The organism is Pseudomonas sp. TE36184, from assembly GCF_054060055.1.
Genome location: NZ_JBSSCU010000001.1, coordinates 1,891,206 through 1,947,877, shown reverse-complemented (window position 1 = coordinate 1,947,877; position 56,672 = coordinate 1,891,206). Strand labels below are relative to the sequence as shown.

Sequence of the window (56,672 nt, the reverse complement as noted above, 5' to 3'; positions counted from 1 at the left end):
AGCATGGATGCCACGGTCCGTGCGGGAAAAGCACTCGGATACAGCATCATCCTTCCCTCAGACGCCACGACAGCCGTGCCCGTCATCGGGGCGTATGGAAAGTCATGGGACGCCACAACCGTCCATGAATTGACCTTGGCTATATTGGGTGATGAGTATGCCGATGTCATGTCATCGGATGAAGTGGTCGCACAGTTCACCCTATGACGTTATGCGGTACCCACCGATGCGGTAGCAGCAGACCTATTCAGCCTTGAGTGCCGAAAAAGGCGTGGTGACCGTCCAACTGCTGGAGGCCGGACTCGGTCAACTGTGGGAGCTGTCGAGCCCCAGCGAGGCTGCGATGGCGGCGGCACAAACGCCATCAAATCCACTTCACTCGCCAACTTCCAGTTCACCAGAAACCAGAAAACCCGCCAAAGCGGGTTTCTTCAGCACTTACATCACGTCAACTCACCGCAGGCGAATCAAACCCACGCCGCTCCATCACCGTAAACACATCCGCCACGTCCTGGACCATGATCCGGGCGGTGTTGGCGACGGTATTGATGTCGTGCTCGGCATAGTCGGACACTTTGGAACAGGCCATCAGGTGCAGGTAGGCGAGCGCGGCATTGAGGCGCTCACTGGCGCAGGCGTGCAACTCGCTGAGCGGGGCGTCGCTGTCGATCAGCAGGACCGGGTAGTCGGTTGCGGTTTGGGACATGGGGGTGAAGCGGCGGGGCGGGTGTTGAGTAGTCATGGTGTAAATCCTCAAGTAAGAAGAATTACCACCGGTTCTGCTGCGAAACAGATTGGGTGGCAGCTGTGCGCAGGTTCGCAGACCGGGCGATTTACACCAAAACCCGGCAGACCCGAAGGTCTCCCACGCACAACCGCCATAAAACATTCGCCAGCCGGGAGCCGGCTGGGGCATGTCTGACGGTGTTGGTGTGAATCGTTTTAGGGCTGCGAAACCCTGTCGCTGGGGGTGAAGCCAGCGAACGCGAACTATAAGTGGTGAAATCGATGAGTGCAACTGAAGGAGGGTAGGTGCGCGATTGCATCGAGAGAGAAAGGCATCTTCAATTGTATGGGCAAGTGTGAGTTCTCAAACGTAAATGTAAGAAACATCGCTTCAGTGGCTTGATAGTCTCTACACGGCCTGATTCGCCCTAAAGTGAATAGGTTTCCTTCTCATATTTTGAAGGTTGGCAAATGACTGCGCTGAGTAAGGGGCTACAAGGCATAACATCTTAGAGAAGCTTTCGAGTGCTCGTATGTGCGAACATGCATTTTCACTAAAACTCTGGCTGCATTAATTTCCTGGTAAACAAAAAACCGAAAATTTTCGGCTTGTGCAAGGTGCTTCAAGGGGGGGGGATGGAAAACTACGAAATGGCGTTTGAATCTCGGCGTGCTGATGTGGAAACGCTAATGGCTGGTGAGACGCCGCGAACTACAGCGGCAGCTCACCTTGGCGGGGTCGCCATCGAATGCAGGCTCAAGCATTTGGTCGTGAGGTATCACGGGATTACCGCTTGGGGGGATCGAGGTACAAGGCCGAAGGATGCACGGAAGGGACAGCCAATTGAGCGTCCAGGCCATGGGCTGCTCGCATCACTTAGACTGATGGGAGAACTTAATAAAAAAGCGCTATTAGATCCTGCTTTTTTAATTCATCTTAGCCGTATTATGAATCCCGGCGGCGCAACCGCACATGATTTCATTGATCTTAGATATGTTGGTGAAGATCTGATGGGAAATACTCTAAGCGATTGGCGCCAAAGTTTAAAGTATGTGCTTGGTTGGCTCGATAAAAACGGAGAGAAGTAATGAGAACGGCAGTTGAGCTTCGCCAAGAGTTGGATTCTCTGTATGGGGAATCTTATGAGTTTTATGTGGGTAGTAGCGACCTTGCGCTGATAACAATTATACATGATTCGTTTCATGGTCAAACCAGAGAACAGCGGATTATGCCGATTAAGGCTCTAATCGAAAGTGCGGGTTTGAAGCTTTCAATCGCAGAGTTACATACCACATCCGAAGCTCGCGAGAGAGGGATGTCTATAGAACATTCCGTTTTGGAGCCGCCGGCTAGTTGGGGTACGGCAGTTTCAATGATCGCCTCCGGACAGAAGCCCAATAGTCGACCTCCAGGCTCGAAACCAAGACGTGTGGTTTTTTACTCTTACAAAGGTGGGGTGGGTAGAACAACTGCTCTAGTTCATACCGCTTTTCACTTGGCTCGTAGTGGAGAACGGGTCGTAGTTGTAGATTTAGACGTTGAAGCTCCGGGATTGCATAAGCTTCTTCCACGCCAAGATGATCAGAAAACTGAAGTCGGAATTATAGATTTTCTTTGGGAGCGTCAAGTTCTTCCGTTTGATTCTGAGGAAAGTGGGAATCTTACTACTTGTCTCGTGGCAACCGGAAACACACAAAAAAAAGCAATATCCTATGTGGTTGAGGATGAATCTACTCGAGCGGAAGTTCATGTGATTCCTGCGGGGGTAATTGGGAATGAATATGTTCAACGGTTATTCACTCTGTCCTCGGAAATGGCGCTCCTAAGGGCGGATGATGCATGGGGGATGTTTGAGAAAGAGCTTGTTGAACAGATAGATCCGGATATCTTGCTTATTGATGCCCGTACTGGGCTTGGGGATTGGGGGGGGCTTTCACTTCTGAGACTTGCAGATGAGGCATTCTTAGTGATGTTTCCTAGCGAGCAGAATGCGGAGGGCATCAGGTTTGTTCGCGAAACAGTAAGTAATCTGTCCGATGTGAATATTAACTTAATCCTTTCGCCAGTGCCTGAAGGTCCGATAGGTAGGGAGATAGTTGCAAAGTTTTTACCTAGCTTGCGACTTGGAGAGGAGGAGGTGCCCACTGAAATTTACTATAATCCCGGTATTGCTGCTGCTATTACTTATCCAGTGGAAGCGGCAATGCCGGGCTATGCCAGAATAGCAAATATTCTTATGGATTCTGAAGCTGAAGACAAAGCTGAAGCATCCATGAGTCGAGTTGATCGAAAGAAGGTTATTGAATCTTTAAGCTTTCCAGAAAGGGAAGCCAAAGCTATAGCAGCCAATGATTTTGAAAACTTCTTTCAAAAAACATCTGATTTCGATAAGTTTTTGGATGACGCTAGATGGGTTGTTCGAGGCCGTAAGGGTACGGGAAAATCTACCTTGTTCCACCTGTTCGTGGAACATAAAAGTAACGCAATGAAGCGAGCCCGTGGTCGTTTGGAGAACGTCGATATATTGCCAGGCCATGGTCCATCGCCAGTGTCCGTTTTTAGGCCCACTACGGACGTATTCGACGATATCCAACGTGGATTGGTCAAGGAACAGCATGACTGGCTATCATTTTGGCGTGCTTATGCAATTGTGCGGATTTTTGTTTCTAGGCTAGATTTGCTCGACTCTCTACCTCGTTCGTCTGGAACGAAAACTATAAAGGATTATTTGAAGCAAAATTTCGGGAAGGTTTCTGGAGTAGATCATTGGAAATCTAGCCATACTCAAGCGATTTTGGGGTTGTTGTCAGATCCACTCAAAGGGCTATGTCGAGATCTAATGATCGACATCAATGCTCAACTCACGTCCGAAAATAATAAGTTATGGCTTTTGTATGATGATTTGGATCAAGATATAAAAGAAGAGAGTCCTTGGCAGGAGGATGCTTTAGGAGGCCTGCTGAGGCTTGCATATGATTCTAATAATCAGGATTTGCACAATATTCGTTTCAAGGTATTTTTGAGAGAGGATATTTGGAATAAATTAGTTTTTACCAATAAAAGCCATTTTAGCGAGCCTCGAACACTTTTGCTTCAGTGGAAGATTGAGGACTTTCTTCGGCTGGCGTATAGATTGGTCACAGGAGGCTCGCAGGAGTTTCGTTCTATTGCTTTAAGGGAGTTCCCCTTGACGGATTCGGAAGTTGATTCTGCTGGGGAGGAGGATTTGCGCAAGGCCTTAGTCCCTCTTTGGGGACTACGACAAGAGAAAGGCAAAAATGCTACTGTGGCTAAGTGGGTTTATAATCGCCTGACTGATGCTCAGGGAAATACATATCCTCGGTCGTTGACTGTTCTATTGCATAATGCCAGAGAGGAAGAGTTGCGAACATTTAATGTGAAACAGCCCGCCACAGATAGGTTGCTAAGTCCTAGATCTATGCAGTTAGGTTTGGAAACGGCATCTATTGAGCGTGTTAATGCTCTTAAAAATGAGTACCCTTCACTTAGGTCGTTTTTAGAAGATATTGAGAGTAATCAAACTCTGAGGTCTCAATTTACATCTGCGGAACTAAGGGATGCTTGGTCTAGATGTTCTGAGCCATTTGGTGCATTTGAGGCTTTTGTTTCTCATTTGAGCTTGGCGGGGCTTTTAGTTAAAAAGAAGCAAGGTGCTAAGTTTGATTTCGGTATTGCGAGCCTGTATATCGATGGCCTCAAGGTTACTAGGGTTCAAGGTGAGAAAAAGTAACCATTATTGATCGCGACTTTTGCTGGGGGTGGCGCAGTTATTTGGGTTTTAGGATATGCTAAAAGTTTGGCTTTGGTCATATAAATATATCTGGCTAGGTTTAATCTAAGCTGAATTTTTTAGGAGAAAGTACGACTAACCGCTGACTCACCCTTAGAACCAAAAACACCATTAGGTCTCGGCAGTAATTGCCGAGACCTAATGGTTTTATTGAAAGTGATATTGGCGTGATCCTATTTATACCCCACCCACCACCGCCCCCGCATCCATCCGCCGCTTATACGCACTGTCCCGACTCGCCAACCAGAAATACAACGGCGACGTCACCACCAACCCCACCACCCACGACAAATCCGCGCCGTTGATGTGCTGCGAAATCGGCCCCACGTACAGTGGCGTGTTCATGAACGGAATCTGCACCGCGATCCCCACCGCATAGGCCAGCAGCGCCTGGGGGTTGTAGCGCCCGTAGATCCCGCCGTCCACGCGGAAGATCGATGCAATGTCGTACTTGCCTTTATGGATCGCGTAGAAGTCGATCAGGTTGATCGCCGTCCACGGCACCAGTACCACCAGCAGCACCAGGACCATGTCGACGAAGTGGCCGATAAAGTCTTTCGAGGCGAATACCGCGGCCACCGAACAGGCCGCGAGTACGATGATCGAGATCACGGCGCGGCTTTTCGCGGTCGGGATCCAGCGGTAGGCGAAGGTCTGCACCAGGGTGATGATCGACAGCACCGCACCGTACAGGTTGAGGGCGTTGTGGCTGATCACGCTGAGCAAGAACAGCACCAGCATCAGCGGGCCGATGGCGCCGGTGGCGAGTTTGACCGCGTCCATGGTGTCCATGCCCACCGGGGTGGCGAGCACCGCGACGGCGCCGAAGATGAACGACAGGCTCGAACCCAGCGCCGAGCCCAGGTAGGTGGTCCAGAAGGTCGACGCGACGGGTACGTCGGCCGGCAGGTAGCGCGAATAGTCGGAGACGTAGGGCGCGAACGCGATCTGCCACAGCGCCGCCAGGGACACGGTGGCCAGCCAGCCGGAGAGGTTGAAACTGCCGCGGGTCAGAAAGTCGCTGGTCTGTATATGGCTGAAGATGTAGCCGAAACCCAGCACGATCCCCGCGCCCAGTACCCAGGTGCCGATGCGGTTGAGTACGTGGATGAAACGGTAGCCGATGATGCCGATGATCCCGGAACCGATGGCGCCGATCACGATGCCCACCGGCACGGGCACGCTGTCGACCACGCCATGCAGGGATTTACCGGCCAGCACGATGTTGGAGGCGAAGAAGCCGATGTACATCACCCCGGCGATCACCACCACCAGCAACGCGCCGAGGGAGCCGAATTGTGCGCGGCTCTGGATCATTTGCGGGATGCCCATCTGCGGGCCCTGGGCCGAGTGCAATGCCATCAGCACGCCGCCGACCAGGTGGCCGACGAGGATGGCGACGATGCCCCAGATCAGGTTGAGGTGGAACAGTTGCACGCCCAGCGCACCCGTGACGATCGGCAACGGCGCGATGTTGCCGCCGAACCACAGGGTGAACAGGTCTCTTACCTTTCCGTGGCGATCTTCCGGGGGCACGTATCCAATCGTGTGTTTTTCGATAAGCGGGGCGCTGGATGTTGCAGTGGTAACCATGACGAGCTCCAAGGCAAGGTGAGTACGTTGACGTACTTCGCTGTACGCCGCTCAGCGGCGCTTTGTTGTTGGAGCGATCATCTGCAATGGGGACGGGGAGGTAAATTAGTAAGTTTGTTGCTATAGACCTTAAAAAAAGTATCTCGCGTGGCCACGCGCTCCGGTATGTTGCCCGCTTGTGTCCTGGGGCGAAGTCCCACATTTGCGGAGGGCCCGATGGCTGCCTATAACCTGCGCCAGCTCAGATATTTCGTCACCACGGCCGAGTGCGGCAGCGTCGCCGAGGCGTCGCGCAAGCTGTATATCGCGCAACCGTCGGTGTCCACCGCGATCAAGCAACTGGAAGACAGCTTTGGCGTGCAGTTGTTTATCCGCCATCACGCCCAGGGCGTGTCGCTCACCCCCAGCGGCGCGCGCTTTTATCGCAAGGCGCTGGAGCTGCTGCGGGTGGCCCACGAGTTCGAGCAGAATGCCCTGGCCGACAATGACGTGGTGGCGGGGCAGATCGATATCGGCTGCTTTGAAACCGTCGCGCCGCTGTACCTGCCGCGTTTGATCGCCGGTTTCAAGGCGCGCTGGCCGGGGGTGGAGATCCGCATGCGCGATGGCGAGCAGCAGGAGTTGGTGCAGGCGCTGACGGCCGGCAGTATCGACGTGGCGATGCTGTTCGAGCATGACCTGGGCGCGACCATCGAGACCACGCCGTTGATGCCGCCGCAGCAGCCGTATGCGCTGTTGCCAGCCGATCACCGCTTTGCGCAGCAGGCCAAGGTGTCGCTCGCGGACCTGGTGCTGGAGCCGATGATCCTGCTGGATGTACTGCCGAGCCGCACGTACTTCGTGAGCATCTTTGAAGAGCGCGGCTTGACGCCGAACATCGTGTTCAGCTCGCCGTCGATCGAGATGGTGCGGGGCATGGTGGGGCGCGGGTTTGGCTTTTCGATCCTGGTGACCAGGCCGTTTACCGAGTACACCTATGACGGCCAGAAAGTCGTATGCCTGCCGCTGGCGGAAACCGTCACCGGCTCGGGCTTGTCGGCCGTGTGGTTGCGCCGCGCACCGTTGACCAAGCCGGTGCAGTTGTTCGTCGATTACTGCCGCGAGGAGCTGGCGCGTTTGCTCGCCTGATCGGCGTGCTCAAGCCTGGGCCAACAACGCATCGGCCCGGCTGTCCTGGGTCACGCAGGCGTCAACTCTGATCGGCGCTGGGATTACTCCTCGGGCCCGACATTCCGGATGTTCAGTTGCTTCAACCGTGCGTCGAGTTGTGTGCCGAAGTTGTTGACCGCCTTCAAGTGCCCCGGGCTGTAAGTGTCATCCGGACGGTCCGGGCGGAAGTGGACGGACAGCGGCACCACGTTGCCCGGCGGGTTCAAGTTGTTATCGAGGTAGGGCCTGCCGTGGCTCGGGTTCAGATCCTTGATGCCGTTAGCTTCTGCCACGTCAAAAAAGACATCCAGCGTGCGGTATGCATCCTCTTCTCTTACGCCCATGCGTATGCTTTCCCTGTCAGGTACACCCGCTTCGGGGCGCTGACGCAACTCTTCAGGCGGCGCAGCGTTGAGCGGGTTGTTCAACGGCGAGTGCGGTGGAATTCCTATCATGGTCAATACTCAAAGGCTGTTGAAGTGAAAACGGCTATTAGCCGTTTTCCTATGTGGGCCGCCTTCAAGTACGGTTCCATCAGCTGCGGGTAGCGATTGATGCAGGGTATGTCGCCGGCACAGCCGAGGGCTGTCAACGCAGCGCGTTCAGCATGCTGTGCAACATCTGATCGCACTGTGCCAACTGCGCCACACTCACAAACTCGTCCGGCTTATGCCCCTGGTCCATGCTGCCGGGCCCGCACACCACCGTGGGAATGCCCACCGCGTCGAACAACCCGCCCTCGGTGCCGAACGCTACCGTGCCGAACGCCCGCGAGCCACAAAATGCCGCGATCAACTCGGCCGCCTCGCTATGCTGATCGGTCATCAGCCCCGGATACGCCGACAGCTCGGTAAAGCGAATCGCACTCTGCGCGCTCACCGCCTGCATGCGCGGCAATACCTGCTGCTCGGCGTAGGCGCGCAATTCATCCGCCACCGCTTGTGGGGCCTGGCCCGGCAGCGCGCGGACCTCAAAATCAAACCGGCAGTCGGCGGGCACGATGTTCAGCGCCTTGCCCCCGCCAATCACCCCGGTTTGCACCGTACTGAACGGCGGATCAAAGCGCGCATCCTGCTTATCGCGCAGCCGTTGGCCGATGCGTCCCAGTTCGCCGATCAATTCGGCGGCATGCTCGATCGCATTCACGCCATGGGGCGCATACGCCGAATGACAGGCCGCGCCATGCACATCGCAGCGCATCGCCAGCTTGCCTTTATGGCCGAGCACCGGTTTGAGTTCGGTCGGTTCACCGATGATGCACAGCATCGGCTTCACCGGCCGCTGCGCCAGCACGCTGAGCAACGAGCGCACGCCCAGGCAACCGACTTCCTCGTCGTAGGAGAGGGCGATATGCACCGGCCGGCGCAACGTCGCCGCGACCAGCGCCGGCACCAGGGCCAGCACACAGGCGATGTAGCCCTTCATGTCCGCCGTGCCCCGGCCGAACAGCCGGCCGTCGCGTTCGGTCAGTTCAAACGGCGGCATGCTCCACGGCTGCCCATCCACCGGTACGACATCGGTATGCCCGGACAGCACAATCCCGGGCACCTCCACCGGGCCGATGCTGGCAAACAGGTTGGCCTTGGTGCGGGCCTCGTTGTAGATCAGTTCGCTGGCCACGCCGTGACTCGCCAGGTAATCGCGCACAAAGGCGATCAACTGCAGGTTGGACTCGCGGCTGGTGGTATCGAACCCCACCAGCGTCTGCAGCAACGCGCGGCTGCGGCTCATCGCTCGTCCCCGGCGACGCCATAGCCGGGCGCGTGGTCGGGGGCCAGGGCGCGGTCGATGTAAGCCTGCACTTGTGGGCGATAGGCATCCCACAGCGTGTGCAGTTGGCCGATCGGGTTGGCGTCGGCCCAATCCACCCGCAGGTCGATGATCGGCCAGGTCAGTTCGCCCACCACCTGCAACGCGGCCGAATGCACCGGGCCGGCTTCGCCACCGGCGGCGATGGCGGCATGCATCGCCGCCAAGAGTCGCTCGGCCAGTTGGCCTTCGCCTTGCTCGAAGGCCTGGACCATCGCCTCGATCACTGCGCGGTCGGCGAGCATATTGCCGGCCGCGACGCACTGTTCGCCCGACACCGCGTGGTGCTTGCCGAGGGTTTGGCTGCCGCTGAAATGCACGCTGCGGCCCAGGTGATCGATCGCGGTCAGTTGGCGGTATTGGCTGTAGCCGTTGCGGGTCAGCGCCTCATCAATGGCGGCGGCGGGGGCCAGGCCTTGTTCCAGCAGGTCGAGCACGTCCGGGCCGAGGGCCGGCAGCGTGATGTTCTGGGTCGCGACCGCACCGACACCCGGCCGCAGCCAGGGGCAGCGTGCGCCGACGGCGATGCTCGAAGAGCTGATGGCGATACCCAGTTGGCCGGTGTCGGCGCAACGGCCGACGATTGAAAAGGTCATGTACGGCTCCTTACTCGGGAATCACGGCGATCACATCGATTTCCATCAGCCACTGCGGCTGGCCCAGGGCCGATACCACCAGCCCGGTGGAAATCGGGAACACGCCCTTGAGCCATTTGCCGACTTCCTGGTACACAGGCTCGCGGTAGCGCGGGTCGATCAGGTAGGTGGTGGTCTTGACGATATGGCTGAGGTCGCTGCCGGCTTCTTCCAGCAGTTGCTTGACGTTGTGCATGGCCTGCTCGGCCTGGGCACGCGGGTCGCCGAGGCCGACCAGGTTGCCGTCGAAATCGCTGCCGACCTGGCCGCGCACATACACGGTGTTGCCGGCGCGCACGGCCTGGCACAGGTCGTTGTCCAGGCTCTGGTTGGGGTAGGTTTGTTTAGTGTTGAACATGCGGATGCGCGTGTGGGTAGGCATCAAAAAACTCCGGGAAAAATGATCAGGCGCTGACAGGAGACGGGCGCACGAGCGGGGCCGCGACGCGATATTCGAGGTACTGACGCTGGGTGGCGATATGGTCGGCGAGGTATTTGGCGTCGTGCCACACGCCCCAGATAAACGACGAGCCACGGCGCGACTGCCAGGGCAAACCGAGGAAGTAGATGCCGGCTTCGCTGGACACGCCGCGCTGGTGCTGCGGCTTGCCGGCGGCGTCGAACGCATCGACCTTCAGCCAGCCGTAATCCACGGCAAAGCCGGTGGCCCAGAGGATCGAGGTGATGCCGGCGCGGGCCAGGTCCAGTTGCAGGATCGGCTGTTTCACGCACTCGGCATCGGCGAAGATGCGCCGGGCTTCGGGCTCCACGGGCAGGTCGAGGCCGTTGCGTTCGATATACGCATCCGCCGCGTCCAGCAGGGCCAGGTAGTTTTCGTCGCCGCGTGCGAGGTTCTCCAGCAGGGTGGGTTGGAAGGTGGCCACGCCGCCATGGAAAGACTCGGTGGGCCCGACCAGGGTCATGCCGCGCAGGGCCAACTCACGGAAGTCGATGGTCTTGCCGCCGTGGGCGCCGCTCACGGCAATGGTCACGTGTTCGCGGCCGGGCTTGATCGCGGCCTGGTCCCATTCGCCCAGCACACCGAGCCACCAGCAGAAATCACGCTGGCGATAGGCACGCGGCGGGCGGTCGTGGGCGCCGACCGACAGGTACACCTGGCGGCCGCTGCGCTGCAGTTCATCGGCGATCTGCACCCCCGACGAGCCGGCGCCCACCACCAGCACCGCGCCTTGGGGCAGTTGGCCGGGGTTGCGATAGTCGGCGGAATGGATCTGATGCAGCGCCGTGTCTGTCGGCGCGATCGCCGGGATCACCGGCGTCTGGAACGGCCCGGTCGCCGCCACCACGCGGTTGGCTTCGATCACGCCGTCGCTGGTGTGTACGGTAAAACCGGGGCGGCCGACATTGCGCAGCACCGAGGTGACTTCCACGCCGGTGCGGATCGGCGCATTGAACTGGCGTGCATAGGCTTCGAAGTAATCCGCCACGCGCTCTTTCGGCGCGAAGGCATCCGGGGCGAGCCCCTCGAAGGCGAGGCCGGGAAAGCGGTCGTGCCAGGCCGGCCCGTTGGCCACCAACGAATCCCAGCGGCCGCTGCGCCAGCGCTCGGCGATCCGGCTGCGTTCCAGCACCAGGTGCGGCACGCCGTGCTTGCTCAAATGCTCGCTCATGGCCACGCCGGCCTGGCCGGCGCCTACCACCAGGGTGTCTGTTTGGGTGATTGCTTGCGTCATGTGTCTGTCCTTGCGTAATGCAGTTGGATTCAGCTTGGGCATGACTTCAAGGTAGGGGGCGGGCGGTTTTTAATAAAATATTATTAAGCTGGGAAGTGAGCATAAATATCGGATGCAAAGGGCCTCGGCAGGCGATGGCAAGGCGATGCTGGATCACCTCTAAGCGCTGGCGAGAACGCTCAAGATCGAGGAGTTGGTGCTGGATGCGAGGTTGAATGCGGCCACCCGTTACCGGCGGTGCGGGTAGGTGGGGGCACGATGAGGCGATTCACCACTCGCCGTCGGGGTTGCAGTGGGCGTGTATCCCAAAAAAGCCGGCGATCTGTGTCTGTCGCGCAGCACTCCAGGTGGTTAGGGTCGGTTCACGTTAACTGACGACCGAGCCCACCATGGAACTCACTGCTGTCCCGTTTGGCATCACCGACTGGTCCACCCTCGAACCCGAGCTTCATCCAGGCATCACCGGCAGTGCCTGGTGGCGCACTGGCCACTTCGGCACCACCCGTGTACGCATGGTCGAATACACCCCCGGCTACCTGGCCGATCACTGGTGCTGGCGTGGGCATGTGCTGCTGTGCCTCGAAGGCGAGCTGCACACGGAACTGGACGACGGCCGCCAATTCACGCTGACGGCCGGGATGAGTTATCAGGTGGGAAACAACATGGAAGGGCATCGCTCCTCGACGCGGGTTGGCGCCAAGCTGTTCATCGTGGATTGAACCGGCGCCAGCCCATCAATGCATCTTGCCAGGGGGCATGCCATCCAACCCACGGGCAGCGGCCTTGACCTCGACGGTCTGCCGCTCGCCCTTGGCGTTTTCCACGGTCAAGGTCAGCGGCACCTGGTCGCCTTCCTTGATCTGCCCGGTCAGGCCCATCAGCATCACGTGATAACCGTCCGGGTCGAGCTTGACCGGGGTGCCTGCGGGCAGGGTGATCGAGTCCACCGGGCCCATTCGCATCACGTCGTCCTTCATGCTCATTTCATGGATCTGCACGTCCTTGGCCACCGGCGAGGCGACGCGCAGCAGTTTGCTGTCGCTGTCGGCCGTCACGGTCATGAACGCGCCACTGGATGGCTGGCCCGGCACCGTGGCGCGCACCCACGCGTCGCTGACCTGGACCTGGGCGCTGGCGTGCGCGGCGAGGCCCAGCAGGGACAGACCGATCAGGGTGCGCTTGAGGTGTTGAACGGCAGTCATTAGCAGACCTCCATGACGGTGAGCAGGTCTTCTGCACACTCTTTAGCGTTAAGGGATGCCGACAGGCCCAGGCGCAGGTTGCCGCGGGTGTCGAACACGAAACTGGTGGCGGTGTGGGACAGGGTGTAGGTGTCGCCGGCGGGGACCTTTTCATAAAAGATCCCGAATTCCTTGGCGGCCACGGCGATCTCTTCCGGGGTGCCGTACAGCGCTTCGAAGCTGGGGTCGAAGGCCTTGACGTAGCGGTCGAGGATCTCCGGCGTGTCGCGCTCGGGGTCGAGGGTGATAAAGATCACCTGCATGATCTCGCCGTCGCGGCCCATCAGTTTCTTGGCCTGGGCGGCGCGGGCGAGGGTGGTCGGGCACACGGCCGGGCACTGGGTGAAGCCGAAAAACACCACCGGCATCAGGCCACGGTACGAACTCAAGGTGACGGTTTCACCCTGGGTATTCTTGAGCTTGAAGGTGCGGCCCATGATCTTGTCGCTCAAGTCCTTGCCGTACTTGAAATTCAACTTGGGGCTGTTGTCACAACCGGCCAGCAGGCCCAGGCCCAACAGGCCCATGCCGGTCAGGACCTTGCGGCGGGTGAATAACGTACTCATCAACTGTGCATCCTGTGAAGCGCCTGCCTTGCTCTGGATCTATACGCCAGGCGTTGAAAAGGAGTAAACGCGGAGGGCGCCAAGTCTACCAACCCTGGCCGATGCGCGTAATCTGCGACGTTCTGCCACAGGGGCGCGCCGCGCTTCATCCCTGCGGGGCTTCGATGGTAGAGTCGCCGCCATGAAACTGCGCCGCTCGGACCGTTCGCTGATCGCCTGGACCCTGTACTTCTGTGTCCTGCTGAACCTGTTCGTGTGCGGTTTGGGCCATGGCCAGATGCTCGGCCAGCAGCTCAATGGTGTCGGTGGCGCGTTCTGTTCGGTGGACAGCAACCAGGCGCCACTTTCCGACAAAGGGTTGGGTAGCCCGGCTTCCAGCGATATCTCGAACTACTTTGCCTGCCCGCTGTGCGCTGCCGCGAGCGTGGCCATCGTGTTCCTGATCGGCCTGGCCTGGCTGCTGGGCCTCGGCCAGACCCCACGACCGGCCCATGAACGGCGCAACAAGGCGCCGCCGCGTTATTCCTGGCCCTCGGCCAACCCCCGCGCATCCCCCGCATTCTGACGTGTGCCTTGGGCTTCCTGTGATCAGGAGGCGTTTTATCGTCACGACTGTGAGTGCGTTTTATGAAGCCTCTATTGCCTGCCGGCGCCAGCCGCCTGGTCAGCAAGGCGGCGCGCCGCCTGCACACGGAGCCGGCGCGGCCGGAATACCCGAGCAATTCGCGTAGCTTCGTGCATCTGGATGCACGCCTGTTGCCCTATTGGCACACCTTGTTCGACATCTGCCCGGCGCTGCTCAAGCTCGACCCGCCCGAAGGCTTGAACCTGTTTCGCAGCTTCATGACCTGGGCCTACCACAACCAGTTGGCGCAGGACTGGACCTGGCACCTGAACATCGGCCGTTGGCTGCTGGTCTCGCCGTACCGCGCGCAGATCGACGATGAACCGATCGACGCGTTCATGGCCGCGGCGGCGGCGCGGTGGGTCGACACCGATGACAGCCAGGCCCAGGGTGTGGTCCTGGCCTGGCAGGGTTCGGAAGTCTTCGATTGGAAGGGCAGCGCGTTTGCGCTCGACAAACAGCCGCCGTTGCCGCCTCCCGCCTGGGACTTCGCCTGGTGCCCGCTGACCCGGCGTGGCGGTTTCAGCGCTTGGTTGCCGGTGCCGTGAAGTGCCCGCCGCCGGCACCCCGTGGAGGCTTGCACGCCCCGGCGAGGCTCGCGGGCTCCGGCGATTGTTACAAAAAGTGAAAAACTGAATGACGGTTTTAGCGACTATTTCCCGGCCGCCCAACGCTATACCGTGCGCGCACCCGTTAGATGCAGCACCACCCGACTGACAAAGAACAGGGTTGGGCTGTGACGGGTCGCCTCAATTACTTTCAGGAGCCTTCATGAACCACAAGACTTGCATGGCGCTCGCCGTCTCACTGGGCGCCGCGCAGCAGGTGGCTGCGTCGGGTTTTATCGACGACAGCAAAGCCACCCTCGACCTGCGCAATTTCTACTACAACCAGGACACCCGTAACGCCAAAGCCCCTACGGATAAGGAGTGGGGCCAGGCGTTCATGTTCAACTACCAGTCCGGTTTCACCGAGGGTCTGGTTGGTTTTGGTCTGGACCTGCAAGCCATGTACGGCCTGCGCCTGGACGCCTCGGGGCGCGCGGGCAAGGCTGGTGAAGACAACACCCCCGGCAGTGTTTTCCCGTTGTCCGATGGCAAGGCCGCCAACGACTTCAGCAAGACCGGCGCCACCGGCAAGATGCGTATCTCCCAGACTCAGTTCAAAGCCGGCACGCTGATGCCCAAGCTGCCCGTGCTGACGACTGAAGACGGCCGGCTGTTGCCGCAGACGTTCCGTGGCTATCAAGTGGACTCCAAGGACCTGCAGGGCTTCAACCTGATCGCCGGTAAAATCGAGCAGGTACTGGACCGTAACTCCAGTAACGGCCAGGGCATGTCCATTGTCGGTGCGAATGATCCGGTCAAGGGCAAGTCCAGCAACCAGTTCTACTACGGTGGGGTGGATTACGCCGTCAGCAAGCAACTGCAACTGCAGTACTACTACGCCAACCTGGAGAACTTTTACCAGCAGCACTTCCTGGGCCTGATCCACAACTGGCAGTTGCCGGTGGGCCAGTTCAAGACTGACCTGCGCTATTTCTACAGTACCGCCGACGGCAAGAACGCCAGCGCCGCCGGGCGTGGCGAAGGCTATGTCAGCTCGGGGTATTACGGCGCGGGCGTCAACGCCGGCAAGGTCGACAACCGCCTGTGGAGTGCGCTGTTCACTTACGGCCTGTACGGGCATTCGCTGAGTCTCGGTTATCAGAAGACCACCGGTGAAAGTGACTTTCCGCATATCAACCAGGGGCAGGGTCGTTCGCTGTACCTGATCACCAACTCCCAGTCGCTGAAGTTCGTCAATGCCGGGGAACAGGCCACGGTAGGCAGCTACGCCTACGACTTCAGCAGCCTTGGCCTTCCGGGCCTGCGCTCGAGCGTGACCTACATCCGCGGCAGCCACATCCAGACGGCAGGTCGCGACAACAGCGAGTGGGAGCGCGACCTGCGTGTCGATTACGTGATCCCCTCGGGCACGTTCAAGGGCCTGGGCCTGACCTGGCGCGGTGCGGTGTGGCGCGGTAACGACTCGGCCGACAAGGACGAGACGCGACTGATCGTCAGCTACAGCATCCCACTGCTGTAAGCCGCACTCTCGCAACGCTTGATCGGTATCAAGGCCTCGCGTTGCGCCAGGCCGCACACTGAAGTCCCAACGGCCGGTCCCCTTGAGAGGCCACCATGCTTTACCCCGTGTTTTTAGTGGCCCACCTGTTCGCCGCGCTGATCTTCATCGGCACGGTGTTTTTCGAGGTGCTGATCCTGGGGCACCTGCACCGGCAATTGCCGGCGCGGGTGATGGTGTTGGTGGAGCAGGGCGTCGGCCAGCGTGCCCGGGTATTGATGCCGTGGGTGTTGCTGGTGCTGTTCGGCGCGGGCCTGGGCATGGTCTGGCTGCGTTACCTGCCGGTGCTGGCTGCGCCGTCGGCCTCGGCTTTCGGCACCTTGCTGACCCTCAAGCTGATCCTGGCGGCCAGCGTGCTCCTGCATTTTCTGCTGACCATGGCGCGCATGCGCTGGGGCTCGGTGAGTGCGCGTTATGTCCGCTGGGTGCATCTGAGCCTGTTCGCGCACATGGTCGCCATTGTGCTGCTGGCCAAGGGCATGTTTTACCTGAACTGGTAGACGGGCGGGGCTGCGACCTTGATGCACATCAAGGCGTGTGGCCCAAGCGCACCGGACAATGCACCACCGCCGTCCGAACCGGAGTCCGTCATGCGTACCCTTCTTCATCCCGCTCGCTTTCGTCACGATCAAGGCGTGTTGGACTTGGCTTGCCAAACGGACACCCGTCGCTTCCATGCCGGTGTCGGCTCCCTTGACCTGTTGCGCGCCTTGCGCAACAGCCGCCAGTGCCAGCGGCCCTTGGCATTGAACCTGCACTGGCCGGCGGGCGACGTTGGCGCTGAGTATTTGCACAGCCTCACCCAGGAAATCCAACTGATCGGCTGCCAACTCGGCGGCCGCCAGCCGGTCGATCACTTTCACCTGCGCGGCACCACACCGGCGTTCGCCCAGGTGCAGCAGTTGATGGCGCAGTTGCACGAGCGCTTCAATTTTCTCGACCACGACCGGGGTGACTACTGCGTCGACCTCGACCCCGGGCACACGGACTGGGCCACCATGGGCCTGCTGCGCGAACAAGGCTTCAACCATGCAAGCATCGGCGTGCCGGACGCCAACCGCGAGGGGCCGCTGTGCCAGGCGCGGTATCAGGACCCGGCGCCGATCGAATCGCTGGTGGATGCGGCCCGCACCTTCGGGTTTCGCTCGGTGAACATCGACCTCGGCTACGGCCATGCCTGGCAGACCCCGGCCAGTATCGAGCTGAAACTGGCCAGCCTGATCGCCCTGGAGCCGGATCGCTTGCAGGTATTCGATTACGCCCATGCGCCTGTGCGCTATCAATCCCAACAACCCCAGGCGTTCAGCAGCGAGGCGGATAAGAGCGCGATGCGCCGTATTTGCTTCCAGCTCCTGGCCGCGGCAGGCTATCACTACATCGGCCTGGGGCAGTTCGCCCGGGCCGACGACGACCTCAAGCAAGCCCAGGAACGCGGGCGCCTGAGCCGTAACTGCGAAGGCTTCACCCTGCACGGTTACTGCGACCACATCGGTTTCGGCGTGGGCGCCATCAGCCAGATCGACACGTTGTGCGCGCAGAACACGGCCGATGCCCGCGAGTACCGTGAGCAACTGGGCAACGGTCAGCTCGCCACATGCCGGGGCTGGTTCCGCGAAACCTCTGACCCGGTGCGCCTGCACGTGGCCGAGCGCCTGGCCTGTGACCTGGAGCTGGATGTGCAGGCGGTGGAACGGCGCTACGGCCTGGTGTTCGCACGCTATTTCGCCTACCTCTGGCCGTTGCTGGAAGCGCTGCACCGCGACGGTCTGATCGAGCTGTCCCCGACGTTCATCTGGTTGCTGCCCGCCGGCCTGCCGCAGGTGGACGGTATTTGCGCATTGTTTGAACGTGCCGTGCTCGCCACCCCGGTCAGCGCCAACGACGAGGTGATCGACACATGAGTGCTTTTGAATTCGACCGTGCCCTGGTCCACAAATACGACCGACCGGGGCCACGCTATACTTCGTACCCGACCGCGCCGCAGTTCAACAGCGCCTTTGCCCTGGATGACTATCACCAGGCGGTCCGCGCCAGCCATGAGGTGGCCGCGCCCAAGGCGTTGTCGGTGTACATCCACATCCCGTTTTGCCAGAGCCTTTGCTATTACTGCGGTTGCCACAAGATCATCACCCGCAAGACCCATCGGGCCGTGGAGTACCTGGCGTATCTCAAGCGTGAGATCCAGATGCAGGCGGCGCTGTTCGAGCGTTCCCGGCGCCTGACCCAGTTGCACCTGGGCGGCGGTACGCCGACCTATCTGGACGACGCGCAACTGGCCGAGCTGATGGCCTGCCTGGCCGAACACTTCACCCTGGATGACAGCGACGCCTATGAGTTCTCCATCGAGGTCGACCCGCGCACCATCAGTGTTGAGCGGATCAACACGTTGCGCGGCCTGGGCTTCAATCGCCTGAGCTTCGGCGTGCAGGACTTCGACCCCGACGTGCAGGCGGCGGTCAATCGTGTGCAAAGCGAAGCGCAGATCCTGCAACTGGTGGCCGCGGCGCGTGAGGCGCGCTTCAAGTCGGTGAGTGTCGACTTGATCTATGGCCTGCCGCTGCAAACCGTGGACAGCTTCGACGTGACCTTGAGCAAGCTGATCGCCCTGCGCCCTGATCGGGTGGCGGCCTACAGCTACGCGCACCTGCCGAGCCAGATCCGTGCCCAGCGCATGATCCGTCCCGAAGACATGCCGCCGCCGGCGCGCAAGCTGGAACTGCTGGAACTGACCATCCGCCGCCTGACCGAGGCCGGTTACGTCTACATCGGCATGGACCACTTCGCCTTGCCCGACGACGAGCTGGCGCTGGCCCGTGCCAACGGTACCTTGCAGCGCAACTTCCAGGGCTATTCGACCCATGCCGACTGCGACCTGATCGGCCTCGGCGTGTCGGCCATCGGCAAAGTCGGTGACAGCTACAGCCAGAGCGTCAAGGAACTGTCCCAGTACTACGCCCGACTCGACGCGGGGATGCTGCCGGTGCAGCGCGGCTATCGGCTCAACCCGGATGACGTACTGCGCCGCGAGGTGATCAATGGCCTGATGTGTGATGGTCGAGTCGACTTCCCACAGATCGAGGCCACCCATGGCGTGCGCTTCAACGACTATTTCGCCGAGGCACTGCTGCAATTGGACGAGCAGGTGGCGGACGGGTTATTGCTGATCCAGGCCGACGCGCTGCAACTGTTGCCCAAGGGCCAACTGATGGTGCGCAGCGTGGCGATGGCCTTTGACGCCTACCTGGGCGGCGCGCACAAAGGCCAGTTTTCCCGCACGGTTTAAGCGAAGAGGCCTGTATCCGCTGTGGGAGCTGTTGATCGCCATGTCCGCCCGCAGCGCGGTCTCCTTGTGGGCGCTGTCGAGCTTCCGCGAGGCTGCGATAGCGGACGGTCAGGCAGCAAAAGTGTCAGCAGGACCGGCCCCGTCGCAGCCTTGGATACTGGACTGCCCCCAGCATCGTAGACGTCTCCAGCCTATCCCTACCAAGCCGGTTTATATTTGTGTTAGCTACGTCATTCAAATAAAGCTACGGCGCGGACAAAACCTGCAGAAGCGTGCCGGATTTTGTAGGGGAAGCACGAAATCCAGAACCCAGATGCTGGAAGCAAATCCAGGTTGGCCAGTTTTTCCATTTGGCCGTAGCCGATGTCACGCCCGGCTTTATGCCCTTCCCAAATGATCGAGGCGTCACCTGATTTAGCGAATCTTTCTCTGGTGTACTTGAAGGGGGCATCCCAACTCCAAGCGTCAGTTCCCACCACTCGCACCCCTCGCTCCAGTAGATATAACGTCGCGTCACGCCCCATTCCGACGCCTGCATCGAGGTAGCCCGGCTGCCCAAATAGACTTCCGGCACGAGTGTTTATTACAACGATTTCCAAGGGCTTCAGATCGTGATTGATTCGGCGCAACTCAGCTTCCAAGTCCGTGACGGTCACGACGTGTCCATCGGGCAGGTGCCGAAAGTCGAGCTTCACGCCAGGCTGTAGGCACCATTCCAGCGGCAACTCATCAATACCAAATGCCGGCTTTCCACCATCCGTTGTGGATGCATAGTGCCAAGGTGCATCCATGTGAGTACCACTATGTGTAGTGATACTGAGCCGCTCAGCCGCCCATGACTCATTGCCAGGCAAGTCTTCTTTGCGCAGACCGGGGAACATGGCTGCCATTTCGGGCCAACCTTCCTGGTGATCCATGTAGTCGATCTTAGGGAGCAGAGGCGGGGGATCTGTATAGGGGTTGTTGTCCAGACAGACCGACAAATCGAGCATGCGACATTTATTGAGGTTCATGGACGACGGCTCCTGCTTTGGATTTTGTCGGTAGGGTGAGACTGGGAGCGTTTTTCAACGCATTGCGCAGCAGTGCAGCAACGGAGCCGTCATGACGAAACCCCATTGCGCGAGCTCGCGGGGTTCGAAGTGGTGGCTGGCGCCCGAACAAGACCTCTAGTTGAGGGTCGGGTTTGAATTTGATTTTTTCGCCATTAGCTTTGCCGAAGCGACCTGCGAGAGCATCGAGTACTTGGGCTATGGACAGTTGCAATACCGGCAACTGCCAGAGTCGATCCTCCGCCAGGTTTGTGATTTCTGCGGCATGTAGCAGGTTCTCCACGCAACAACGAGCCGACATCCACCATGCCGCTGCATGCGGTGAAACCGGGCAGTCATACGGCTCACCTGCAGCGTACGCATGCAAGAGGTCGCTCATGAAAGCGGACTTCAATCCGTTTGGTTCGGTTGGGCGAGCGACAATCCCGGGAAGTCGTAGCACACGTCCATCGACTTCGCCCCGACGAGCCAAGTCCTCAATGGCAATCTCGATCATGCGCTTGTGTGCTGCGTAGGAAAGCTGAGGGTGCGCAGCCTGCGTTTCATCCATTCTCGAAGGGAGTTCACCTCCGTATACGGCAACACTGCTTGCATAGACCAACACGGGGGGGCAGTCGTGGTTGCGCAATTGATGCAAGAGCTCCAGGCTGGCTTGTAAATTGACCTGGTAGCCCAACTCGTAATTCATCTCTGCAGCGCCGCCAGGGATGCTAACGAGGTGAAAAACCACATCGATGCCGTCAGCCAACACCCGCCGCAGCAGTGCCGGATCGGTAATGCTGCCGGAATGGCGGCGCAGGCGACTGTCTGCTGGCAGGTCATCCAGATGTTGGTCAAGCAGCAGAAGCGCTTCGATCTTTCGCCCGCGAATCTCACCCAGCTTCAGCAGGTGGGTGACCAGTTCGCGACCAACGAACCCATTGGCACCACTGACCATCACGCGCATGTCCAGCCTCCCTGCACCACACGCTGATCGATTGCGCCAAATAGCACATCATCATTGGGCCCTCTGACCTCCATTCGTATCCTGTCACCGAAGTGCATGAAGCCGGTGCGAGGTGCACCTTCAGCGATGGTCTCGATGGCTCGGCGCTCCGAAATGCAGGCAGACCCAACAGACCGGTCGGCATTTGAAACTGTGCCTGAGCCGATCAACGTACCGGCACTCAGTTTGCGCGTCAGCGCAGCGTGTGCAATTAACTGGTGGAAGCCAAAGTGCATGGCTCCTCCGTGCGGGTGACCAAACCACTCGCCATTCCACTCGACCTTCAACGGGAGATGTATACGGCCGTTAACCCACGCATCGCCCAGTTCGTCTGGGGTCACTGCTACAGGGGCGAAACTGGTAGTGGGCTTAGCTTGGAGGAAACCAAAGCCAGTCTTCATCTCTCGCGGTGCCAAGGCGCGAAGGCTAACGTCGTTTAACTGCAGTACCAGGCGAATATGTTTTAGTGCCTGCTCAGCAGGACAACCCATGGGGACGTCGTCTAGCAGTACAGCGAACTCGCCTTCGAAATCGATGCCATGAGCCTCGCTGGGCAAGGGTATTTCTGCGCGCGGGCCAAGAAAGTCGTCGCCGGCTCCCTGGTAGATCAGGGGGATACGTTCGATGTTCTCGATGGGCTCCAGGTTGAAAGCTTTCTGCATCAATTCGCCATGGCTGAGGAAGCAGGAACCGTCCAGCCACTGCCATGCGCGCGGCAGTGGGGCCATCAACTGTTCAACGGCAAGCTCAAAGCTTCCAGCGACCTCACCGAGGTTCAAACTACGATAAAGAGTGTCCAGATCCGATTGCACGTTACCCCAGCTATCCAACGCAGCCTGCATTGTGGCGACAATCCCGCTGGCGTCTACAGCATGCTGTAGATCGCGCGAGACCACGAGCAGGCGTCCGTCCCGGGTACCGTCATTGAGTGTGGCAAGCTTCATGGCAGGAGCTCCTGCAGATCTGGAGCATAACGACCGTCCAGGAGGATGAAGACCATCCTCGCCATTTGCTCTGTGCGGTTGCTCCAAGCGTGGTTGGTGCCTCGCTGTACCACGATGTCGCCTTTTTTGAGGTGAACCTCTTCCCCGTCAAGCACTAACCAGATCTCACCTTCCGTGACGACTCCATAATCCAGTGTCTCGGTGCGGTGCATAAGTTTGTGTTTAGAGTCGGTCTTTCCAGTACCTGCATGGCTTTGGCCAATCTCTGCGAACGCAGCAGCTGCATCCTCTGCGCTGACCTGGTTCTGGATGCTGTCCGGCGGAATATCCACCACTCGAATCACGCTACCCAGCGGCCCAGGGCTAAGTTGCAGCGGCTGGGCAGTAGGGTCATCAGCGTTGTCCAGCGGGGCAGGGGTGGTTGCGCTGTTCCATACTTCGTAGAAGACGGTGCCTGGAATCGCTTTGAGCGGGAAGTTGTTCGGTGTAGCGCCGCAGCTAGCGACGACGGCATGCCCCTTGGCATCGTGACCCGTAACAATGCGTTTAAAATCTGGAAGTTTTTGCATAAGGTCTCCTTAGTTTCCATCACCGATGGTGGTACCACCATCGACTACAATGTTCTGTCCGCTGATGAACGCGCCGCCTGGTGCGGCCAGTAAAAGTGCCAAGGCAGCTACTTCCTCCGGGCGCCCAACACGACGCAATGGGGTGAGCGCCATGCGGCGCTGCATCACTTCAGGGTTATCTGTTAGTGGGCGTGCGAATTCGGTTTGAATCACGCCGGGGCTGATAGCATTGATGTGGATGTTCTTGGGGCCCCATTCCACAGCGAGATTGCGGGCGAGTTGTGCCAGGCCTGCCTTCGATATTCCGTAAAGCCCCAGTGCCTTGTTGCCGCGCACCCCGGCGATGCTGGCCATCAGCACCACGCTGCCGCCACCTCGCGCGGCCATGGCCGGTAGCACGGCACTGGTCAGCCATAATGCGCTGCGCAGGTTTACGGTCAGGGTGGTGTCCCAGTCGAGATCGCTGGCGGTTGCCAATGGCCCCATGTGCGGGGCGATGCCAGCGTTGCACACCAGCGCGTCGAGGTTGCCAAAGCGCGCGAGCACGGCCTCGGCCAGGATAACGACATCCTCCTGCTGGCTGAGGTCGGCGGCGATGGGCCAGGCGTCGATGCCCTCCCTGGCCAAGGTGGCGGCCACCCGAGTACAGTCTTCAAGACTCTCGCTACTAATGGCCAGGCGCGCCCCGGCACGACCATAAGCACGGGCGATGGCCAGACCGATGCCGCGGGTAGCGCCGGTGATCAACGCCACCTTGCCCGCCAGGTTGAACAGGTCAGCGTTCATGCGTGTTTTTCCAAGAGGGCAATGGTGGGGATGTGCAGGCAGCCAAGGGCTACCAGCCATTGCAGTCCGCCGACTACGGCCAGTGCGGTCGGCAAGGCTGAAGGAACGCCAGCGGTAATGGCCAGCACCACGAGGGGGCTGACAAACTCACCGGCGAAGATCGCTGAGGTAAACAAGCCGCTGGCTCGGCCGCGCTGGCTGAAATCGACCTGGGCCATGATCCGGGTGATCAAGGTGGGCAGCATCAGGCCGATGCCCAACCCGTTGATAAATACCGCCAACGAAACCAAGCCGTGACTGTCGGCCCCCGCCATCAATAACCCGCCGCTGCCGGCCAACACAAACGCAAGCAGCAACAGCCAGGAAGGCCGGGTGCGACCAATCAGTTTAAAGCTCAGGGCGCCCAGCACTACGCCCACCTGGTTACCGCCCATGGTCATGCCGATCTGCTGCGGTGCGTCCACGCCCAGCAGGTTAAGCAGGTAGCCAGCCTGCACCGGTACGATGAACAGGCTCATGCCCGCCAGCAACGCCAGCACCAGCAGCGGCAACAACCCTCGCCATGGCAAGCGGCGCTGGGCGACCTCCGCCGCCACCAGCCCCCGAGGTTCCCATAGCCACAGCGCCATCAACGGTAGAAGCACTAGACCCACGGCATACAAGGCGAACGGCGTGCGCCAGCTGTCCTGGCCCAACTGCCCACCGATGGCCATAAACAACACCGCCGATAAGGAGGTCGCGACCATCTGCAAGGCAAACAGCCGCTCGCGGCGCCCGCCGCTGTAGTAGTCGCCCATCAGGGTGGTACAGCAGGTCATAATCGCCGCTTCGGCCAGGCCGATGCCGGCGCGGCTTAGGACAATGGCCTGCAGTGAATCGAGCCACAGAGGCAAAGTCCCGCACAGCGTGTAAATCAGCATCGCCACCAGCAACAGGGGCTTACGCCCGGTGCGGTCGGCGATCATCCCGGCGAACGGCGCCAGTAAGGCAATCATCAGGGCCGGTAGCGTCAGGGCCACCGGTACCAGCACGGCAGCCCCCGGTGTGTCGGCGAAATACACCTGCATGCGTGGCAGCACCGGGGCCAGCAGTACCGCGCCCAGTACCGGCAGGCAACTGCCGAGCAACAGCAATAAGGATTGCGGCGTACCGGCTTCGTATTCAGCCTTCATGACGAACCTCCAGAGCAACCGGGCGTTGGAAAGCCTTGTCCTGCGCTACCGGGTTGCGTGTGGCGACCGGGTTCAGCACTGCGGGTGTGTCTGCAACCCGGCGTTTCTGGGGCAAGAGGAAATACGCCAGCGCCGGCAACAAGATCAGCGCCCCGACCATGTTCCAGACAAACATGAAGGCCAGCAGCACGCCCATGTCTGCCTGGAATTTGATCGGAGAGAAGATCCATGTGCCCACGCCGATAGCGAGTGTCACGCCTGTCAGCATGACGACCTTGCCGGTGAACAGAAGTGCCTGGTAATAGGCCCGGGACAGGCTTTCGCCTTGGCGAAGCTGGGCCAGCACGATGCTCATGACGTACAACGCATAGTCGACACCGATGCCTACACCAAGAGCGATAACGGGCAGGGTGGCGACCTTGACGCCCATGCCCAGCGCGACCATCAAGGCTTCACAAAGAATCGATGTGAGCATTAGAGGCAATACTGCACAGAGCACTGCGCGCCACGATCGGAACGTCACCAGGCAAAGCAGAATGACTGCGCCGTAGACCCACCAAAGCATGTCGTGATTCGCCTGTTTCACAACGATATTGGTGGCCGCTTCAATGCCTGCACTACCCGCTGCCAGAAGAAACGTGGCATCGCCGGAGTTATTGTTCCTGGCAAAACCTTCAACATTTTCGACAACGTTGTTGAGCGTGTCGGCCTTGTGGTCTTTGAGGTAGGCATAGAGCGTCAACAGGCTGCAGTCATCGTTGTACAAGCCACGTGGGGCTCCCGCGGTGACCATGTTCAAGGTCGCCTGGTTGTTCACTAACTCGTACCATTTGGGGTTGCCCTCGGAGAGGCCAACCAGCACGCGGCGATTTAACAAGGCCAAGGAGTTTGTCGAGTCGACACCCTCAAGTCCGCGAAGCTGCCAATCCAGATCATCAACTCGCTTCAGCGTGTTGTACGTCGAGCACTCCCCAGCGCGAGTCTTCACCATCACGGCAAATACGTCGCTGCTTGCACCGTAATGCTGTGTTATGAATCCATTGTCACGGTTGTAGCGAGAGTCAGGGCGAAGCTCTGGAGCGCCGGCATCAAGATCACCAACTTTTAGCTTCAGGCTTACTGCGTAGCCTGCGCAGGCCATGAGCGCAGCGACGATGACGCATAGCGTTGCCCAACGCTTGCGAGTGAAGAGATCCAGGAAACGCCATACAACGTGCTTCTCTTCGCCACACGCCTCAGCTTCTTCACCGCGAAGGCTGCGCCGAGCCGCTTTTTGGCTAACGCCCATGTAGGAGAGCAGGATTGGGAGCAGAATCAGGTTTGTGAAAATGAGGACGGCTACGCCGAGACTGGCGATTACTGCCAGATCCTGGATCACCTGTATCTTGATGATCATCAGAACTGCGAACCCCACCGCATCGCATAGCAACGCAGTCAGGCCGGCCAGGAACAACCGGCGGAATGTAAACCGCGCAGCCACCAGGCGATGCATCCCGCGTCCTATGTCCTGCATGATGCCATTCATTTTCTGTGCGCCATGGCTCATGCCTATTGCGAACACCAGAAATGGCACCAGCACCGAGTAAGGGTCAAGTTCGTACCCGAGCAATGGCAGTAAACCCAGCTGCCAAATCACTGCGACCAAAGAGCAGGTCACCACCAGAAAGGTGCTTCGTGCGCAACGGGTGTACCAGTAAAGTACTGCCGCGGTGATCAAGATGGCTGCAGCGAAGAACACTAGAATTTGTTTGAGACCATCGATCAGGTCACCTACAACTTTCGCAAAACCGGTGATGTGGATCTCAACACCTTGCGCTTGGTATTTAGTACGCAGCTTTTCCAGTTCATGAGCGAAGACGGTGTAATCCAGAGTCTGACCATCAGGTGTTCGTTCCAACAGCGGCACGTACACAATGCTGGAGCTTTGGTTGAAAGCCACCAACTGTCCGATCTCGTTGGAGCGCTCAACGTTGCGCTTGAGGGATTCCAGGCTTGCACTGCCGCCGTCGTAGCCATCGGGAATTACCGGGCCGCCTTCCAGCCCTTCCTCGGTGACACCAGTCCAGCGAGTAGATGGCGTCCACAGCGACTTCATTGCTGCACGGTCAACCCCCGCAAGCAGATACACCTCATCGCTGAGTTGCTGGAGAGTGTGCAAATATTTTTTGTCGTAGATACTCCCCTCTGGGTTCACTACGGCAATTCGCACAGCATTGCCAAGACCCGCCAGTTCCTGGCGGTGCTCCAGGTAGTTGACGATGTACGGATGCTCACGCGGAATCATCTTCTCGAAGCTTGCATTGAGTGTCACGCGTGTCGCCTGCCATGCCAGCAGAACTGTCACGACCAGGCAAAGCAGTACAACCAGGGCACGATGGTTAAAGAGTGCGCGCTCCAGTACGGAGCCAGAGGTGCTGTCGAAATCGTCGAGACTACCGGCAGACGGAGTAGGGGAGGTCTTTACGTGCATGGCTCAGTCCGCGATTTTGGAGGAAAAAGAAGGCGCTATGCGCCACGCGCCTGCCATACCAACAGCGACCAGGGCGCTATCAGATGTTTCACTGACAGAGGTCAAAGGAAGTCCTTCGGATACGGTGATGGGCTGAAAGTGCAGATCTGTAAGTCCGCTTCGCAGGAGGATGCCGGCCTGGTTGACGAGCAACAGGTTTTGACCGGCGATGCGAATGGCATTGAGGGAAGCAGCAAAGGGGTTGTCGACAGGCTGGAAGCTGATGCCACCATCCTCAGAGGAGAACAGCTTGCCTCGCAGGCCTCCGACCAGAATCTTCTTATTGGGAAGAATTGCAGCGGCAAAATAACTGCCTTCGTAAGGACTCTTAAGGGCTTCGAACGTGAGGCCGCTATCGATGGAGTGCAACAGCAGACCTTGCTCCCCCGCGATGATGATTTCATCGCCGTTGCGAGCCATCGCATAGAGATGCAGGCCTCTCGGATTTGGAAGGTCACCCATCCAGGATTGCCAGGTATTGCCTCCGTCCTTCGTCATCAGCGCAAGACCGTACGCCCCAAGGGCAACGCCATGCTTTGCATCAACGAAGTTCACTACCAACAGAGGCTTGTCGGCACCATCGGCCGACAATCTTTGCGCCACAGCGATTCGCTTTGAATCCCCAGAGTATTGGGCTGCTTGCAACTCAAGGGCAGCCGCTTGCTTTCCATCCAACTGCAATTGCCAGCTTTCCCCGCCATCGCTGCTATGCAGCACGACACCGGAGTGACCCACAGCCCAGCCGTTCCTCGAGTCAACGAATTGCACGCTGGTCAACGTTGTGCTGATGGGGCTGGCGGATTGTCGCCAATGTTGGCCGCCATCATCTGATAGCAGCACAACACCGCGTTCGCCGACTGCAACCAGCCGCGAACCGGCTTTGTTGACGTCCAGGAGCACCGCATGCAGTGCTTGAGATCCGAGTACTGCCTTTTGGGAAAGGACATCGACCGTATCTGCTGCCCAGGCAGGCAGCAACGAGCAGCCCGCTGCCATTAGCAAGCCGGAGATTATCTTTTTCATCGCACGCAACCCTTTTTGTTCTTATTTGATGCAGACGGGGCTTACGCCCCGCCAGAATCACCGGATGCCTTCACCCGCCATCGCGTCAGCGGTAAATACCGAGTCCTTGTAGGGCGGCACGATGCGGTATTGCTCGCTCTTCCCGGCAAAAACGTCACCGACGAACCATGCACCGGAAAGCAGGTCGTAAAAGCCGGTAGTGACTGACGCAGTGCCTGGGAGGTCGGGCAGAGCAACTGGCGAGGTCCACAACACTTTTGCGAGCTGCCCCCGGGCGTCGTAGCGATCACCAAGGACGGCTGTCCAGGTGTCCTCATCGAGGTAATAGGTGCTCTTGGGCATAACGTGTCGAGCACCGCTCTTCAGGGTCGCTTCAACTACCCAGACACGGTGCAGCTCCCAACGCACGGCGTCGGATTTCATATGGTGCGCGTCGAAGAGTGCTTCGGGGCTGGAGGCAGTGAATACCCGGTTCGAGTTGTACGGGATGTACAACTCTTTCTTGCCCACCAGCTTCCAGTCGAAGCGGTCAATTCGACCGGTAAACACATTGAGCTCGTCGAAGCTCATCACCCCAGCGGTCGCCGGAGTCGGGGTGTCGCAGCAGGCGTTGGGAAGGCGGCGAACTCGGCGCTGGCCAGGGAGGTACGTCCAGGCAGTGGTGTTGTCGGCGTTGATATTCTCAAGACCTGTGATTGCCTCTCCAGCGCGCAATGGTGGGCCGTCGTTCGTCATCCGGATTGACCAGAAGACGCCCTTGTCACTGCTGAAACCGGGCAGGTACCAAGGCATTTGAACATCTGCCCGGGAGTCGTTCGTCAGTACATGCTTTCCGTCCGCCGTGGTGAGGTACTGAGAGAAATTGGCGTGCCACGAAGCTCCGCGCCAACGCAACAGGTGGTTCCAGATTGCTTCTTCACCATTCTGGGGGATCGGGAACGGAATACCGCCTGCCGCGCCTAAAGGCATAGGCCCCGCCGGGCCGTTCGCCAGTTTGCCGCTGGTGGCATTCGCGAAAGTAGCGTCGTAAATGGACTGCGGGGCAGCGGCAGTGCGACGAGTTGGGTACACCACGACTTTGTAGCTGTCCGGGTACTTTTTCAGCATGGCTTGGGTGCCAGCCGACAGCTTATCGGCGTACTGAGCCATGTTCTGGGCGGTAATGGTGAGCAAAGCCTGGTCGGCCGCGAACGGATCATTGCGCTTGCCGCCTTCCTTGTTTGAGGGATCGGCCTGGGTGAAGCCTCCTTTCCACTCCGGAATACTGCCGTCGGCGTTGCCTGCGCGCTGCGCGCCAAATGGAGTCAGCGTCGACTTCAATTTGGCCGCCTCATCGGCGGAGACGGCTGCCATTGCCCCGTGCGCAAAAAACAGCGAGGCACTCAAGGTGGTGAGCAAAGAGACAAATTTTTTATTGTTTATCATCGAATAATCCCCGGTCAGAAGGTGCGGCTGACATTGAAGGCAAGGAAGTCGCGATCTTTGAGCGACTGTTCGAACGTGTAGTGGTTGGCGGCATCAAGGAAGGTATTTTCCGGGCCGTAGTAGTGCGTATACGTCAGGCCCAGACTCCAGGTGTTCAGATAGTTGCCTTTGAGCCCGATGTTGAGGTCACCGCCGTGATTGGCTCCGAAGCCCGCGCCCAGTGCCTCGGAGGCACCGTTTGTGTAGCTGGCGCCGATAGGCACGGATAAATCCAGACCCGGTAGGAACTGGCGATACATAGGTTCGTAAACAAGTCGCAGACTGGTCGCGTCGCGGTCTGCATTCGGGTCAATGGCGTCTTTGTTTTTGCTGACACTCATGACTCTGTTCCATGCAATCTCACCGATGAAACTGGCTTCCGGGGCGATGAAGTTCGGCTCGAGGCTCGACAGCCATGAGAGGTTGGCGTGTAGCGTCCTCCCCGTTGCGTACAGAGGGTCATCGTCATTTTTGATCGACTCGCCCGGTGCAAGAGTGCGCTGGTTGGTGGATGCCAGAGGCTGGTTCCAGCGAGTGGAGAGCTCGCCAGCGATGTTGTAGTTACCGAGCGTGGTGGAGAAGCTCGCGCCCAGAGCCTCGATACCTTCCGGATAGACCCAGTAGTACTCGCCGGCCTTGCCCGACTGAGGGTTCAGATTCGCGAAGTCCGGGCGCACGTTCAGTTGTGGATTTTTATCATGGAAGCGGATGGCGTAGACGCCCCAGTCGACTGTCTCGGTACGCCAGCGAAGTTGTACGCCGCCTTGCCCCGAGTCCTTCGCATCTTTGTCCTTACCGTGATAGAACGCCAGCGGTTGGGCCCCCGGAAACAGCGGAGCGCCAATGAACATGCGCTCGTTACCTTCACCGAAGCTATCACTGGTGGAAAAGTAGCTGCCTTCGGCTGGCAGGCGGTTTGCTTCCCATTCGAACTGGTAATAGGCGCCGATGGATACATCCGGAGTCAGTTGGAGCTGGCCAGAGAGCTGCTGGACTGGACGGATCAGCTCCTTGAACTGGGTATTGGGTACCGACAAGGCTTTGACTGCATCGACTGGCGCCATGCCGCCGGCGATACCATTCATGCCGTAGAAAAGACTTTCTCCCCACTGCATTGCGTACTGACCCACTCGACCCGAGGCTTGCATGTCGCCGACATCGGTCTTGCCAAACAGGAAGGCATCCAGAAGCTCACCTTTACGACCATGCAGGGTGCGGGTGTCATGGCTGAATTCGTCATAGGCTACTGAATGGCTATTGGCGCGGGACGGATCGTTATTGTCGCTGCCGCGGTTGTAGACGTCGTCGTACCATGCGGCTCCGCTCACACGAGCGCCGACGTTTTTGTACGTGATGTCCATTTCAGAGAGCAGATCTAGACGATTGGAGATCAGACCCTTGTTGAAGTTACGGTCGCCGTCATCCTGATTGAGCGAGGTTTGGCCATCGATCAATTTGTCGCTTTGACCTTTGGTGCGCCATGCCGAACTGTATTTCAGGGTGTTATCCCACCGTGCTCGAATATCGGGATTCCCCGTATCGAATTCGAATGCGTGGGCATCGGGTAGTCCTGCAGTGATCGCTAGCATGGAAACAGCGAATGCAAGAGGTTTGAGTGGCAGCGACGGCCGGGTGGATGCGTGCTTGCAAGACAGCATTTAAGTCACCTCGTTTTTGTTTTTTTTGTAGGTCAGTGTTGGTTTGCGAACGGGTGCGCAACAGGTTTGGCACCCGCCGCGATATCAGACTGGGCGTGCTGTGACCTCCAGCATTTGCTTAACCAGGGAGATGCGATCGAAGTCGCGATCCTGTTGCATCTCTTTTTCGCCAGCGAATAGAGACTTCTCACTGATGAACTTGCAGCGCTCGAATCGACGATCCATGAAACGTTGCAGTTGTTCAGCCAGGGTGCCGGCCGAGACGAGTTCCTCGCTCAGAACAACCGCGTCCTCAATCGCCATGCCCGCACCTTGGCCGAGGTGTGGAGTCGTAGCGTGAGCCGCATCTCCGATAAGCAGGACGCGCCCGTGATACCAACACTCATCGACGAACACAGCCTCAAGCGGCTTGTAGACAACCTGTGAGTTATCAGTGATCTGCTCACGCAATTTGCCGATCAGTCCACCAAAGCCGGAGAGGCGCTTGCGAAGCTCCTCCGCCAGGGTTCCTTCATCCATCCAGGGGTTGCCCGGCTCGTGAGACGTGGTGAAGAGATACATCAAGTCATCAGCCAGAGGGACGAGACCCGCGTTACCCGAAGGGCCTTGGTAGTTGGCGAGATGATCGATTTCGGGGGCGCGTGGAAAGTTGTAACGCCATACGGATTGGCCGGTGAAGCGAGGTTGGTACTTGTCGCCGAACATCAGGTTACGAACCTTGGAGAACAGGCCATCAGCGCCTACAACCAGAGAGTAGCGAGCTCGGCTTGCATCGTTGAACAGCACATCGATACCATCCTCGCTCTGTTCAAAACTCTCGATTGAAGTACCTAGTCGAACGTCGGTGCCGAGTTCGATAGCTGTTTCGCTAAGTACCTTATGAAGGGCTCTGCGGGAGATGCCAACGTTGGCTGGGTACTCCGGGCCGGCTAGGCGTTGCCCAGGAATCCGAACCAGAGGCAGGCCATCGGTGTTGTAGATACCAACGTCTTCGAATGCGTAAGCGGCATCCAGATAAGCATCGAGCAGGCCCAGCTTCGCCATTTCGCGGACTACGTTGCTTTGCTGGATGATGCCGACGCCGTAGACCGTCCATTCGGTCTTGATCTCGACCAGATCGACGTCAATCCCTTTACGGCGCAATGCGATGGCGGCACACAAACCACCAATACCACCACCGACTATCAGCACTTTTGCAATATTCATGAAGTGACTCACGTGTTGTTATTGTTCTCCGCATACTTGATAGATGCGGTCGTTGTTAGTGCGTGGGTTTGAGTTTCCCGAGTGCCGCAGGATTTGACTAATCGAGTCCTCAGATGTGACCTATCGCGCCGCGCGATACCTCAATGGGTTGGTCGAATGGGTCTATGCACAGAAGAAGCAAACCTTCCTCGCACCGGAACTTAAAAGCGGTTAACGATTGCCCTAGACACGGGCCAAATACGCACTCTCCGCTGTCCGGCATGAACTGCGCGCCATGTGCATAGCAAATGACGCGTTGTCCGTCGGCTGATAGGAATCGATTCTTTCGGTATTCCAGGCGCACATCGAGGTGAGGACAGCTATTGCGATAGACCCGTACCTCTCCTCGATGCAGTAAGGCAAACACGGTGTCGTTGCCTGACCTGAAGGGATCAAAACCTAGCGCGCGGCCTTCTTTGAGTTGATCGAGAGGGCAGAGCGCTACGCTACGATCCACCGCTTAGCCCTGCTTCGGCGGTGGGCCACCCGGAGCCCACTTCTCGCGAGAGGTAAACAGGAACAACTGCGAGTTGTCCGCAGACATGGGCGCCTGGCGAGCAGCCCAAGCGTCATCGTGCTTATCCATGTCAGCGTCGTATTCGATGTGACAACCCAATGGGCTGTTGAAATACCAGAACCAATTGGAGCCGTAGAGGTGACGCCCGGGGCCCCAGAAACTCGTCCAACCCTTCTGCTGAAAACGGGTACCCGCGAGAAGGACTTCTGTGCCACTGCCCATATGAAAGGTGAAATGCTCACACCCCTGCATGTGTGGAGGGGTCTGGATCATGAACAGGCAGTGATGGTCATCCATGCCTTTTGCCCGCATGAAGGGGCCGACACCCACGAATCTGTCGGTGGTGACGAATCCCAGTCGATCGCGATAGAAGGCTTCACCCTTTGCGGCATCGGGAACGAAATACACGACGTGCGAAAGCGTGCGAGGTAGAGCCGCCATCTCGGGAGTGATGCCCAGTTGGTTGATCGGGCGTTGTGGTGCGCTGCCCGGGGCGTTGGTCAGGTCTGCTGGCGCATCGAAGCGGCGACGCCAGGAAACCTGGAAGGCAATAGCAAAACCGAGGTCATCTACTGTATGCAGGGTGCCGTTCGCATCGCGACGTACCACGCGATCCCGGCTCAACTCATCCTCGATTGCGTCGAGATCGGTGGAGCTTGCAACGCCATAGATAGTCTCGCGCAGTGAAGGCGCGGGGCCCTTTGCCGCAGGTAGCTCTGGATCTTCTGGACGACGGATGATGATGGCCGATCCGTCCAACGACTCAAAGTGTCCTCTTTCGGCATCCAGGTGTATTGCAGTCAGTCCGTAATCACGAAGGCAATCAGCGCAGGCTTGCAGGTCATCGACGCCAAATACCAAGGCATCAAGGCCAAGAATGTTCATGGTTACCACTCCATTAAAATTATGATCCGGCAGAGGCGCCGGTGGTGGTGTCGCTGCGGTTGGCATGCCGCTCGACTGGAGGGGAGGGTGCTGTCTGAGGCAGTTGCTGACTAATCGCAACTTGAGATGCCTGCTATCCGAAAACTCGATACATGGCGGGAGAGCCGACCAGCAGAGGGCTGTCAGGCGACGGCGAGGAGGCTAGCTTGACGCATCGGAAATATCGGACGAAGGTATCTCAAAAATAACTACAAAAGCGGAGATGCATCGCCATGCGATTTCATCACTTGGATCTCAATCTTCTCGTGGCGCTAGACGTGCTCCTGCAAGAGCAGAACATTACCCGAGCTGCCGAACGCCTCCATATGACCCAGTCCGCAACAAGCGGCGTGCTCGGCAGACTCCGAAAGTACTTCGAGGACGAACTGCTTGTGCAGGTAGGTCGGTCAATGCAACCCACCCCCTATGCGCTTGAATTGGCAAAACCAGTCCGCGAGGTGCTACTGACGATCCGTTCCTCCATCACAGCAAAGCCGCTTTTTGATCCGGCATCCAGCAAGCGGCATTTTCGCTTAGTCACGTCGGACTACTTGATCAGCGTTGTCTTTGCGCAGGTCATTCAGCGCATATACAAGGCCGCACCAGGGATCACGTTTGAAATGCATCCTCCAGGGGATCAGGGCGTGGAGATGATCCTTCGTGGGGAAATCGACCTGATGATTGTTCCGGAGCGCTATCTGATTGACGGGCACCCCTCTCAATTGCTGTTTGAGGAGGAGCACGTATGCGTTATCTGGAGTGGCAACGACTCCGTGGGCGAGGTGTTGACGCTGGAGCAGTACGTAGAAATGGGGCATATTTCTGTCGGGTTTGGTCGGTCTCGACAGCTCAGTATTGAAGACTGGTTTATGAGTCAATACGGCTTCAAGCGTCGACTTGAAGTCATTACCAACGACTTCAACACGCTTCCACAATTGATCGTGGGCACTCATCGAGTCGCCACTATGCACCGCAGGCTGGCTGAGCTTTACTCACGATACCTGCCGCTTCGTATCCTTCCACCGCCGGTGAAGATCCCCGTTATGAGAGAGATCATGCAATGGCACCGCAGCATGGATGGTGATCCCATGCACCGCTGGCTCAGAGAGACTGTCCACGATTTTATTCAAACGCTGGAGGAAGGCGGCAGGTAATCCGATTACCCGCATTACTCAAGGGAGTCAGCAACTGCTGACGTTTATCTTGCGCCCATGATCGCAGAATTGTGGGGTGTTCTGCTTCCAGAACCCGAGTCAATTGGCGGCTCTTGTACGGTGTATCGTGTTTCGTGATACCTCGCATCCTTACTCGCGATTCGCCAAAACCGGTTGCGCTGAATAACGTCCTGCTCTGATCGTGCCCGGAGTGCCGGAAGTTCCCGGGCTCGCCTTCCGACCGCAAAAGGACAATAAAAAATGTTTCGCTATTTCCCCACTAATTATGTTTGGAACCTGTCGGTGGATCTCGCTATCGAAATGGGTGCTCGCATAGGCGAGATCGAAGAGATGTGCGCGCCTTTACAAGAGGCTGCGAAACAACCCGACGCGACTGGCACCTCAGCTTTCCGCGAAACGTGGTCAAAGATGGCCGACAAACTCTGCGGTCTTGCCGAGGAGGACGAGGTTGCTGGCCGGCGGCTCTCTGCAGGCGAAAAGTACAATCGTGCCGCTACCTACTACCTCACATGCGAACGCCTGCAGGCTCATGGTGCACCTGGGCGTAAAGAACTGTACCAGCGCTTTTTAGAAACCTTCGCCCGTGGCGTCGCCTTATCCAAAGAGAACTGTGAGCGTGTTGAAATCCCTTATGAGGGCAAGATCATCTCAGGGCTCTATGTGCGCGCAGAAGGCGTCGAGGGCCGGGCTCCGTTGCTGGTACAAGTCAACGGACTGGACTCCACCAAAGAAATGAAATACCGCGTTGGCTTGCCGGTATGGTTGGCCAAGCGCGGTGTATCTTCGCTTGTCGTCGATCAGCCAGGTACCGGCGAGGCACTGCGTCTGCATGGTCTTACTGCTCGCTATGACAGCGAGCATTGGGCCAGTCGAATCGTTGATTGGTTGGAAACTCGATCTGAAGTCGACGCCAAGCGTATCGGTCTGGAAGGCGTTTCCCTGGGCGGTTACTACTGTCCGCGCGCAGTTGCTTTTGAACCACGTTTCGCCTGTGGCGTTGTCTGGGGGGCCAACCACGACTGGCGGGATGTGCAGAAACGTCGACTCGACAAGGAAGGTAGCTTTCCCGTACCTCACTACTGGGAACATGTCAGTTGGGTTTGGGGGGCGAAGGACATCAATGACTTCATGCACATTTCAGAGAGCGTTCATTTGGACGGCATTCTCGATCGCATCAAAGTCCCTTTCCTGGTCACCCACGGAGAAAAAGACTCTCAGATCCCGCTCAAGTGGGCTCAGCGCTCGTTTGAGCAATTGGTAAACAGCCCCAAACGCGAATTGAAGGTCTTTACCGACCGAGAAGGCGGTGTTCAGCACTCAAGCTTCGACAATAGCATCAACGCTGGACAGTACATTGCGGATTGGGTAGCTGAAACCCTGGGTGGGCATACCGCGTAACAACTGGCTCTGCCTGTGCCAGGCGCAGGCAGAGCCATCGGCTCACCCGATCTTAATCGTGTAATCGACGTTTATTTGCGTTTCGTTGTTGCTTCGCAATGTTGAAGCAGTCCCTGGCTCATTTCGGTAGTAGAGACCCAGGTGCGCCTGCTGGCTGATGCCCTCGGTGCCCCGGCGAATCTTGTGCACAAACAACCTACCGCCGACCTCGAAGAGCTGGCACCGGGCAAGCTGGATGAGCAGGCATACGGCTGCACTTATGAAGAGATCGACGCCTACCTGATGGGTGAGCCGGTGAGCGAACGGGTGCGAACGATTGTGGAGCAAGCCTATCTGAAGACCGCCCACAAACGCGCGCTACCCATCGCACCTCGGTAGGCGCCGAGCAGGCGGATGAAACGCTACCGCTCAATCGACCGACTCCACCGCGCATTCCACTCCGGCCGCGCCTGGTTCACCTGGTCCCAATCAATCGAAATCGCCGTCTGCAAATAACCCTGCATCGCCTCCACTCGGGCGCGGGTCTTGTCGCTGGTGGGCGTGGTCGGGTTTGACGGGATCTGATCACCTTCCTCCAGCGCCGGCGCCTGGGCTTCGGCGGTCAGCAGGAAGGCCGCGAGTTTCTGCGCCAGTTCCGGTTGGTCGTTGCGTGCGATCACGCATTCGGCCACGTTCAGCACCACGGCGCCTTCCTTGGGTTGCGCGTATTCCATCGGCACGCCGAGCAGTTTCTGGGTGGCGACCTGGGTCGGGGTGAGGGGGAAGATTGCCGCTTCGTCGGTTTGCACCATCTCGGAGATTTTCGCGGAGCTGGCGATGTACTCCAGCACGTTGGGGCCGACGGTTTTGGGCCAGGCCTTGAAGCCCGGTTCCACGTTGGTCTCTGAGCCACCCTGGAGGCGGTTGAACATCAGGAAACCGTGCAGGCCGAAGGTCGATGAGGCCAGGGACTGGAACACCACTTTGTCCTTGAAGCGCGGGTCGGCCAGGTCCATCCACGAGGTCGGTGCAGCCCAGCCTTTCTCTTTGAACAGCCTGGCGTTGTAGCCCAGGCCGGTGACGCCGAGGGTCACGGCCACGGCTTGGTCCTTGATTTTCGCCTTGGCCGGGATCTGCTCCAGGGTCGGGCTCGGCGCCAGTTTGTCGCACAGGCCCATGGAGATGGCGCGGTACATGATGCCGTCGTCGAGGAACATCACGTGCATCTGCGGGTTGTCTTTGTTGGCCTGGACCTTGGCGAGGATGTCCGACGACGTGCCGGGCACGATCACCACCTTGACGTTATTGGCCTTTTCGAACGCGGGCAGCACCTTGTCGGCATACACCCGTTCCATGGTGCCGCCGTTCATGCCCAGGTACAGCGTCGGGGCCGCATGGGCGGTGGGGGCGAGCAGAGCGAGGGACAAGCAGGACAGCGCAATACGAGTATTCATGGATGTTTTTCCTCTCAGGCTTGGAAACGACGGATGGAAAACGCTTCGATGGGTTGCCGGCTGGCCCCTGTGCAGACGATCTCTGCCAGGGCTTCACCGACCGCCGGGCCCAGCTGGAACCCGGCGCCGGCAAAGCCGAAACCGTGGAGCAGGCCAGGCTGGGTGCTGCTGGGGCCGATCACCGGTTCATGATCGGGTAGGTAACCTTCGGTGCCGCTCCAGGTGCGAATCGCCTGGGCACCCTTGAGAAACGGGTACAGCTCGCCGGCATGGCGCAGAATCTCCAGCACCGCCGCTTGCCCGGGCCGCGCCTGCCGGGGGCCAAGCGCAAAACCGCGCCCGCCGCCGAGGATGCAATTGCCCCGGGCCACCTGGCGCGCATAAATCCCGCCGCCTTCGACGCCGGTGCTGACGTTCATCACCACGGGCAGCGGCTCGGTGACCAGCATGGCCGGGTGCGCAGAAGTCATGGGGACCGGCTCGCCGAATTGCGCGGCGACGGTCCCTGCCCAGGCGCCGGCGCAATTGAGCAGCCATGGCGCCTGCAGGTGCAGGCCGTTGGCGCAATCCACCTGGAACTGGCGGCTGTCATGTTCGATGCGGATCACCTCGGCCTGCTCGTAGACACACGCGCCAAGGCGTTGCGCGGCACGGGCGAAGGCGGGGGATACCAGGCGCGGGTTGGCATGGCCATCTTCGGGGCATAACGACGCACCCACTGCGATATCCCCGACCCACGGAAAACGTGCGCGCAGCTCGGCGTAATCGAGCAACTGCAAGCCCAGGCCAAAGCCCCGCGTGTGTTCGGCATACGCCTGCAACGCGGCAAAATCCCCATGACTGCGCGCCAGTTTCAAATGCCCGGAGCGCACGTATTCGCCGTCGATACCGATCAAGCCGGGCAGGTCGGCCCACAACTGATGGGCGCGCTGCGACAACGGCAGCTGATGCAACGGGCGTCCCTGGCGCCGCACGCCGCCATAGTTCACGCCACTGGAGTGCGAGCCGCAGAAGTCCCGGTCCACCAACGCCACACGCTGACCTTTGTGCGCCAGCATCAAGGCCGCCGACGCACCGACAATCCCGCCGCCGAGGACGATGACGTCGATCATGGCTGCACCTCCACGCCAAACGGCAGCGGCTTGATCGGGGCCTGGCCACGCAAACGCCCGACGTCTTCTATCCCGCGACCACTGCGCTCGGCGACGATTTCAGCCGCCGCCATCCCGCACATGCGCCCCTGGCAGCGGCCCATGCCCACCCGGCAATGGGCCTTGACCCGATTGATTTCCCAATGACCTTCATCCACCGCGGTGCGGATATCGCCAACCCGGACTTCTTCACAGCGACACAGCATCAAGTCGTCCGGCGCCTGCGCGGCCCAGTCTGCCGGGAAGGGAAACGCAGTCTCCAGGCCCTGGCGAAAGCGCTGGATGCGCGTCAATTGCCGCTCAAGCAGGGCCGGGCGCTGATGATCGATCGCGACGCCTGCATCTTCCAGCACCGCCAACGCCGCCCGCTCACCGGCCATCTGCGCGGCATCGGCACCCATGATCCCGGCACCGTCGCCCGCCAGGTACACACCGTCGACGCTGCTGCGCCCGGCACCGTCCCGTTGCGGCAGCCATGCGCGGTTCAAGGCATTCCAGGCAAATTCACAACCGAGCAGGTCCGCCAACTGCGTCTCGCTGCGCAGCGCATGGGCGAAGGCCACGGCGTCGCAGGCCAGGGTGTGGTCGCGCCAACGTATGCCGCTGACCCGTTGTTCACCGTCGATCTGCTGCAGCGTCACGCCCTGATGCACGGGAACGCCGTGGGCCGTGAGCCAGGCGCGGTAATACAAGCCCTTGGCCAAGGTCGCCGGTTGTCCGAGCAGCGCCGGCAAGGCGCGGCATTGGGCGCTGAACGGTGCGCTGTCGAGCACGGCGACCACATCGGCGCCGGCCTTGGCGTATTGATACGCCACCAGATACAGCAACGGCCCGCTGCCACAAAACGCCACGCGTTCGCCGATGGCGCAACCTTGGTACTTCAAGGCGATTTGCGCCGCACCCAGGCTGTAGACACCGGGCAAGGTCCAGCCCGGCACCGGCAGGATACGGTCGGTGGCGCCGGTGGCGACGATGATCCGCGAATACTCGACGCTGGCTGCGTGACCGTTGTTCAACAGGTCCAGGCGCCGATCCTCGGCATTCCACACCAGGGTTTCGGGCCGGTAGTCGATCAGGGGCGCCAGTTCATCCAGGGTGCGATGCACTGCCTCGGCCTTACCCGCCTCAAATCCGTATATTTGCCTGGCGGTGCGTTGGAAGCCTGCGGGTTGGCGGCGATAGATTTGCCCGCCGCCGCGCAGGCTTTCGTCCACCAGGCAAGGCGTTACGCCGTGGTCGAACAGGGTGCGCGCAGCACTGATTCCTGCCGGGCCTGCGCCCACGATCACCACCGGCTTCATAGCTGGCGCCCCGGGTCGCGGCTGATCGCCTGGCCTTCTTCCAGCAGTGTCGAACAGGCGCGCACGCGTTGTCCGTCCGCCAGGCGCACCCAGCAGTCCTGGCAGGCGCCCATCAAGCAAAACCCGGCGCGGCGTTCGGCACTGAAATCGCTGCCGCGCAGGTGCTCGGCGCAGGTCAGTACCGCCGTCAGCAGGGTGTCGCCGAGCAAGCCTGTGGCCGGTTGCCCGTCGAGGGTAAACGCCAGGGCAGGGCGTGCGGTTTCGGTCAATCGTTTGAACAAGGCCATCAGTGTTTTCCCACCAGCACGCGATCCAGGCCGTAGACCCGGTCGAGCACAATCATGGCCGCCGCCGTGAGGGCAATCACCAGCGCCGACACTGCCGCCATCATCGGGTCGATGGATTCGGTGGCGTACACGTACATACGCACCGGCAAGGTTTGCGTGGCCGGCGAGCTGACGAAGATCGATAAGGTCACTTCGTCGAAACTGTTGATGAAGGCCAGCAACCAGCCGCCGGCCACGCCGGGCAGGATCATCGGCAACGTCACCAGGCGAAACAGCGTGAAGCGTCCGGCGCCGAGCGATTCGGCCGCCTGCTCGGCACTGCGATCGATCCCGATCGCTGCTGCCAATACCAGGCGCAGCACATAGGGCGTGATGATCACCACGTGCGCCAGCATCAGCCAGGTGAAGCTGCCGTTGACGCCCATCAAGGCGAACAACCGCAGCATCGCCACCCCCAACACCAGGTGCGGGATGATGATCGGCGACAGGAACAACGCACTGAAGAAGTTACGTCCCGGGAACTGATACCGGCTGATTGCAAGCGCCGCCGGCACTGCAATCAGCGTCGCCAGGGTTGCAGCGGTAAATGCCAGGATCAGGCTGTTATAGAACGCCTGGATAAAGTCGGCCACGCTCGAACACCGCGCGAAACCAGCGCAGGGAGAAGCCCGACGTGGGCAGGCTCAAGGTATTTTCCGGGGTGAAGGCCACCAGGCACACCACCACCAGCGGCGCCATCATGAACATCACCACCAGGCCGTGGAAACCAAGGGCCAAAGGACCGTTTCTGGACATGCGCTTAAACCCCCAGGGACTTTTTGTAGCGGCCTTCGACCATGCGGTTCCAGCTCAGCATGATCAGCAGATTGACCAACAGCAGGACCACCACGATGGTCGCGCCCATGGGCCAGTTGAGTTCCGAGAGGTACTGGTCGTACACCACGGTGGCGACCATTTTCAGGCGCCGCCCACCGAGCAGGCCGGGGATCGCAAAGGAGCTGGCGGCCAGGCCGAACACGATCAGGGTGCCGGACAGCACGCCCGGCATTACCTGGGGCAACACGATCTTGCGCATCACCGTGGCCTGGCTCGCGCCCAGCGACAAAGCCGCCTGTTCCGCCGAGGGGTCGAGCTTTTGCAGGGAGGTCCACACTGGAATGATCATGAACGGCAGCATCACGTGTACCAGCGCAATGATCACCGCGAACGGCGTGTACAACAGCTTCACCGGGCGCCCGCCCAATGCCTGGATCACCTGGTTGACCAGCCCGTCGGCGCCGAGCAGCAGGCTCCAGCCGAACGCTCGCACCACCACCGAAATCAACAACGGCGTGAGGATCAGGATCAGGAAGATCGAGCGCCACGGCGTACCCATGCGGCTGAGGATGTAGGCTTCGGGCACGCCAATCACCACGCAGAGCAGCGTCACTAGCGCGCTGATCCAGAAGGTGCGCCAGAAGATTTCGTAGAAGTACGCGTCGCTGAACAACGCCAGGTAATGAGCCAAGGTCCACTCATCGGCCTTCACCCCCACTTGGTAGTCGAACACGTTGAACGACAGCACCAGGGTCAGGCCCAGCGGCAGAATCAGCAGCCCGGCGAACAGCAGCAACGCCGGCAGCGAGAGTAGATAGCCGCGACTCATGGGTGCACCTCATCCGCCGTCAGCACCCGCAGCAAGTCGGCTCGCCAGTCCAGGCCGACTGCCGCGCCGCTACCCAGCGGCGCGCTGCCGTCGTTGCTGCGCACCACGGTGATTTCGCCCAGCGCGGTATGGATTCGGTACAGCCACTGGCTGCCGAAGAAGTAGCGGTCGAGCACCTGGCCTTGCAGGCGACCTTCGCTTGCGCCCACCAGCTGGATTTTTTCCGGGCGCAGGCTCAAGACCAGTTCGCCGTCACCCGCGGCGTGGCGCACCTGCGGGATGCCGCGTGCGTCGTAATCGCCGGCCAGCAGGTTAGCCTTGCCGACGAAGTCCGAGATAAAGCGCGTCCGCGGGTGTTCATACAGCTTGTAGGGCACGTCGATCTGCGTCACGCGCCCGGCCTGCATCACCACCACACGGTCGCTGATGGACAGCGCCTCGGCCTGGTCATGAGTGACCATCAGGGTGGTGATGCCCACCGCGTGCTGGATGCGGCGGATTTCAAACTGCATCTCTTCGCGCAGGTTCGCGTCGAGGTTGGACAGCGGCTCATCCAGCAACAACACCGGCGGCTCGATCACCAGCGCGCGCGCCAGGGCCACGCGTTGGCGCTGGCCACCGGACAATTCCCGGGGGTAACGGTCGGCGTGGGGGGCCAGGCGCACCAGCTCCAGCACGGTCTTGACCTTGGCGGCGATCTCGGCGGCCGGCACTTTGCGCATCTTCAGGCCGAAGGCGATGTTGTCGCGCACGGTCATGTGCGGGAACAGCGCATAGCTTTGGAACACCACGCCCAGGCCACGGCTGGCGGGCTTGGCGTGGGTGATGTCGCGACCGTCGAGCAGGATCTGCCCAGCGCTCACGTCGACGAAGCCGGCGATCATTTGCAGGGTGGTGGTCTTGCCGCAGCCCGAGGGGCCGAGCAGGGAAACGAACTCGCCTTTTTCCACCGCAAGGTCAGTGGCGACCACCGCGTCGACGGCGCCGTAGCGTTTGCTCAAGGCGTTGAGTTGGAGAAATGCCATGTCTGCGTTCCACCTTTTTTGAGTCGCGTCGAAACGCGCTTTTTTGTTTTGGGCAGATGCGAAAAGGGTGTTGCGGGTGCGTTGGCGCTCGATCTTGAGTCGGCTGCCGGTTGTTGTTCATTTCGCCCCTGTGGACGCAGATTAGGACGAAGACTAGGATGGGCGAAAGATAGAATTTCACTGAATGGAGTGTTTTTTCAGTTTTATTCACTGACAAGAATTATTGATGAGATAACACGCTATGAATTCTACTGAGCGGAATAAAAATACCAAGGAAGTGGGTGCGGGCGGCGTGTCTCGCTTGTTCGCATTGCTGCGTACCTTGGGCGGCGTGCCCGAAGGCGGCGAACGCGTGACTCAGCTCGCACAACAGGTCGGCCTGTCCCAACCCACCACCCACCGCCTGCTGCGCAGCCTGATGGATGAAGGTATGGTCGAGCAGGACGCGCGCAGCAAACGCTATCGCCTGAGCCTGGAGTTCTTCGCTCTGGCGGCGAACGCGGGCAAGACCGGCAACCTGCGCGACCTGGTAAGGCCGAGCATGCTGCGCCTCAGTGCGTCCCTGGGGGATTCATTGTTTTTGCTGGCGCGCAGCGGCTTTGATGCGATTTGCCTGGACCGCAGCGAAGGCCCGTACCCGATTCGTACTTTCACGGGTGATATCGGCGGGCGCGTGGCATTGGGCGTGGGGCAGGGCAGCCTGGCGATCCTGGCCTTTTTGCCGGAGGAAGAGCGCGAGACGGTGATCCGCTACAACTTGCCAAGGCTCAAGGATTTTCACCTGTATGACGAGGTGCTGTTGCGTTCGGAAGTGGAGAACGTGCGCAATCTGGGTTATGCGGCGCGCAATACCGGTGTGCTGGAAGGCATGGCGGGATTGGCGGTGCCGATCCTGAACCGGGACGGCCATGCGGTGGCAGCATTGAGCGTGGCGACCATCAGCGACCGATTGGGGCCGAGTCGCTTGCCGATGGTGGTGGAGTTGCTCAAGCGCGAAGCGGCGGCGATCGGACCCCGGATCAATCCGTTTGATCCGACGCTGCGCCGGCCCTCACAGATCTTTGGTGGGTAGGTCATCCAGATACCGAGACCTGCAGCGCGCCAGCTCCAGAGCGTAGCGTCCAAGCCCCTTGACGCACATCCGTTTTCGGCAGCAAGAATCGGAGTGCGGGTACATTTCGAACTCCCTTACGGTGAGACTCCAAACTTAGAGGCGTTCACCATGGCTTCCGTATAGTTGGCCTTTTCCCCTTAACTACTGCAACAACTTTTTTACGGCGGCGGGCTTATTTGTTTAGCGGTGTGGTTCGTTCTCAGCAAGAGCCAACCGAAGCAAGAACCCGCACCTGCCTCGGATTGATCCAACCACTCAACTGCCCTCGACGATTTCTCATCTGATGGGCGGGTGACTACGTAAGTGAATACCATGTCTCGGTTTTGCGCCGTCCGCTGGATGACTTGGCCGGGCGGACGCACTTCTTGAGTTTGACTTATGTACCGGGCTCTTTATTGTCTAAAAAACGATGCCTTTTCATCCGGTACATTTCATTATCCGAGTAGGTGAGCAGTGTGTCGGCATCCTTGCCGTCCTCGGGATAATAGGCAACGCCGATACTGCACGACGGCATCTTGAGTGCGCCGAATTCAGGCGGTAGTGGCGCAGCCATGACGTTGTGAATCTGTTCTAACTTCTTGGAAATGGCGTCTCTCGACTGGATATCGGTCAACAGCACCGTAAATTCATCGCCGCCCATCCGGGCCACGGTATCCGTCTCACGTATGCAGCTTTCTAGACGTCGGGCAATCATGCAAAGAATACGATCCCCCGCGGCGTGGCCATGGACGTCATTGATACTCTTGAAGTCATTGATATCCAGAAACAGCAAAGCCAACTGACTATTGTGACGGTGCGCGACGTGCAGGGCAGATTTCAGTCGATCACTGAAAATCGAGCGGTTGGTTAGTTTTGTCAGCGGATCATGATGCGCGAGGAAACGTAACTCCTCCTCGGCCTGAGTCAAAGCCGTCACGTTGCGTGCGACTCCAATCCTTGCACCAACCTCTTCCGACCAGAATGCCGCCCACAGGATGTACACGACGCCTCCATCCTTACGGATGTAACGGTTGCGGAAATCGAAGTGGAATTGACCATTCATGACGCGGGCAATCGAGTCCCGTGTGCTAGCCAGGTCTTCAGGATGCATATAGCGGGAGATAGGGGTGCCGTTCAGCTCGTCAGGACGGTAACCCAGCAGGGCCTCACAGGCATCACTCACAAAAACAATGTGGTCGTCTCTATCAACCACAAACACTGTATCCAACATCAGATGGATCAGTTTGGGGTAGAGCGCTTGTAGGTCAACGGCCATAAGTCATGGGGCATATCCGATTCATAGAGCGCGATCATAGCCTGATCGATAAGGCCTGCGGCGAGTAATCTTACCGGCAAGTATGGGAGCACGTATGCCAGGCGAATACGACCTCATGCCACTCTTGCTTGGTGCGATGGTGTCTGCCTAAACGCGGAAGCTGTTTGCCCTGGATTTATCCGCCTTGATGCGAGCCAAGCCCAGTCAGCAGACGATTGACCGCCGCGCTTGATTCTTCCATTTCGCTTGCGGCGCGCAGTACAGCGCTCCAGTCATTTTCAATGATTGCCCTCATAAAAAGTATGGAAACGCTTCACCGGATGAGCTATCGTTTTTTTGACATCGTATTGCCACTATTCAAATAACAGGCTGATGCCATTTGCAGGAGTGCTGGTAGTGAATGAAAGCTCTTCTCAAATAGGCTTGCGTCAGTGGATCTGGCGGGCGTTCATGCAGAGTGCATTAATCCCGTTGGTCCTGGTGGAGACGATTCTGATTGCTTGTTACCTGCTGACCAATCAGGCGATCCGTGTATCGCAACTCGATTATTTGGAACGCAGTGCAATTGAAAGCCTTGGCGCAACTGCCGACCAGAACACCCGAATCATTCAAGATCAATTAACCCACATCGCCGATGTCACTCAGCTATTTGCGGATATGACGGCTAACTCACTGCGTGCCGCTTCAACACCCTTGAGTGAAACATTAAGCACTTCTGCTGATGGAGCTCTTTACAGCGGAAAAGACCTGGGCGGAGCGGCGTCGTTCTACTCGTCGGTCACACCTGTTGCGCAACAGAACCTGGGTAAAGTGCAGAAGTTGTCCAGCCTCGACCCATTGATGCGTGCGATCAAAGATCATGAAGCGATGGTCGCCAGTGTCTATTTCAATACGTGGGACAGTTACAACCGGATTTATCCGTGGATTCGTGCCGATGAACAATATCCGCATGATATGCAGATACCCGGTTATAACTTTTATTATCTGGCCGATGCCGAACATAACCCGCAGCGAGGGGTTCGCTGGACTGACGTCTACCTCGACCCGGCGGGTCATGGCTTGATGATGTCCGCGATCGCGCCTGTTTATGAGCGCAACTTTCTCGAAGGCGTGGTCGGGCTGGATATCACCGTGGGCGATCTGCTGAAAGAAATTTCCACGCTTAAGGTGCCGTGGGGCGGGTACTTGATGCTCGTCGGCGCGGACATGAAGATCATGGTGTTACCGCCCGAAGCCGAACATGACTTTGAAAAAGGCAACTGGAGTGGTTCGGGGGCAAAGGCCACGAATGAAGGCGCGGTCAACCTTGCGGGTTCAAATCTGATCGATGCGGTGGACCCTCGGGAGTTGGCGGCCGCTGTCGCGCGCAATAGTCGTGGCAGCGCCGAAATCGTGCTCAACGGGCGCTCCCATCTGGTCGCATGGGCCGAAGTGAAGCCGGCGGGCTGGCGATTGCTGGCGGTCGCCGATGAAGAGGACGTCATGGCGGCCACGAACAGCTTGGCGCTCCATTACCGCAACATCGGCTATTTGATGATTGCCGGCCTGGTGATGTTTTACCTCGCATTCTTCAGTTACATGTGGATTCGTGCGCGCAAATTGAGCCATAGCCTGCGGCGGCCGATCCGCGATATCAGAGACATGCTGCAGCAAATTGGTAACGGCCAGTGGCTCCCGCAGCGCGCGCGTTCGAGCATTCGTGAGCTGGATGAAATGGCGGGCAACGTGCTGTCAATGGGCGCCCAACTGTCATCCAGTGAAGCACGGCGCAACGCGGCGCAGAACCGCCTCAATCTTGTCGTTGAAAGCATCACCGCCGGGCTCTGGGAATACCGCCTGGATACTGATCGCCTGTCGTTGAGCGAAGCGTTCTGCACCCGTTTCGGGGTGCCGGCGTGCCAACTGGAGCGCTTCTGTTTTTACGATCACGTCGACCCCGAAGATGTGCAGGCGCTTGATCGGGCGCTCAACGCGTTGCGCACCGGCACCGCATCGGTGATCGACCTGGAGTTACGTCTATTGCGGCCCGATGGCTCGCCGATCTGGTTTTTGTGTCGTGGACGCCTGATCGAGTCTCTCGATGCGCGCATGCGTTTATCCGCAGGTACGTTTGTCGATATCGACACGCTTAAACAGGTTGAAGAGGATCTGCGTCGCCGTACCCTTGAAGCGCAAGGGGCGAGCAAGGCGAAGTCGCGTTTTATCTCCAGCATGAGCCACGAATTACGCACACCGCTGAATTCGATTCATGGATTCGCCCAGTTATTGCGCCTGCAAGTGGCCGATGGGCAGGAGGAGGCCAAATCCCTTGATGAGATCCTGGGCGCCAGCCAGCACTTGGCTCACCTGGTCGACGATTTGCTCGACTGGTCGAGCCTGCAGGCGGAGGCGCCGCGCTTGCAGATGCGTGTCCTGGAGGTCGACGGACTGATGCGCGAATGTGCCGAAATGGTCCGTTCCCAGGCCAAGGCTGCGGGTCTTGACCTTGAGTTGCAGTCGACGAGCCCCGCGCTGAGTGTGCTGGCCGATGCCAGGCGCCTGCGCCAGATCCTGCTGAACCTGCTGTCCAACGCCATCAAGTACAACCGCCCTCACGCTCGCTTGTTCATGGGGGCTGAACTCCATGGCAAGGGGCGCGTGCGGGTGTTTGTCGAAGATGGCGGCGCAGGTATTTCTGCGGCCCTGCAAGGCGCGCTGTTCGAGCCGTTCCAGCGTTTGGGCCAGGAAAACACCGCAATCCAAGGCACCGGTATCGGCCTTGCGTTGTGCCGAGAACTCGCCACGTTGATGAACGGCAGCATGGGGCTCATCAGCGAAACGGGGGTCGGCAGTCGCTTTTGGGTCGATCTGCCCCAAGGCATCGCGGCACCCAAGGTCCACAAGCGCTTGCTCTCGCTGTGTTTCGTGGGGCAGGACGACAAGACGCTGCGCTGTCTTGAAGACACGTTGACGGGCATGGTGGACCTGCGCCACGGAACGCTTGCGCAGTGTCTGGAGCAGGTACGGCGCGACACGGCGCCGGACGTCATGCTGATTGACTGTGACTTACTGGGAAATGACTTGACCGATGCGCTGTCGCGGTTACGACGTTTGCCAGGTGGCGATCAAATCCTTCTTATTCTGCTGTGTACGTCACCACACCTGCTCGCGACGTTGGGGTGTGAGTTTCAAGCAGTGCTTAAACAACCGCTGGAACCCAATGAGCTACGCGAACTCATACGCGCGATGATGCAAGTGGAGAAACCGAATGTTCAGTGATATCCCCGCCGATACCCGAATTGTGATTATCGATGATGTGGCTGCGAACCTGCGCTTGCTGGAGTCCAGCCTGAAAGCCTTTGGTTTGCGCAACGTCTTGAGTTTCGCCGACTCGGCCAGCGGGCTGGTTTGGCTCAAAGAGCAACCGTGGGATCTGCTGCTATTGGATCTGGATATGCCCGCGCCCGATGGGTTTGAGATTCTGCGCCAACTCAGCGATCGCAATCGCTCAAGGTCTCCCGTGATTATCTTGACGGCATTGAGCGAGCCGCAAAGCCGCCGTCTCGGCCTTGAACTGGGGGCCAACGATTATCTGACCAAACCGTTGGATTTGCCTGAGCTGCTATTGCGCATACGCAACGCTCTGCGCTTGTCCCATGCCACCCGCCAACTGCAAGACCTGAACAGTGAGTTGGAGCAAAGGGTGTTTGAGCGCACCGCTCAGTTGCAGGAAAGTTATTGCGCCATGATCCGCGCATTGAGTCGTGCGGCCTGCTATCGCGATGATGAAACGGGCGCCCATGTATTACGTATTGGCGAAACCGCGGCCTTGATGGCCGAAGCAATCGGTATGCCGCAGAGGTGGTGCGAGCTGATTCGATTGGCGGCGCCGATGCATGACTTGGGGAAAATCGGCATTCCCGATCGGATCTTGCACAAGGAAGGCCCATTAACCGTGCCGGAACGCCAGCAGATGATGGAGCATCCGCGCATCGGCCATGCAATCCTGCAAGATGCACACGCCACGGACCTGACCGATATGGCCGCGGACATTGCCTACGGTCACCATGAAAAATGGGACGGCAGCGGCTATCCGCAAGGGCTTGCCGGAAAGGACATTCCGCTGTCGGCAAGGATTGTCGCGTTGTGTGATGTCTATGATGCGTTGCGTATGGAACGTCCCTATAAGCGGGCCTGGAGCCCTGAACGGGCGCAGGCCTATATTCTTGAGCAATCGGGCGTGCATTTTGATCCGGAGCTGGTGACGGTGATGCGCCGCTGTTTCGGCCCGGTTGAACAACTCATCGAGGATGACGCCGAACTGGCTGGCGTACACAAGCAACGACAAGCCGATGCGGGCACTGGCCAGCCCCCACATTAAAACGTCGCCAACATGGGCGCCCGGCTCGGGCTCATCGCGGCCAAGGCCACCGACGTCGCCGCCGTGCGCGTCTCCACACCCAACTTCACATACACATGTTCCAGGTGCTTGTTCACCGTCCGCGGGCTCAGCCCCAAGATATCGCCGATGTCCCGATTGGTCTTGCCGCACGCCACCCAGCGCAGCACCTCGACCTCGCGCTCGGTCAGTTGAAAGCGTGCCGACAACAGCTTGTGCGCCGGCTCATCCTCCAGGGTCAACACACTCGGTTGCGTCGCCGCCCGCGCCGACAGCAGGATGCGCGAGGTGCGTAAATGCGCCGCCACGCGCGCCAGCACCTCGTCGGTCTGGATCGGCTTGGTCACGTAGTCGCTGCCGCCCACTTCAAAGCCTTGCACCACATGCTTGCTGTCGGTCAGCCCGGTCATGAACACCACCGGGATGTCCGCGCTGGCAGGTAACGCCTTGAGCCGGCGGCAGGTCTCGAAACCGTCCAGGCCCGGCATCATCGCGTCCAGCAGGATCAGGTCCGGGCGCCGACGTTGCACGCGGTTCAGCGCGCTGAGCCCGTCGAGCGCCACCAGCACCATGTAGCCGGCGTCGTCGAGGGCGTCGGAGAGCATGGCCAAGTTGTCCGGGGTGTCGTCGACGATCAGTACCACGCCGGGTTCAGTGCTACGGGTGAGTACATTCATCTTCGGCCTCCTTGAGGGTTCGGTTGAGTTCATCCAGGCGGAAACCCTTGAGCAACCCGCGCACTTTGCTGATGAACGGTGCGGCGTCCGGGCGGCGTTCGAGGATCGTGTCGAGTTTTTCGTGCAGGCCCCGCACGTAGCCGATCGCGCTGAGTTCGGCGAGCACGGCGAGGTCGTCGGCGCTCGGCAGCACGCTGGGCGGTGGCGGCGCGACGAAGGTTTTGGTGCGCCGCAGCCATTGCAGGCCGAGGTGTTGTTGCAGGCGTCCGAGCAGCTCCGGGGTACGCACCGGCTTGGCCAGGTAGTCGTTGCAGGCGGCGGCGATGCTGCGCTCGCGGTCGTCGGTAAAGGCGTTGGCCGAGATCACGATGATCGGCGCGGTGGACAGCGCATTGCGGCGGATCAGCCGGCTGGTTTCCAGGCCGTCCAGGGTCGGCATCGACAGGTCCATCAGGATCAGGTCGGGCGCCAGCAGCGCGACCTGGCGAATCGCATCCTGGCCGTTGCTCGCCTGGATCACCTCAAAGCCCAGAGGCGTGAGCATGCCGCTGAGTACCTTGCGGTGGTCCACATGGTCGTCCACCACCAGAATGCGCCGGCGTGCGCCCTGGTAGCCGATGATGTCGTGTTCCACATGCACCACCGCCTGCGGCGCGCGCACCTGGGACAGGAACAGGCGCACCTGGAAACAGGTGCCCTTGTCCAGCTCGCTGGTAACGCGTAGTTCGCCGCCCATCAGCGCGGTGAGCATGCGCGTGATGGTCAGCCCCAGGCCTACGCCCTTGTCCTGGCGCATCAGGTCGCCGCGCTCGAACGGTTGGAAGATCCGCTCGATCTGCCCGGGGTCGATGCCGATGCCGGTGTCGATGATTTCAAAGTTGGCGGTCTCGCGCATGTAGCTGACCCGCAGGCACACTTCGCCGCTGTCGGTGAAGTTCACCGCATTGCCGAGCAGGTTGATCAGGATCTGGCGCACGCGTTTTTCATCACCGCGCACCACGGCGGGGATCTTGCCGACGCAGTCCAGGCGAAAGCGCAGGCCCTTGTCCTGGGCTTGGGGGGTGAACATCTGCTCCAGGTCGTGGATCAGTTCGGGGAAGGGGATTTCGGTGAGTTCCAGGCGCAATTTGCCGGCCTCGATCTTGGCCACGTCGAGCAGGCCGTCGATCAATGACAGCAAGTGCGAGCCGCTGCGCAGGATGGTCGCCAGTGCGTCCTGGTGCTGCTCGGGCATGGCGCTGTCGCGCTGCAGGATCTGGGTGAAACCGAGGATGCTGTTCAGCGGTGTGCGCAGCTCGTGGGACAGCCCGGTGACGTAGCGGCTCTTGGCGGCGTTGGCGGCTTCCGAGGCTTCCTTGGCCTGTTGCAGGGCCTGGTCGGTGAGGCTGTGGGCGTCGATTTCCTGCATCAGCAGCAGGGTCTGGCGGTCGGATTCCTGCTGGGCGACGCGGCGGCTTTCGCGGGTCAGCACCACCCACCAGGCGAGCACGGCGGCCAGCACCGACAGGGTCAGGAAGGCCTTGAAGAACGCCTGGTACAAGGTCTCGGAATGCGGCAAACCCTGGGCCGCCTGCACGTAGATCAAGGCCAGGGCGCCGGCGAGCAGCAGCACCAGCACCGATAACAGCCCCAGGTAATGGGCCAGCCGTGTATGCAGGCGCGGCATCAGGCTGTTGGGCAGCAACCGGCGCAGCACGCCTTCGAACTGGCTGACCAGCCGCGCATGGGGTTTGCAACGGTCGCCGCAGCGCGCATCCAATGAGCAACACAACGAACAGATGGGCGTGCTGTAGGCCGGGCAGAACGCCATGTCCGCCGTCTCGAACGGGTTGCTGCACAGCCCGCAGACCGCATGGGTGGCGGGTGCCACCGGGTGAATCAATTGGGCGTCGCTGGTGCGCGCGATGTAGTACTTGCCCTGGGTCATCCAGGCCAACAGCGGCGCCATCACCAGCGCCGTGCCGAGGGCGACGAAGGGCGGCGCGGCCTGGGCCAGGGCGCCAAACAGGCCGAAGTGGGCGAGGATCGACAGCAGCGAGGCAATCAGCATCGAGCCGACACCCACCGGATTGATGTCGTAGAGGTGCGCGCGCTTGAACTCGATGTGTTTGGGCGACAGTCCCAGGGGCTTGTTGATCACCAGGTCGGCGACCAATGTCCCGATCCAGGCAATCGCAATATTCGCGTACAGCCCCAGCACCTGATCGATCACATCGAACACGCCCAGCTCCATCAACATCAACGCAATGGCCACGTTGAACACCAGCCACACCACGCGCCCGGGGTGACTGTGGGTGACGCGGGCGAAGAAGTTCGACCAGGCCAGGGAGCCGGCGTAGGCGTTGGTCAGGTTGATCTTCATCTGCGAGATGAACACGAACAGCACCATGGCGCCGAGGGCCCACTCCGGCGAGCTGAACACATAATGGAAGGCGACCAGGTACATCTGGGTCGGTTCGGCGGCGCGTTCCATGGGGATTTCATGTTGCAGGGCAAGGAACGCCAGGAACGCGCCGCCAAACATCTTCAACGCGCCGGGGATAATCCAGCCGGGGCCGGAGCAGAGCAGGGCGGCCCACCAGCGCTTGCGGTTGGCGGCGGTCTTTTCCGGGAGAAAGCGCAGGTAGTCCACTTGCTCGCCGATCTGCGTCACCAGCGACAGCGCCACGGTACAGGCGGCGCAGAACGCCAGCAGGTTGAAACCGCCGCCGTCGCCGCTGCGCCCGACAAAGCTGGTCCAGTCGCTGAACGCGTCGGGGTTTTTCCACCACACGAAGCCATAGGGCAACACCAGCAAAAACAGCCACAGCGGTTGGGTCCACAGTTGCAGGCGACTGATCAGCGTGACGCCGTAGGCCACCAGCGGAATCACCAGCAGCGAGCAGATCACATAGGCGAAGGCCAGCGGGATATGGAAATACAACTCCAGTGCCAGCGCCATGATCGCCGCTTCCAGGGCGAAGAACAGGAAGGTGAAGCTGGCGTAGATCAGCGAGGTGATGGTCGAACCGATATAGCCGAAGCCGGCGCCACGGGTCAGCAAGTCCATGTCCACGCCATAGCGGGCGGCGTAATAGCTGATGGGCAGGCCGGTGAGGAAGATCACCAGGCTGATGGCCAGGATCGCCCAGAAGGTGTTGGTGAAGCCGTAACTCAGCACCAAGACGCCGCCGATCGCCTCCAGCGCCAGGAACGACACCGCGCCCAGGGCGGTGTTGGCGATGCGCAGCTCCGACCACTTGCGAAAGGATTTGGGGGTGTAGCGCAGGGCGTAGTCTTCCATGGTCTCGTCGGCGACCCAGGAATTGTAGTCGCGGCGGATCTTGACGATGCGCTGGGTGCCGGGAGGGGATTGCACGATGGTGAGGCTCCGCAGAGTGGACGAAGGGAGTGAGCAAGTTCCATGCCCTCGACTGCGCTGATATCCAAATGTGGGAGGGAGCTTGCTCCCGATGACGCTGTGTCAGTCGCTAATCAGTTGACTGACCCACCGCCATCGGGAGCAAGCTCCCTCCCACATGGGATCGCAGTGGCCAGGGGAGCGCGATCCTGCCCTGCATTGGTGCGCAACGGCATACGTCAAATGACGTACTGCGTTACGTCAGGCTGCGTATACCCGCGCTGGCCCGCTGCCGCCATGCTGGAGCCCTCATTGCAGAGGAGTCGCCCCATGGAACCACGATTGATCCGCTCCAAACCGTTGTTGGCCCTGTCGTTGCTGGCGGCCGCGCTGTTCAGCCAGGGCGTGCTGGCCGACAACGAAGGCCTGGCCGTGACGCCGACCGAAGTCACCGTCGGCCAGTTGCACTCGGCCACCGGCACCATGGCTATCTCCGAGACCGGCTCGATCCAGGCCGAACGCCTGGCCATCGAGCAAATCAACGCCTCGGGCGGGATTCTGGGACGCCAGATCAAAGTGATCCAGGAGGACGGCGCCTCCGACTGGCCGACCTTCGCCGAAAAGGCCAAGAAGCTGTTGGTCAACGACAAAGTCGCCGCCGTGTTCGGCTGCTGGACCTCGGCCTCGCGTAAAGCCGTGCTGCCGATCTTCGAGAAAGAAAACGGCCTGCTCTACTACCCGACCTTCTACGAAGGCCTGGAACAGTCGAAAAACGTGATCTACACCGGGCAGGAAGCCACCCAACAGATCCTCGCCAGCCTGGATTGGATCGCCAAGACCAAAGGCGCCAAGACCTTCTACCTGGTCGGCTCCGATTACATCTGGCCGCGCACGTCGATGAAGATCGCGCGCAAGCACATTGAAAACGTACTGCACGGCACCGTGGTCGGCGAAGACTACTACCCGCTGGGCAACACCCAGTTCGGTTCGCTGATCAACAAGGTCAAGCTGAAAAAGCCTGACGTGGTCTTCGCCGCCGTGGTGGGCGGTTCCAACGTGGCGTTCTACAAACAGCTCAACGCGGCGGGCGTGAATGCGTCCAAGCAAACCCTGTTGACCCTGTCGGTGACCGAAGACGAACTGCTCGGCATCGGCGGCGAAAACATGGCCGGCTTCTATGCCTCGATGAAGTACTTCCAGAGCCTGGACAACCCGAACAACAAAGCCTTCGTCGAAGCCTTCAAGGCCAAGTACGGCAAGGATGCGGTGATCGGCGACGTGACCCAGGCGGCTTACCTCGGCCCATGGCTGTGGAAAGCGGCGGTGGAGAAGGCCGGCAGTTTCGACGTGGATAAAGTCGTCGCCGCCTCCCCGGGCATCGAACTGAAAACCGCGCCCGAAGGCTACGTGAAGATTCACGAGAACCACCACCTGTGGAGCAAGTCGCGCATCGGTGAAGTGCAGCCCAACGGCCAGTTCAAGGTGATCTACGAGTCGGATCTGATCGAACCGAATCCGTTTCCAAAGGGTTACCAATAAGCTTCAAGCACACCGATTCAAATGTGGGAGGGGGCAAGCCCCCGATGGCGGAGTGTCAGTCGACATTTCTATAACTGAACCACCGCTATCGGGGGCAAGCCCCCTCCCACATAGAGCAAAAGCACATCGCATTCCAACTATCACCTCCCGCTCTCAGGAGACCATCATCATGGAATGGCTATCGGAATTTGGAGCCATCGCGGCGATGCAGGGGTTCAACGGCTTGTCCGTGTTCTGCGTGCTGTTGCTGATGGCGTTGGGGCTGGCGATCATTTTCGGCCAGATGGGCGTGATCAACATGGCCCACGGAGAATTCCTGACCATCGGCGCCTACACCACCTACGTGTGTTCCAGCCTCACCGCGCACTTTGCGCCGAGTTTTCAACCCTATTACTTCTTCTTCGCCATTGCCCTGTCGTTCCTCGTTGCCGGCGCGGTGGGCTGGTTGGTGGAATGGGCGATGATCAGCCGCTTGTACAAGCGGCCGCTGGATACCTTGCTGGCAACCTGGGGCCTGTCCCTGGTGATGCAGCAAACCTTCCGCTCGGTGTTCGGCGCTCGGGAGGTCAGCGCCGAGCCGCCGGCCTGGCTGATGGGCTCGGTGAACTTCACCGACGCGATTGAAATCCCGCGTAACGGCCTGTTCATGATGGCCCTGACCGTGCTGCTGACGGCGGCGATCTTCCTGATGCTGTACCGCTCGCGTTGGGGCCTGCAGGTGCGTGCGACGGTGCAGAATCGCCTGATGAGCCGCGCGGTGGGCATCAATACGCGCAAGGTCGACCGCATGACCTTCGCCCTCGGTTGCGGCGTGGCCGGGGTGGCCGGTGCGGCGTTCACCACCAT

49 protein-coding genes and 2 pseudogenes (2 of these 51 cut by a window edge) are annotated in these 56,672 nt (G+C 59.6%); 19 read left to right on the top strand and 32 right to left on the bottom strand.

Annotation, left to right across the window (positions count from 1 at the left end):
• On the top strand, window positions 1–207 hold the final stretch of the coding sequence (locus ACVWZP_RS08430) for an isochorismatase family protein (RefSeq protein ID WP_457369663.1). It extends 360 nt beyond the left edge of the window; 207 of the gene's 567 nt are visible here — the last part of the coding sequence; the start codon falls outside the window, past its left edge; the stop codon is at window positions 205–207.
• Between the two features lie 241 nt (window positions 208–448).
• Here ACVWZP_RS08430 and ACVWZP_RS08425 read toward each other — a convergent pair whose 3' ends face one another.
• Window positions 449–742 carry a fructose-bisphosphate aldolase gene (locus tag ACVWZP_RS08425; protein WP_126589011.1) on the bottom strand — a complete coding sequence of 98 codons (294 nt, stop codon included), beginning with the start codon at window positions 740–742 and terminating at the stop codon, window positions 449–451.
• 620 nt (window positions 743–1,362) lie between these two features.
• On the opposite strand from ACVWZP_RS08425, the gene ACVWZP_RS08420 reads away from it, so the two are divergent.
• Window positions 1,363–1,815 carry a hypothetical protein gene (locus ACVWZP_RS08420; RefSeq protein ID WP_457369662.1) on the top strand — a complete coding sequence of 151 codons (453 nt, stop codon included), beginning with the start codon at window positions 1,363–1,365 and terminating at the stop codon, window positions 1,813–1,815.
• Window positions 1,815–4,478, top strand: a complete 2,664-nt coding sequence (locus ACVWZP_RS08415) for a tyrosine-protein kinase family protein (RefSeq protein ID WP_457369661.1) — start codon at window positions 1,815–1,817, stop codon at window positions 4,476–4,478. Before ACVWZP_RS08420 ends, ACVWZP_RS08415 begins: the two co-directional genes overlap by 1 nt.
• A gap of 237 nt (window positions 4,479–4,715) precedes the next feature.
• On the opposite strand, the gene ACVWZP_RS08410 is transcribed toward ACVWZP_RS08415, so the two are convergent.
• Window positions 4,716–6,131: a purine-cytosine permease family protein gene (locus ACVWZP_RS08410; RefSeq protein ID WP_457369660.1), complete on the bottom strand. Its 1,416-nt coding sequence runs from the start codon at window positions 6,129–6,131 to the stop codon at window positions 4,716–4,718.
• A 216-nt stretch (window positions 6,132–6,347) separates the two neighbouring features.
• Here ACVWZP_RS08410 and ACVWZP_RS08405 point away from each other — a divergent pair, with 216 nt between their 5' ends.
• Entirely contained in the window at window positions 6,348–7,259 is a 912-nt protein-coding gene (locus ACVWZP_RS08405) for a LysR substrate-binding domain-containing protein (protein WP_046383797.1), read from the top strand.
• Between the two features lie 83 nt (window positions 7,260–7,342).
• On the opposite strand, the gene ACVWZP_RS08400 is transcribed toward ACVWZP_RS08405, so the two are convergent.
• The 5 genes from ACVWZP_RS08400 to ACVWZP_RS08380 form a co-directional block, all read right to left on the bottom strand.
• On the bottom strand, window positions 7,343–7,735 hold the full coding sequence (locus tag ACVWZP_RS08400; RefSeq protein WP_141123522.1) for a hypothetical protein: 393 nt from the start codon (window positions 7,733–7,735) through the stop codon (window positions 7,343–7,345).
• 133 nt (window positions 7,736–7,868) lie between these two features.
• Complete coding sequence (argE, locus tag ACVWZP_RS08395; protein ID WP_232566518.1) at window positions 7,869–9,011, bottom strand: acetylornithine deacetylase; 1,143 nt, start codon at window positions 9,009–9,011, stop codon at window positions 7,869–7,871.
• The gene (locus ACVWZP_RS08390; RefSeq protein WP_201022161.1) at window positions 9,008–9,685 is read right to left on the bottom strand and encodes a DUF1028 domain-containing protein; all 678 of its coding nucleotides are present in this window, start codon (window positions 9,683–9,685) and stop codon (window positions 9,008–9,010) included. The genes argE and ACVWZP_RS08390 overlap by 4 nt, the downstream gene beginning before the upstream one ends.
• Before the next feature lie 10 nt (window positions 9,686–9,695).
• Window positions 9,696–10,106, bottom strand: coding sequence for a RidA family protein (locus tag ACVWZP_RS08385; protein WP_288074936.1), 411 nt, complete (start codon window positions 10,104–10,106; stop codon window positions 9,696–9,698).
• Window positions 10,107–10,128: 22 nt separating this feature from the next.
• Window positions 10,129–11,460, bottom strand: a complete 1,332-nt coding sequence (locus tag ACVWZP_RS08380) for a flavin-containing monooxygenase (RefSeq protein ID WP_457369659.1) — start codon at window positions 11,458–11,460, stop codon at window positions 10,129–10,131.
• A gap of 347 nt (window positions 11,461–11,807) precedes the next feature.
• Here ACVWZP_RS08380 and ACVWZP_RS08375 point away from each other — a divergent pair, with 347 nt between their 5' ends.
• Complete coding sequence (locus ACVWZP_RS08375; RefSeq protein ID WP_457369658.1) at window positions 11,808–12,137, top strand: DHCW motif cupin fold protein; 330 nt, start codon at window positions 11,808–11,810, stop codon at window positions 12,135–12,137.
• Window positions 12,138–12,152: 15 nt separating this feature from the next.
• On the opposite strand, the gene ACVWZP_RS08370 is transcribed toward ACVWZP_RS08375, so the two are convergent.
• On the bottom strand, window positions 12,153–12,620 hold the full coding sequence (locus ACVWZP_RS08370) for a copper chaperone PCu(A)C (RefSeq protein ID WP_424801521.1): 468 nt from the start codon (window positions 12,618–12,620) through the stop codon (window positions 12,153–12,155).
• The gene (locus ACVWZP_RS08365) at window positions 12,620–13,225 is read right to left on the bottom strand and encodes an SCO family protein (protein WP_046383789.1); all 606 of its coding nucleotides are present in this window, start codon (window positions 13,223–13,225) and stop codon (window positions 12,620–12,622) included. The genes ACVWZP_RS08370 and ACVWZP_RS08365 overlap by 1 nt, the downstream gene beginning before the upstream one ends.
• 181 nt (window positions 13,226–13,406) lie before the next feature.
• On the opposite strand from ACVWZP_RS08365, the gene ACVWZP_RS08360 reads away from it, so the two are divergent.
• The 6 genes from ACVWZP_RS08360 (at window position 13,407) to hemN (ending at window position 19,260) form a co-directional block, all read left to right on the top strand.
• Window positions 13,407–13,790, top strand: a complete 384-nt coding sequence (locus ACVWZP_RS08360; protein ID WP_057004801.1) for a DUF2946 domain-containing protein — start codon at window positions 13,407–13,409, stop codon at window positions 13,788–13,790.
• A 62-nt stretch (window positions 13,791–13,852) separates the two neighbouring features.
• The gene (locus tag ACVWZP_RS08355; protein ID WP_288074933.1) at window positions 13,853–14,398 is read left to right on the top strand and encodes a putative natural product biosynthesis protein; all 546 of its coding nucleotides are present in this window, start codon (window positions 13,853–13,855) and stop codon (window positions 14,396–14,398) included.
• 223 nt (window positions 14,399–14,621) lie between these two features.
• A complete protein-coding gene (locus ACVWZP_RS08350) occupies window positions 14,622–15,938 on the top strand; it encodes an OprD family porin (RefSeq protein ID WP_046488407.1) in 1,317 nt (438 codons plus the stop codon).
• 95 nt (window positions 15,939–16,033) lie between these two features.
• Complete coding sequence (locus ACVWZP_RS08345) at window positions 16,034–16,477, top strand: CopD family copper resistance protein (RefSeq protein ID WP_046383785.1); 444 nt, start codon at window positions 16,034–16,036, stop codon at window positions 16,475–16,477.
• A 90-nt stretch (window positions 16,478–16,567) separates the two neighbouring features.
• Entirely contained in the window at window positions 16,568–17,878 is a 1,311-nt protein-coding gene (locus tag ACVWZP_RS08340; RefSeq protein ID WP_046488404.1) for an oxygen-independent coproporphyrinogen III oxidase, read from the top strand.
• On the top strand, window positions 17,875–19,260 hold the full coding sequence (gene hemN, locus ACVWZP_RS08335) for an oxygen-independent coproporphyrinogen III oxidase (RefSeq protein WP_457369657.1): 1,386 nt from the start codon (window positions 17,875–17,877) through the stop codon (window positions 19,258–19,260). The genes ACVWZP_RS08340 and hemN overlap by 4 nt, the downstream gene beginning before the upstream one ends.
• A gap of 230 nt (window positions 19,261–19,490) precedes the next feature.
• Here the strand turns inward: hemN and ACVWZP_RS08330 are convergent, their stop codons facing one another.
• The 13 genes from ACVWZP_RS08330 to ACVWZP_RS08270 all read right to left on the bottom strand — a co-directional run bounded on the left by ACVWZP_RS08330 (window position 19,491) and on the right by ACVWZP_RS08270 (window position 34,069).
• Window positions 19,491–20,273 (bottom strand): cyclase family protein, encoded by a 783-nt coding sequence (locus ACVWZP_RS08330; protein WP_108526469.1) that lies wholly within the window; start codon window positions 20,271–20,273, stop codon window positions 19,491–19,493.
• Window positions 20,260–21,258 carry an NAD-dependent epimerase/dehydratase family protein gene (locus ACVWZP_RS08325; protein WP_046383781.1) on the bottom strand — a complete coding sequence of 333 codons (999 nt, stop codon included), beginning with the start codon at window positions 21,256–21,258 and terminating at the stop codon, window positions 20,260–20,262. The genes ACVWZP_RS08330 and ACVWZP_RS08325 overlap by 14 nt, the downstream gene beginning before the upstream one ends.
• Window positions 21,249–22,241 (bottom strand): fumarylacetoacetate hydrolase family protein, encoded by a 993-nt coding sequence (locus ACVWZP_RS08320; protein WP_046383780.1) that lies wholly within the window; start codon window positions 22,239–22,241, stop codon window positions 21,249–21,251. Before ACVWZP_RS08320 ends, ACVWZP_RS08325 begins: the two co-directional genes overlap by 10 nt.
• Complete coding sequence (locus ACVWZP_RS08315) at window positions 22,238–22,810, bottom strand: cupin domain-containing protein (RefSeq protein WP_046383779.1); 573 nt, start codon at window positions 22,808–22,810, stop codon at window positions 22,238–22,240. The genes ACVWZP_RS08320 and ACVWZP_RS08315 overlap by 4 nt, the downstream gene beginning before the upstream one ends.
• Before the next feature lie 9 nt (window positions 22,811–22,819).
• Entirely contained in the window at window positions 22,820–23,596 is a 777-nt protein-coding gene (locus tag ACVWZP_RS08310) for an SDR family NAD(P)-dependent oxidoreductase (RefSeq protein WP_046383778.1), read from the bottom strand.
• Window positions 23,593–24,768, bottom strand: coding sequence for an MFS transporter (locus ACVWZP_RS08305; RefSeq protein WP_046383777.1), 1,176 nt, complete (start codon window positions 24,766–24,768; stop codon window positions 23,593–23,595). Before ACVWZP_RS08305 ends, ACVWZP_RS08310 begins: the two co-directional genes overlap by 4 nt.
• Window positions 24,758–27,238, bottom strand: coding sequence for an efflux RND transporter permease subunit (locus tag ACVWZP_RS08300; RefSeq protein ID WP_046383776.1), 2,481 nt, complete (start codon window positions 27,236–27,238; stop codon window positions 24,758–24,760). The genes ACVWZP_RS08305 and ACVWZP_RS08300 overlap by 11 nt, the downstream gene beginning before the upstream one ends.
• Window positions 27,239–27,241: 3 nt before the next feature.
• Entirely contained in the window at window positions 27,242–28,300 is a 1,059-nt protein-coding gene (locus ACVWZP_RS08295) for a WD40/YVTN/BNR-like repeat-containing protein (protein ID WP_046383775.1), read from the bottom strand.
• Between the two features lie 57 nt (window positions 28,301–28,357).
• The gene (locus tag ACVWZP_RS08290; protein WP_052735804.1) at window positions 28,358–29,725 is read right to left on the bottom strand and encodes a DUF1329 domain-containing protein; all 1,368 of its coding nucleotides are present in this window, start codon (window positions 29,723–29,725) and stop codon (window positions 28,358–28,360) included.
• Window positions 29,726–29,739: 14 nt separating this feature from the next.
• Window positions 29,740–31,422, bottom strand: coding sequence for a DUF1302 domain-containing protein (locus tag ACVWZP_RS08285; protein WP_046383774.1), 1,683 nt, complete (start codon window positions 31,420–31,422; stop codon window positions 29,740–29,742).
• Between the two features lie 84 nt (window positions 31,423–31,506).
• Window positions 31,507–32,628: an FAD-dependent oxidoreductase gene (locus ACVWZP_RS08280; protein WP_046383773.1), complete on the bottom strand. Its 1,122-nt coding sequence runs from the start codon at window positions 32,626–32,628 to the stop codon at window positions 31,507–31,509.
• A gap of 109 nt (window positions 32,629–32,737) precedes the next feature.
• On the bottom strand, window positions 32,738–33,124 hold the full coding sequence (locus ACVWZP_RS08275) for a Rieske (2Fe-2S) protein (RefSeq protein WP_082107771.1): 387 nt from the start codon (window positions 33,122–33,124) through the stop codon (window positions 32,738–32,740).
• Between the two features lie 3 nt (window positions 33,125–33,127).
• Window positions 33,128–34,069, bottom strand: coding sequence for a VOC family protein (locus ACVWZP_RS08270; RefSeq protein ID WP_046383772.1), 942 nt, complete (start codon window positions 34,067–34,069; stop codon window positions 33,128–33,130).
• Window positions 34,070–34,341: 272 nt separating this feature from the next.
• Here ACVWZP_RS08270 and ACVWZP_RS08265 point away from each other — a divergent pair, with 272 nt between their 5' ends.
• The 3 genes and pseudogenes from ACVWZP_RS08265 to nadE all read left to right on the top strand — a co-directional run.
• Window positions 34,342–35,262, top strand: coding sequence for a LysR family transcriptional regulator (locus ACVWZP_RS08265; RefSeq protein WP_108526465.1), 921 nt, complete (start codon window positions 34,342–34,344; stop codon window positions 35,260–35,262).
• Window positions 35,263–35,523: 261 nt separating this feature from the next.
• Window positions 35,524–36,681, top strand: coding sequence for an alpha/beta hydrolase family protein (locus ACVWZP_RS08260; protein WP_046383770.1), 1,158 nt, complete (start codon window positions 35,524–35,526; stop codon window positions 36,679–36,681).
• 132 nt (window positions 36,682–36,813) lie between these two features.
• A pseudogene (gene nadE, locus ACVWZP_RS08255) lies at window positions 36,814–37,059 on the top strand (ammonia-dependent NAD(+) synthetase); the annotation flags it as partial.
• A gap of 23 nt (window positions 37,060–37,082) precedes the next feature.
• Here the strand turns inward: nadE and ACVWZP_RS08250 are convergent.
• From ACVWZP_RS08250 to ACVWZP_RS08220, 7 genes and pseudogenes are all read right to left on the bottom strand, one after another.
• Window positions 37,083–38,114, bottom strand: coding sequence for an ABC transporter substrate-binding protein (locus ACVWZP_RS08250; RefSeq protein ID WP_301556069.1), 1,032 nt, complete (start codon window positions 38,112–38,114; stop codon window positions 37,083–37,085).
• Between the two features lie 14 nt (window positions 38,115–38,128).
• The gene (locus ACVWZP_RS08245) at window positions 38,129–39,226 is read right to left on the bottom strand and encodes an NAD(P)/FAD-dependent oxidoreductase (RefSeq protein ID WP_057004793.1); all 1,098 of its coding nucleotides are present in this window, start codon (window positions 39,224–39,226) and stop codon (window positions 38,129–38,131) included.
• Complete coding sequence (locus ACVWZP_RS08240) at window positions 39,223–40,566, bottom strand: FAD-dependent oxidoreductase (protein WP_457369656.1); 1,344 nt, start codon at window positions 40,564–40,566, stop codon at window positions 39,223–39,225. The genes ACVWZP_RS08245 and ACVWZP_RS08240 overlap by 4 nt, the downstream gene beginning before the upstream one ends.
• A complete protein-coding gene (locus ACVWZP_RS08235; protein ID WP_046383765.1) occupies window positions 40,563–40,853 on the bottom strand; it encodes a (2Fe-2S)-binding protein in 291 nt (96 codons plus the stop codon). The genes ACVWZP_RS08240 and ACVWZP_RS08235 overlap by 4 nt, the downstream gene beginning before the upstream one ends.
• Window positions 40,853–41,648: pseudogene (locus ACVWZP_RS08230) on the bottom strand (ABC transporter permease). Before ACVWZP_RS08230 ends, ACVWZP_RS08235 begins: the two are co-directional and overlap by 1 nt.
• Before the next feature lie 4 nt (window positions 41,649–41,652).
• Window positions 41,653–42,498, bottom strand: coding sequence for an ABC transporter permease (locus tag ACVWZP_RS08225; protein ID WP_457369655.1), 846 nt, complete (start codon window positions 42,496–42,498; stop codon window positions 41,653–41,655).
• The gene (locus ACVWZP_RS08220; protein ID WP_169882083.1) at window positions 42,495–43,523 is read right to left on the bottom strand and encodes an ABC transporter ATP-binding protein; all 1,029 of its coding nucleotides are present in this window, start codon (window positions 43,521–43,523) and stop codon (window positions 42,495–42,497) included. Before ACVWZP_RS08220 ends, ACVWZP_RS08225 begins: the two co-directional genes overlap by 4 nt.
• 241 nt (window positions 43,524–43,764) lie before the next feature.
• Between ACVWZP_RS08220 and ACVWZP_RS08215 the strand changes: the two genes are divergently transcribed.
• Complete coding sequence (locus tag ACVWZP_RS08215) at window positions 43,765–44,595, top strand: IclR family transcriptional regulator (RefSeq protein ID WP_457369654.1); 831 nt, start codon at window positions 43,765–43,767, stop codon at window positions 44,593–44,595.
• Between the two features lie 418 nt (window positions 44,596–45,013).
• Here ACVWZP_RS08215 and ACVWZP_RS08210 read toward each other — a convergent pair whose 3' ends face one another.
• Complete coding sequence (locus ACVWZP_RS08210) at window positions 45,014–45,892, bottom strand: diguanylate cyclase domain-containing protein (RefSeq protein ID WP_457369653.1); 879 nt, start codon at window positions 45,890–45,892, stop codon at window positions 45,014–45,016.
• 396 nt (window positions 45,893–46,288) lie between these two features.
• Here ACVWZP_RS08210 and ACVWZP_RS08205 point away from each other — a divergent pair, with 396 nt between their 5' ends.
• Window positions 46,289–49,150 carry an ATP-binding protein gene (locus ACVWZP_RS08205; RefSeq protein ID WP_457369652.1) on the top strand — a complete coding sequence of 954 codons (2,862 nt, stop codon included), beginning with the start codon at window positions 46,289–46,291 and terminating at the stop codon, window positions 49,148–49,150.
• Window positions 49,140–50,252, top strand: coding sequence for an HD domain-containing phosphohydrolase (locus ACVWZP_RS08200; protein WP_079443613.1), 1,113 nt, complete (start codon window positions 49,140–49,142; stop codon window positions 50,250–50,252). The genes ACVWZP_RS08205 and ACVWZP_RS08200 overlap by 11 nt, the downstream gene beginning before the upstream one ends.
• Here ACVWZP_RS08200 and ACVWZP_RS08195 read toward each other — a convergent pair.
• Window positions 50,249–50,947, bottom strand: a complete 699-nt coding sequence (locus ACVWZP_RS08195; RefSeq protein ID WP_079443614.1) for a response regulator — start codon at window positions 50,945–50,947, stop codon at window positions 50,249–50,251. The genes ACVWZP_RS08200 and ACVWZP_RS08195 overlap by 4 nt on opposite strands.
• Window positions 50,928–54,305, bottom strand: coding sequence for an ATP-binding protein (locus ACVWZP_RS08190; protein WP_046383756.1), 3,378 nt, complete (start codon window positions 54,303–54,305; stop codon window positions 50,928–50,930). Before ACVWZP_RS08190 ends, ACVWZP_RS08195 begins: the two co-directional genes overlap by 20 nt.
• A 312-nt stretch (window positions 54,306–54,617) precedes the next feature.
• Here ACVWZP_RS08190 and urtA point away from each other — a divergent pair, with 312 nt between their 5' ends.
• Window positions 54,618–55,826, top strand: coding sequence for an urea ABC transporter substrate-binding protein (gene urtA / locus ACVWZP_RS08185; RefSeq protein ID WP_024074866.1), 1,209 nt, complete (start codon window positions 54,618–54,620; stop codon window positions 55,824–55,826).
• 169 nt (window positions 55,827–55,995) lie between these two features.
• On the top strand, window positions 55,996–56,672 hold the 5' portion of the coding sequence (gene urtB, locus ACVWZP_RS08180) for an urea ABC transporter permease subunit UrtB (RefSeq protein ID WP_010564283.1). Its footprint extends 241 nt past the window's final position; only the first 677 of its 918 coding nucleotides appear in the window; its start codon is at window positions 55,996–55,998; the stop codon falls past the right edge of the window.

Bases quoted from the DNA above. Each gene is read 5' to 3' on its own strand.
- ACVWZP_RS08225 (WP_457369655.1), bottom strand. From the start codon at position 42,498: ATGAGTCGCGGCTATCTACTCTCGCTGCCGGCGTTGCTGCTGTTCGCC.
- ACVWZP_RS08360 (WP_057004801.1), top strand. From the start codon at position 13,407: ATGAAACTGCGCCGCTCGGACCGTTCGCTGATCGCCTGGACCCTGTAC.
- ACVWZP_RS08315 (WP_046383779.1), bottom strand. From the start codon at position 22,810: ATGCAAAAACTTCCAGATTTTAAACGCATTGTTACGGGTCACGATGCC.
- ACVWZP_RS08245 (WP_057004793.1), bottom strand. From the start codon at position 39,226: ATGATCGACGTCATCGTCCTCGGCGGCGGGATTGTCGGTGCGTCGGCG.
- ACVWZP_RS08330 (WP_108526469.1), bottom strand. From the start codon at position 20,273: ATGAACCTCAATAAATGTCGCATGCTCGATTTGTCGGTCTGTCTGGAC.
- ACVWZP_RS08300 (WP_046383776.1), bottom strand. From the start codon at position 27,238: ATGCACGTAAAGACCTCCCCTACTCCGTCTGCCGGTAGTCTCGACGAT.
- ACVWZP_RS08320 (WP_046383780.1), bottom strand. From the start codon at position 22,241: ATGAAGCTTGCCACACTCAATGACGGTACCCGGGACGGACGCCTGCTC.
- ACVWZP_RS08235 (WP_046383765.1), bottom strand. From the start codon at position 40,853: ATGGCCTTGTTCAAACGATTGACCGAAACCGCACGCCCTGCCCTGGCG.
- ACVWZP_RS08350 (WP_046488407.1), top strand. From the start codon at position 14,622: ATGAACCACAAGACTTGCATGGCGCTCGCCGTCTCACTGGGCGCCGCG.
- ACVWZP_RS08240 (WP_457369656.1), bottom strand. From the start codon at position 40,566: ATGAAGCCGGTGGTGATCGTGGGCGCAGGCCCGGCAGGAATCAGTGCT.
- ACVWZP_RS08220 (WP_169882083.1), bottom strand. From the start codon at position 43,523: ATGGCATTTCTCCAACTCAACGCCTTGAGCAAACGCTACGGCGCCGTC.
- ACVWZP_RS08325 (WP_046383781.1), bottom strand. From the start codon at position 21,258: ATGCGCGTGATGGTCAGTGGTGCCAATGGGTTCGTTGGTCGCGAACTG.
- ACVWZP_RS08390 (WP_201022161.1), bottom strand. From the start codon at position 9,685: ATGACCTTTTCAATCGTCGGCCGTTGCGCCGACACCGGCCAACTGGGT.
- argE (WP_232566518.1), bottom strand. From the start codon at position 9,011: ATGAGCCGCAGCCGCGCGTTGCTGCAGACGCTGGTGGGGTTCGATACC.
- ACVWZP_RS08340 (WP_046488404.1), top strand. From the start codon at position 16,568: ATGCGTACCCTTCTTCATCCCGCTCGCTTTCGTCACGATCAAGGCGTG.
- ACVWZP_RS08380 (WP_457369659.1), bottom strand. From the start codon at position 11,460: ATGCCCAAGCTGAATCCAACTGCATTACGCAAGGACAGACACATGACG.
- ACVWZP_RS08265 (WP_108526465.1), top strand. From the start codon at position 34,342: ATGCGATTTCATCACTTGGATCTCAATCTTCTCGTGGCGCTAGACGTG.
- ACVWZP_RS08250 (WP_301556069.1), bottom strand. From the start codon at position 38,114: ATGAATACTCGTATTGCGCTGTCCTGCTTGTCCCTCGCTCTGCTCGCC.
- ACVWZP_RS08260 (WP_046383770.1), top strand. From the start codon at position 35,524: ATGTTTCGCTATTTCCCCACTAATTATGTTTGGAACCTGTCGGTGGAT.
- ACVWZP_RS08400 (WP_141123522.1), bottom strand. From the start codon at position 7,735: ATGATAGGAATTCCACCGCACTCGCCGTTGAACAACCCGCTCAACGCT.
- ACVWZP_RS08425 (WP_126589011.1), bottom strand. From the start codon at position 742: ATGACTACTCAACACCCGCCCCGCCGCTTCACCCCCATGTCCCAAACC.
- urtA (WP_024074866.1), top strand. From the start codon at position 54,618: ATGGAACCACGATTGATCCGCTCCAAACCGTTGTTGGCCCTGTCGTTG.
- ACVWZP_RS08375 (WP_457369658.1), top strand. From the start codon at position 11,808: ATGGAACTCACTGCTGTCCCGTTTGGCATCACCGACTGGTCCACCCTC.
- ACVWZP_RS08210 (WP_457369653.1), bottom strand. From the start codon at position 45,892: ATGGCCGTTGACCTACAAGCGCTCTACCCCAAACTGATCCATCTGATG.
- ACVWZP_RS08270 (WP_046383772.1), bottom strand. From the start codon at position 34,069: ATGAACATTCTTGGCCTTGATGCCTTGGTATTTGGCGTCGATGACCTG.
- ACVWZP_RS08410 (WP_457369660.1), bottom strand. From the start codon at position 6,131: ATGGTTACCACTGCAACATCCAGCGCCCCGCTTATCGAAAAACACACG.
- ACVWZP_RS08365 (WP_046383789.1), bottom strand. From the start codon at position 13,225: ATGAGTACGTTATTCACCCGCCGCAAGGTCCTGACCGGCATGGGCCTG.
- ACVWZP_RS08355 (WP_288074933.1), top strand. From the start codon at position 13,853: ATGAAGCCTCTATTGCCTGCCGGCGCCAGCCGCCTGGTCAGCAAGGCG.
- ACVWZP_RS08345 (WP_046383785.1), top strand. From the start codon at position 16,034: ATGCTTTACCCCGTGTTTTTAGTGGCCCACCTGTTCGCCGCGCTGATC.
- ACVWZP_RS08405 (WP_046383797.1), top strand. From the start codon at position 6,348: ATGGCTGCCTATAACCTGCGCCAGCTCAGATATTTCGTCACCACGGCC.
- ACVWZP_RS08295 (WP_046383775.1), bottom strand. From the start codon at position 28,300: ATGAAAAAGATAATCTCCGGCTTGCTAATGGCAGCGGGCTGCTCGTTG.
- ACVWZP_RS08415 (WP_457369661.1), top strand. From the start codon at position 1,815: ATGAGAACGGCAGTTGAGCTTCGCCAAGAGTTGGATTCTCTGTATGGG.
- ACVWZP_RS08420 (WP_457369662.1), top strand. From the start codon at position 1,363: ATGGAAAACTACGAAATGGCGTTTGAATCTCGGCGTGCTGATGTGGAA.
- ACVWZP_RS08280 (WP_046383773.1), bottom strand. From the start codon at position 32,628: ATGAATATTGCAAAAGTGCTGATAGTCGGTGGTGGTATTGGTGGTTTG.
- ACVWZP_RS08370 (WP_424801521.1), bottom strand. From the start codon at position 12,620: ATGACTGCCGTTCAACACCTCAAGCGCACCCTGATCGGTCTGTCCCTG.
- ACVWZP_RS08195 (WP_079443614.1), bottom strand. From the start codon at position 50,947: ATGAATGTACTCACCCGTAGCACTGAACCCGGCGTGGTACTGATCGTC.
- ACVWZP_RS08285 (WP_046383774.1), bottom strand. From the start codon at position 31,422: ATGCTGTCTTGCAAGCACGCATCCACCCGGCCGTCGCTGCCACTCAAA.
- ACVWZP_RS08385 (WP_288074936.1), bottom strand. From the start codon at position 10,106: ATGCCTACCCACACGCGCATCCGCATGTTCAACACTAAACAAACCTAC.
- hemN (WP_457369657.1), top strand. From the start codon at position 17,875: ATGAGTGCTTTTGAATTCGACCGTGCCCTGGTCCACAAATACGACCGA.
- ACVWZP_RS08215 (WP_457369654.1), top strand. From the start codon at position 43,765: ATGAATTCTACTGAGCGGAATAAAAATACCAAGGAAGTGGGTGCGGGC.
- ACVWZP_RS08290 (WP_052735804.1), bottom strand. From the start codon at position 29,725: ATGATAAACAATAAAAAATTTGTCTCTTTGCTCACCACCTTGAGTGCC.
- ACVWZP_RS08200 (WP_079443613.1), top strand. From the start codon at position 49,140: ATGTTCAGTGATATCCCCGCCGATACCCGAATTGTGATTATCGATGAT.
- ACVWZP_RS08305 (WP_046383777.1), bottom strand. From the start codon at position 24,768: ATGAAGGCTGAATACGAAGCCGGTACGCCGCAATCCTTATTGCTGTTG.
- ACVWZP_RS08310 (WP_046383778.1), bottom strand. From the start codon at position 23,596: ATGAACGCTGACCTGTTCAACCTGGCGGGCAAGGTGGCGTTGATCACC.